The organism is Kitasatospora sp. NPDC094028 (assembly GCF_049543595.1).
GTDB lineage: Bacteria > Actinomycetota > Actinomycetes > Streptomycetales > Streptomycetaceae > Kitasatospora.
The window spans coordinates 1-56,159 of sequence record NZ_JBMVFA010000024.1; the positions used below are offsets into that span (position 1 = coordinate 1).

At 73.9% G+C, this 56,159-nt stretch carries 50 protein-coding genes, 2 pseudogenes and 1 riboswitch (1 of these 53 running past the window's edge); of the genes and pseudogenes, 29 read left to right on the plus strand and 23 right to left on the minus strand.

The features are described 5' to 3' along the window. Positions 1-192: 192 nt before the first annotated feature. Entirely contained in the window at positions 193-522 is a 330-nt protein-coding gene (locus tag ACPC54_RS28645) for a phenolic acid decarboxylase (RefSeq protein WP_498968881.1), read from the minus strand. A 458-nt stretch (positions 523-980) separates the two neighbouring features. Next, positions 981-1,148, plus strand: a riboswitch (cyclic di-AMP (ydaO/yuaA leader). A gap of 1 nt (position 1,149) precedes the next feature. On the opposite strand from ACPC54_RS28645, the gene ACPC54_RS28650 reads away from it, so the two are divergent. Further along, complete coding sequence (locus ACPC54_RS28650) at positions 1,150-2,382, plus strand: glycoside hydrolase family 16 protein (RefSeq protein WP_498968883.1); 1,233 nt, start codon at positions 1,150-1,152, stop codon at positions 2,380-2,382. 122 nt (positions 2,383-2,504) lie between these two features. Here the strand turns inward: ACPC54_RS28650 and ACPC54_RS28655 are convergent, their stop codons facing one another. Next, positions 2,505-3,245, minus strand: a complete 741-nt coding sequence (locus ACPC54_RS28655; protein WP_498968884.1) for an IclR family transcriptional regulator — start codon at positions 3,243-3,245, stop codon at positions 2,505-2,507. A gap of 258 nt (positions 3,246-3,503) precedes the next feature. On the opposite strand from ACPC54_RS28655, the gene aceB reads away from it, so the two are divergent. Both aceB and ACPC54_RS28665 read left to right on the plus strand, forming a co-directional pair. Then, the gene (aceB, locus tag ACPC54_RS28660) at positions 3,504-5,153 is read left to right on the plus strand and encodes a malate synthase A (RefSeq protein ID WP_498968885.1); all 1,650 of its coding nucleotides are present in this window, start codon (positions 3,504-3,506) and stop codon (positions 5,151-5,153) included. 117 nt (positions 5,154-5,270) lie between these two features. Then, positions 5,271-5,657, plus strand: a complete 387-nt coding sequence (locus ACPC54_RS28665; RefSeq protein ID WP_498968887.1) for an allophanate hydrolase-related protein — start codon at positions 5,271-5,273, stop codon at positions 5,655-5,657. 289 nt (positions 5,658-5,946) lie between these two features. On the opposite strand, the gene ACPC54_RS28670 is transcribed toward ACPC54_RS28665, so the two are convergent. The 4 genes from ACPC54_RS28670 to uraH form a co-directional block, all read right to left on the minus strand. Continuing rightward, entirely contained in the window at positions 5,947-7,332 is a 1,386-nt protein-coding gene (locus ACPC54_RS28670) for an 8-oxoguanine deaminase (RefSeq protein WP_498968888.1), read from the minus strand. A 92-nt stretch (positions 7,333-7,424) separates the two neighbouring features. Next, positions 7,425-8,888: a nucleobase:cation symporter-2 family protein gene (locus ACPC54_RS28675; RefSeq protein WP_498968889.1), complete on the minus strand. Its 1,464-nt coding sequence runs from the start codon at positions 8,886-8,888 to the stop codon at positions 7,425-7,427. A gap of 382 nt (positions 8,889-9,270) precedes the next feature. Beyond that, positions 9,271-10,191 carry a factor-independent urate hydroxylase gene (gene pucL / locus ACPC54_RS28680; RefSeq protein WP_498968890.1) on the minus strand — a complete coding sequence of 307 codons (921 nt, stop codon included), beginning with the start codon at positions 10,189-10,191 and terminating at the stop codon, positions 9,271-9,273. Between the two features lie 28 nt (positions 10,192-10,219). Further along, a complete protein-coding gene (uraH, locus tag ACPC54_RS28685) occupies positions 10,220-10,558 on the minus strand; it encodes a hydroxyisourate hydrolase (RefSeq protein WP_498968892.1) in 339 nt (112 codons plus the stop codon). Here uraH and ACPC54_RS28690 point away from each other — a divergent pair. Beyond that, positions 10,557-10,694, plus strand: a complete 138-nt coding sequence (locus ACPC54_RS28690; RefSeq protein ID WP_498968893.1) for a hypothetical protein — start codon at positions 10,557-10,559, stop codon at positions 10,692-10,694. The genes uraH and ACPC54_RS28690 overlap by 2 nt on opposite strands. A 61-nt stretch (positions 10,695-10,755) precedes the next feature. Here ACPC54_RS28690 and uraD read toward each other — a convergent pair whose 3' ends face one another. The 3 genes from uraD to ACPC54_RS28705 form a co-directional block, all read right to left on the minus strand. Further along, positions 10,756-11,262: a 2-oxo-4-hydroxy-4-carboxy-5-ureidoimidazoline decarboxylase gene (gene uraD, locus ACPC54_RS28695; protein WP_498968894.1), complete on the minus strand. Its 507-nt coding sequence runs from the start codon at positions 11,260-11,262 to the stop codon at positions 10,756-10,758. Between the two features lie 216 nt (positions 11,263-11,478). Next, on the minus strand, positions 11,479-11,859 hold the full coding sequence (locus tag ACPC54_RS28700) for a helix-turn-helix domain-containing protein (protein WP_498968896.1): 381 nt from the start codon (positions 11,857-11,859) through the stop codon (positions 11,479-11,481). Beyond that, entirely contained in the window at positions 11,856-12,101 is a 246-nt protein-coding gene (locus tag ACPC54_RS28705; protein ID WP_498969031.1) for a thiamine-binding protein, read from the minus strand. Before ACPC54_RS28705 ends, ACPC54_RS28700 begins: the two co-directional genes overlap by 4 nt. A 214-nt stretch (positions 12,102-12,315) precedes the next feature. Between ACPC54_RS28705 and ACPC54_RS28710 the strand changes: the two genes are divergently transcribed. The 13 genes and pseudogenes from ACPC54_RS28710 (at position 12,316) to ACPC54_RS28770 (ending at position 28,468) form a co-directional block, all read left to right on the plus strand. Then, positions 12,316-13,161 (plus strand): hydroxypyruvate isomerase family protein, encoded by an 846-nt coding sequence (locus tag ACPC54_RS28710; RefSeq protein ID WP_498968897.1) that lies wholly within the window; start codon positions 12,316-12,318, stop codon positions 13,159-13,161. Between the two features lie 103 nt (positions 13,162-13,264). Further along, on the plus strand, positions 13,265-14,152 hold the full coding sequence (locus ACPC54_RS28715) for a 2-hydroxy-3-oxopropionate reductase (RefSeq protein WP_498968899.1): 888 nt from the start codon (positions 13,265-13,267) through the stop codon (positions 14,150-14,152). Between the two features lie 600 nt (positions 14,153-14,752). Beyond that, positions 14,753-15,895 (plus strand): glycerate kinase, encoded by a 1,143-nt coding sequence (locus tag ACPC54_RS28720; protein WP_498968901.1) that lies wholly within the window; start codon positions 14,753-14,755, stop codon positions 15,893-15,895. 501 nt (positions 15,896-16,396) lie between these two features. Continuing rightward, positions 16,397-17,752: pseudogene (allB, locus tag ACPC54_RS28725) on the plus strand (allantoinase AllB); the annotation flags it as partial. A gap of 120 nt (positions 17,753-17,872) precedes the next feature. Continuing rightward, a complete protein-coding gene (alc, locus tag ACPC54_RS28730) occupies positions 17,873-19,102 on the plus strand; it encodes an allantoicase (protein WP_498969033.1) in 1,230 nt (409 codons plus the stop codon). Between the two features lie 176 nt (positions 19,103-19,278). After that, positions 19,279-20,739, plus strand: coding sequence for a catalase (locus ACPC54_RS28735; protein ID WP_498968903.1), 1,461 nt, complete (start codon positions 19,279-19,281; stop codon positions 20,737-20,739). A 189-nt stretch (positions 20,740-20,928) separates the two neighbouring features. Continuing rightward, complete coding sequence (locus ACPC54_RS28740; protein WP_498968905.1) at positions 20,929-21,573, plus strand: NERD domain-containing protein; 645 nt, start codon at positions 20,929-20,931, stop codon at positions 21,571-21,573. 202 nt (positions 21,574-21,775) lie between these two features. Continuing rightward, positions 21,776-22,555, plus strand: coding sequence for an IclR family transcriptional regulator (locus ACPC54_RS28745; protein WP_498968906.1), 780 nt, complete (start codon positions 21,776-21,778; stop codon positions 22,553-22,555). A 216-nt stretch (positions 22,556-22,771) separates the two neighbouring features. Then, a complete protein-coding gene (locus tag ACPC54_RS28750) occupies positions 22,772-23,686 on the plus strand; it encodes a metal-dependent hydrolase (protein WP_498968908.1) in 915 nt (304 codons plus the stop codon). Positions 23,687-23,833: 147 nt separating this feature from the next. Beyond that, entirely contained in the window at positions 23,834-24,922 is a 1,089-nt protein-coding gene (locus ACPC54_RS28755; RefSeq protein WP_498968910.1) for a PDR/VanB family oxidoreductase, read from the plus strand. A gap of 32 nt (positions 24,923-24,954) precedes the next feature. After that, on the plus strand, positions 24,955-25,860 hold the full coding sequence (locus tag ACPC54_RS28760; protein WP_498968912.1) for a M24 family metallopeptidase: 906 nt from the start codon (positions 24,955-24,957) through the stop codon (positions 25,858-25,860). Next, entirely contained in the window at positions 25,857-27,590 is a 1,734-nt protein-coding gene (locus ACPC54_RS28765) for an SDR family oxidoreductase (RefSeq protein WP_498968914.1), read from the plus strand. The genes ACPC54_RS28760 and ACPC54_RS28765 overlap by 4 nt, the downstream gene beginning before the upstream one ends. Positions 27,591-27,739: 149 nt before the next feature. Then, positions 27,740-28,468 (plus strand): hypothetical protein, encoded by a 729-nt coding sequence (locus ACPC54_RS28770; protein WP_498968916.1) that lies wholly within the window; start codon positions 27,740-27,742, stop codon positions 28,466-28,468. A gap of 156 nt (positions 28,469-28,624) precedes the next feature. Here ACPC54_RS28770 and ACPC54_RS28775 read toward each other — a convergent pair whose 3' ends face one another. Then, complete coding sequence (locus ACPC54_RS28775; protein WP_498968918.1) at positions 28,625-28,918, minus strand: hypothetical protein; 294 nt, start codon at positions 28,916-28,918, stop codon at positions 28,625-28,627. A 161-nt stretch (positions 28,919-29,079) separates the two neighbouring features. Here ACPC54_RS28775 and ACPC54_RS28780 point away from each other — a divergent pair, with 161 nt between their 5' ends. Beyond that, positions 29,080-29,376, plus strand: coding sequence for a hypothetical protein (locus ACPC54_RS28780; protein WP_498968920.1), 297 nt, complete (start codon positions 29,080-29,082; stop codon positions 29,374-29,376). Positions 29,377-29,379: 3 nt separating this feature from the next. Here ACPC54_RS28780 and ACPC54_RS28785 read toward each other — a convergent pair whose 3' ends face one another. From ACPC54_RS28785 to ACPC54_RS28805, 5 genes are all read right to left on the minus strand, one after another. Continuing rightward, complete coding sequence (locus tag ACPC54_RS28785) at positions 29,380-30,561, minus strand: XdhC family protein (RefSeq protein WP_498968922.1); 1,182 nt, start codon at positions 30,559-30,561, stop codon at positions 29,380-29,382. A 179-nt stretch (positions 30,562-30,740) separates the two neighbouring features. After that, positions 30,741-32,282, minus strand: a complete 1,542-nt coding sequence (locus ACPC54_RS28790) for an NCS2 family permease (protein WP_498968924.1) — start codon at positions 32,280-32,282, stop codon at positions 30,741-30,743. A 237-nt stretch (positions 32,283-32,519) separates the two neighbouring features. Continuing rightward, positions 32,520-34,886 carry a xanthine dehydrogenase subunit D gene (gene pucD, locus ACPC54_RS28795; protein WP_498968926.1) on the minus strand — a complete coding sequence of 789 codons (2,367 nt, stop codon included), beginning with the start codon at positions 34,884-34,886 and terminating at the stop codon, positions 32,520-32,522. Beyond that, positions 34,883-35,371, minus strand: a complete 489-nt coding sequence (locus tag ACPC54_RS28800; RefSeq protein WP_498968927.1) for a (2Fe-2S)-binding protein — start codon at positions 35,369-35,371, stop codon at positions 34,883-34,885. The genes pucD and ACPC54_RS28800 overlap by 4 nt, the downstream gene beginning before the upstream one ends. Continuing rightward, complete coding sequence (locus tag ACPC54_RS28805; protein WP_498968928.1) at positions 35,368-36,255, minus strand: FAD binding domain-containing protein; 888 nt, start codon at positions 36,253-36,255, stop codon at positions 35,368-35,370. The genes ACPC54_RS28800 and ACPC54_RS28805 overlap by 4 nt, the downstream gene beginning before the upstream one ends. A 340-nt stretch (positions 36,256-36,595) precedes the next feature. Between ACPC54_RS28805 and ACPC54_RS28810 the strand changes: the two genes are divergently transcribed. Beyond that, complete coding sequence (locus ACPC54_RS28810) at positions 36,596-38,203, plus strand: PucR family transcriptional regulator (protein ID WP_498968929.1); 1,608 nt, start codon at positions 36,596-36,598, stop codon at positions 38,201-38,203. 94 nt (positions 38,204-38,297) lie between these two features. Here the strand turns inward: ACPC54_RS28810 and ACPC54_RS28815 are convergent, their stop codons facing one another. Further along, complete coding sequence (locus ACPC54_RS28815) at positions 38,298-39,428, minus strand: alpha/beta hydrolase (RefSeq protein ID WP_498968930.1); 1,131 nt, start codon at positions 39,426-39,428, stop codon at positions 38,298-38,300. 312 nt (positions 39,429-39,740) lie between these two features. On the opposite strand from ACPC54_RS28815, the gene ACPC54_RS28820 reads away from it, so the two are divergent. From ACPC54_RS28820 to ACPC54_RS28855, 8 genes are all read left to right on the plus strand, one after another. Next, the gene (locus tag ACPC54_RS28820; protein ID WP_498968932.1) at positions 39,741-40,760 is read left to right on the plus strand and encodes a substrate-binding domain-containing protein; all 1,020 of its coding nucleotides are present in this window, start codon (positions 39,741-39,743) and stop codon (positions 40,758-40,760) included. Next, positions 40,757-41,815 carry an ABC transporter permease gene (locus ACPC54_RS28825; protein ID WP_498968933.1) on the plus strand — a complete coding sequence of 353 codons (1,059 nt, stop codon included), beginning with the start codon at positions 40,757-40,759 and terminating at the stop codon, positions 41,813-41,815. Before ACPC54_RS28820 ends, ACPC54_RS28825 begins: the two co-directional genes overlap by 4 nt. Continuing rightward, positions 41,812-42,645 (plus strand): ATP-binding cassette domain-containing protein, encoded by an 834-nt coding sequence (locus ACPC54_RS28830; protein ID WP_498968935.1) that lies wholly within the window; start codon positions 41,812-41,814, stop codon positions 42,643-42,645. Before ACPC54_RS28825 ends, ACPC54_RS28830 begins: the two co-directional genes overlap by 4 nt. Beyond that, the gene (locus ACPC54_RS28835) at positions 42,642-43,748 is read left to right on the plus strand and encodes an ROK family glucokinase (protein ID WP_498968937.1); all 1,107 of its coding nucleotides are present in this window, start codon (positions 42,642-42,644) and stop codon (positions 43,746-43,748) included. Before ACPC54_RS28830 ends, ACPC54_RS28835 begins: the two co-directional genes overlap by 4 nt. 195 nt (positions 43,749-43,943) lie before the next feature. Next, entirely contained in the window at positions 43,944-44,939 is a 996-nt protein-coding gene (locus tag ACPC54_RS28840; protein ID WP_498968939.1) for a cupredoxin domain-containing protein, read from the plus strand. A 378-nt stretch (positions 44,940-45,317) separates the two neighbouring features. Beyond that, positions 45,318-47,105: a gamma-glutamyltransferase gene (gene ggt / locus ACPC54_RS28845; protein WP_498968941.1), complete on the plus strand. Its 1,788-nt coding sequence runs from the start codon at positions 45,318-45,320 to the stop codon at positions 47,103-47,105. Between the two features lie 149 nt (positions 47,106-47,254). Continuing rightward, the gene (locus ACPC54_RS28850; protein ID WP_498968943.1) at positions 47,255-48,058 is read left to right on the plus strand and encodes an exodeoxyribonuclease III; all 804 of its coding nucleotides are present in this window, start codon (positions 47,255-47,257) and stop codon (positions 48,056-48,058) included. A gap of 231 nt (positions 48,059-48,289) precedes the next feature. Beyond that, positions 48,290-48,880 carry a hypothetical protein gene (locus ACPC54_RS28855; RefSeq protein ID WP_498968945.1) on the plus strand — a complete coding sequence of 197 codons (591 nt, stop codon included), beginning with the start codon at positions 48,290-48,292 and terminating at the stop codon, positions 48,878-48,880. A gap of 175 nt (positions 48,881-49,055) precedes the next feature. Here the strand turns inward: ACPC54_RS28855 and ACPC54_RS28860 are convergent, their stop codons facing one another. Beyond that, the gene (locus ACPC54_RS28860; RefSeq protein WP_498968946.1) at positions 49,056-49,823 is read right to left on the minus strand and encodes a lysoplasmalogenase; all 768 of its coding nucleotides are present in this window, start codon (positions 49,821-49,823) and stop codon (positions 49,056-49,058) included. Between the two features lie 205 nt (positions 49,824-50,028). Between ACPC54_RS28860 and ACPC54_RS28865 the strand changes: the two genes are divergently transcribed. Further along, a complete protein-coding gene (locus ACPC54_RS28865) occupies positions 50,029-51,879 on the plus strand; it encodes a DUF2398 family protein (protein ID WP_498968947.1) in 1,851 nt (616 codons plus the stop codon). A gap of 284 nt (positions 51,880-52,163) precedes the next feature. On the opposite strand, the gene ACPC54_RS28870 is transcribed toward ACPC54_RS28865, so the two are convergent. From ACPC54_RS28870 to ACPC54_RS28890, 5 genes and pseudogenes are all read right to left on the minus strand, one after another. Then, the gene (locus ACPC54_RS28870) at positions 52,164-52,346 is read right to left on the minus strand and encodes a hypothetical protein (protein WP_498968949.1); all 183 of its coding nucleotides are present in this window, start codon (positions 52,344-52,346) and stop codon (positions 52,164-52,166) included. A gap of 121 nt (positions 52,347-52,467) precedes the next feature. Then, positions 52,468-52,686, minus strand: a pseudogene (locus tag ACPC54_RS28875) (BCCT family transporter); the annotation flags it as partial. After that, positions 52,614-52,811: a hypothetical protein gene (locus ACPC54_RS28880; RefSeq protein WP_498969040.1), complete on the minus strand. Its 198-nt coding sequence runs from the start codon at positions 52,809-52,811 to the stop codon at positions 52,614-52,616. The gene ACPC54_RS28880 and the pseudogene ACPC54_RS28875, both read right to left, overlap by 73 nt. A gap of 117 nt (positions 52,812-52,928) precedes the next feature. Next, positions 52,929-53,300: a MerR family transcriptional regulator gene (locus ACPC54_RS28885; protein WP_498968951.1), complete on the minus strand. Its 372-nt coding sequence runs from the start codon at positions 53,298-53,300 to the stop codon at positions 52,929-52,931. Between the two features lie 56 nt (positions 53,301-53,356). Then, a complete protein-coding gene (locus ACPC54_RS28890) occupies positions 53,357-54,139 on the minus strand; it encodes an alpha/beta fold hydrolase (RefSeq protein WP_498968953.1) in 783 nt (260 codons plus the stop codon). 325 nt (positions 54,140-54,464) lie between these two features. On the opposite strand from ACPC54_RS28890, the gene ACPC54_RS28895 reads away from it, so the two are divergent. Continuing rightward, positions 54,465-55,604, plus strand: a complete 1,140-nt coding sequence (locus ACPC54_RS28895; protein WP_498968955.1) for a sulfite oxidase — start codon at positions 54,465-54,467, stop codon at positions 55,602-55,604. Between the two features lie 11 nt (positions 55,605-55,615). Here the strand turns inward: ACPC54_RS28895 and ACPC54_RS28900 are convergent, their stop codons facing one another. Next, a protein-coding gene (locus ACPC54_RS28900) for a TetR/AcrR family transcriptional regulator (RefSeq protein WP_498968956.1) crosses the window boundary here: on the minus strand, positions 55,616-56,159 show its 3' portion. Its footprint extends 107 nt past the window's final position; only the last 544 of its 651 coding nucleotides appear in the window; the start codon falls outside the window, past its right edge; it ends in the stop codon at positions 55,616-55,618.

Genomic DNA, 56,159 nt, shown 5'->3' on the forward strand with positions numbered 1-56,159 from the left:
GTCCCGCCCGCCCTGCTCCCCGACGAGCGCATCCTCCAGGAGGTCATCCATGGACTCCGCGCGCTCTGACCGACCGTCCGCGCCGGCCCGCCCCCCCCCCCCCCCCCCCCCCCCCCCCCCCCCCCCCCCCCCCCCCCCCCGCCCCCCCCCCCCCCCCCCCCCCCCCCCCCCCCCCCCCCCCCCCCGGCCGGGTCAGGCGACCCGCTCCAGCGTGCCGGTGTGCAGCTGGCCGACCCGGCCGCCCTCGCCCTCGAAGGTCCAGAACGCCCGGACCGTCAGCCGGTTGAGGTCCATGACGTGGCTGACGGTGATCCCGCTCTGCTCCGTCCAGCTGACGAAGTAGATCTCCGGCGCGACCTCGGCGACGTGCAGCCGCACGTCCTCCCACTGGCCCGCCGACTCGCCGAGGCCCTCCCAGCGCAGCCGCGTGCCGTCGGCCGAGTAGGTGTTGCGGAACGCAGCGCCGTTGTCGACCTGGAAGACGTAGGTGCGGCCGGCGAAGGCGGGCAGGGACGCGGTCATGGTGCGGCGGCTCCTCGGTACGGCGCTCTCGTGCGGTGCTCGCGACGCAGCGCGCGGTGGTCTGGTGCGGTGGTCCGGTTCAGCGGGGTCTTGCTCGGGGGTCTTGCTCGGGTGTCTTGCCGGGCGGGCTCTTGTGCAGTGCGGAAGTGCCAGGACTCCAATTTATCCGACCGGGCCCACGGCGCGGCGGTGGACGGCGCCAGGTTCCGGCCCGGTTCCGGCCCGGTTCCGGCGCGGATCCGGGCGCCGTTTCCGGGCCGCCGCCCGCGCCGCCCCGGCGGACCGGCGGGAATGATCAACTCGGCCGCCACACAGCGTCGTTGATCGACACCAGTGTGAACTGCGCGACAAGCGGCCCGGGGGAGTTGTCCGTTCACGGACGGCCCGCCTAGCCTGCAACGGTCGTCCGCCGTCGCGGACCCCGCCGCCGGGACGCCGAGTCCCGTCCACCCGCCGGCGGGTAACTCGAGCATCACAGTGGACGGGAGCGGGGGAACCAAGGTCAGTGCCCGGCCGTGCGCTCCCGCGTGCGCGCCGCGGCTTGGGGTGAAGCCGTCGTATCCGGCGGCCGGGCGTCCTCAGCCCGAACCCGACAGCTCACCTCGCAGGCGTCGCAGAGGACATCCCATGCAGCTGCCTGCCCGGCGCCGTGCGCCGCGCCACGCCCGCCCGTCCCACCGCGCCCGCAACACCGCCGTCGCCGCGACCGGGGCACTCGCCATGAGCGGCGCCGCCCTGCTCGGCCTGCCGGCCGCCACCGGCGCCCAGGCGGCGACCGCCCCGACCGTCACCCAGGACCGGCTCGCGCCGGCCGCCATGGTCGCGGGCAAGGCCACCACCGCCTCGCTCACCCTCCACTCCTCGGCCTGCTTCACCGCGAAGACCGTGGGCGTGGGCGTGCGCGACGCGAAGGGCACCAACCTCGACTTCCCCGGCAACGCCTCCAACGTGCAGATATGCCCGGGCGGCACGACCTTCACCAGTGCCGCCCGCAGCCTGCCGGCCGGCACGTACACCCAGTTCGGCTTCTGGCAGGACAGCGCCGGCGCCTGGCACAACCTGGCCTCGCAGAAGCTGGTGGTCTCGACCACCGCGACGCCGGCGCCCACCCCGGCCCCGAAGCCGACCACGCCGACCACCCCGCCGGCCCAGGCCGCCCCGATCGCCGGCAAGTCGATGGCCTTCGACGAGGAGTTCAACGGCCCGATCGCGTACGGCTCCCGCTGGACCGGCGACCAGAGCAGCTCGTACCACTACAAGACCCACAACCCGAACGACAACAAGCTCGACTGGATCGACCAGAGCAAGGTCACGGTCGCGAACGGCGTCGCCACCTTCACCGCCACGCCGGGCAGCCACACCCTGGAGAACGGCAAGCAGTCCTGGGACACCGGCCTGCTCACCACCGAGTTCTCCAGCCAGGGCTTCCAGGTGAAGACCGGCGACTACGCCGAGACCCGGGTCAAGCTCCCGGCCGGCACCGGCGCCTGGCCGGCGCTGTGGACCTGGAACGGCACCAGCGGCGCGCACGGGGAGATCGACTCCTTCGAGTACCACCCCGACCACCCGAACCTGCTCGAACTGACCAACCACGTCAACCCGAGCAGCCCCGACTACCTGACCGACGCCAAGAGCGTCGCGAAGGACCAGTGGGTCACCATCGGCACCTACTACGGCGCGAACTCGGTGGACTGGTACGTCAACGGCGTCAAGGTCTTCTCGGACGGCAAGGGCGTCGGCGCCAACTGGTCCGCGTACCTGATCCTCAACCTGTCGGTGTCGGCCGGGAAGTACCACCCCGCGCCGCAGGGGACCGCCCCGATCACCTTCGCCGCCGACTACGTGCGCGTGTACCGGTGACCACCACCAAGTAGCCCGTAGCCCGTGGCCTGCGAGCCAGCCGCTCTCGGGAACCGGCAGTCGTCCCGACCACCACGTGGTCGGAACGGCTGCCGGTTCTTGCGTTCCGCCCCCCGCCGCGGTCAGGGGGCGAGGACCTGGCCCAGCCTGGTCGCGATCCGCTGCATCACCGGCACCAGCGAGGCGGCGCCGGTCTGCTCCTCCAGGGCCCGGACGCGGGCCTCCGGGCCGGAGACGGACAGGGCGGTGGGCGTCGGCGCGCCGGGGACGGCGAGGGCGATGCAGCGGACGCCGATCTCCTGCTCCTGGTCGTCGACGACGTAGCCGCGCTCGCGCGCCTCGGCGAGCTGGCGGATCAGTTCCTGCGGGTCGGTGACGGTGAACTCGGTGTGCGCGGGAAGGGGGTTGGGGCCGAGGACGGCGCGCGCCTCGTCCTCGGGGAGCTGGGCGAGCAGCGCCTTGCCGACGCCGGTGCAGTGCGGCTGGACGCGCCGGCCGACCTCGGTGAACATCCGCATCGAGCGCCGCGACTGCACCTGCCCGACGTACACCACCTCGCCGCCCTCCAGCACCGCCAGATTGGCGGTCTCGCCGGTGGCCTCCATGAGTTCGGCCAGGTACGGGCGGGCCCAGCTGCCGAGCAGCCGGCCGGCGGTCTCGCCGAGGCGGATCAGCCGGGGGCCGAGGGTGTAGCGGCGCGCGGTGTCCTGGCGGACATAGCCCTGTTGGACGAGGGTACGAACCAGTCGGTGGATGGTGGGCATCGGGAGGCCGGACGTCGTGGAGAGTTCGCTGAGCGTGGCCACGCCGCCGGAGTCGGCCAGTGCCTCCAGGAGGGCGAAGGCGCGCTCGACGGACTGCACGCCGCCGCTCGCGCGGTCTGGGCCTGTCGTCGATGCTGGGTCGGAGGTCCGGGCCACCGGCGTTCCCTTCGCTGTCGGGGCGGAGTAGAGTCCCGGCGATCTTTCAACAAACCGTTGAAATTCTGTATCGCGGAAACTAGTGTCCACCTTACAGAATCGAACTCGCCGACAGGCGGGCTCCGATCAAGGAATCTCCCCGAGGGGGCTCCCACCGGAACTCCCTTCGCCAGGCTCAACCGTCTTAGGAGTGTCCTGCCCATGGCTGCAGATCAGGGACCCGGCGCCTCTCCCGCCGCTCCGGTCGTCACTGTCGCCGGTCCGCGCGTCCACCGGGCGGAGGAGGTGCTCACCGCGGAGGCGATCGCCTTCGTCGTCGGCCTCCATCGCGCCTTCGAGGGGCGCCGGCAGGAACTGCTGGCCCGGCGCAGGGCCCGGCGCGCCGAGATCGCCGCCGCCGGCACCCTGGACTTCCTCCCCGACACCGCCGACATCCGGGCCGGCGACTGGACGGTCGCCGAGACGCCGCGCGCCCTCCAGGACCGCCGGGTCGAGATCACCGGCCCCACCGACCGCAAGATGGTCGTCAACGCCCTCAACTCCGGCGCCAGGATCTGGCTCGCCGACTTCGAGGACGCCAGCTCCCCCACCTGGGAGAACGTCGTCGGCGGACAGGTCAACCTGATCGACGCCTTCGAGGGCCGGATCGACTTCACCAGCCCCGCCGGCAAGGCCTACACCCTCAAGCCCGCCGCCGAACTCGCCACCGTCGTCGTCCGCCCGCGCGGCTGGCACCTCGACGAGAACCATCTGCTCGTCGACGGCACCCCGGTCGCCGGCGCCTTCGTCGACTTCGGCCTGTACTTCTTCCACAACGCCGCGCGGCTCATCGCCAAGGGCGCCGACGACCCCAACTCCGGCCCCTACTTCTACCTGCCGAAGACCGAGAGCCACCTCGAAGCCCGGCTCTGGAACGACGTCTTCACCCACGCCCAGGCCGAACTCGGCATCCCGCACGGCACCGTCCGCGCCACCGTGCTGATCGAGACCATCACCGCCGCCTTCGAGATGGACGAGATCCTCTACGAACTGCGTGAACACGCGGCCGGCCTCAACGCCGGGCGCTGGGACTACCTGTTCTCGATCGTCAAGAACTTCCGCGACGCCGGCGAGCACTACATCCTCCCCGACCGCAACGGCCTCACCATGGCCTCCCCGTTCATGGCCGCCTACACCCGGCTGCTGGTGCGCACCTGCCACCGGCGCGGCGCCCACGCGATCGGCGGCATGGCCGCGTTCATCCCCAGCCGCAAGGACCCGGAGGTCAACGCCGCCGCCCTGGAGAAGGTCACGGCCGACAAGGAGCGCGAGGCCGGCAACGGCTTCGACGGCTCCTGGGTCGCCCACCCGGACCTCGTCCCGGTCGCCCGCGCCTGCTTTGACGCCGTGCTCGGCGAGCGGCCCCACCAGAAGGACAACCCCGGGCCGGCCGAACCCGTCACGCCCGCCCAGCTCCTGGACATCGCGGGCGCCGGCGGCAGCTGCACCCGCGTCGGGCTGCACAACGCCGTCCAGGTCGGCATCCGCTACATCGAGGCGTGGCTGCGCGGCCTCGGCGCCGTCGCGATCTTCCACATGATGGAGGACGCCGCCACCGCCGAGATCTCCCGCTCCCAGATCTGGCAGTGGATCCACAACGGCGTGGTGCTCGCCGACACCGGCGAGAAGGTCACCGCGGAGCTCGTCCGCACCCTGGTCGCCACCGAACTCGCGGAGCTGCGGGCCGAGTCGGGCGAGGAGGCCTACGCCGCCGGGCGCTGGGCGGAGGCCGCGCGGCTCTTCGAACAGGTCGCGCTGGCCGAGGAGTTCGTGGACTTCCTGACCCTCCCCGCGCTGCCCCTGCTGGGCTGACCCCACCCCGGGCACGGCCCGTGAACCACCTGGCCCGTTCCGCACGGCGACGAGTCCGCCCGGCCTCGTCGCCGTGCGGAACGGTCTTTTTCCGTTGTCCGGCAAAGGAGTTGGAACATGGCAAGGATCTTCTTCAATGGTCAGGCGATGGTCGGCGGACCCTTCCACGCCAAGGTCGCGGACGCGCTGGTCGGGCCGGCCCGCACCGCGCCCGGATACCGGTTCTTCTCCATCGACGACGTGTGCCCGGGGCTCCTGCGCGACGCCGCCGCCGACACCGCCATCGAGGGCGAGCTGTACGACATCAGTCTGGAGCGCCTGCGGGACGTCATCCTGCCCGGCGAACCGCGTGAGCTGGAGCTCGGCGTGATCGAGCTGGAGGACGGCTCGGCCTGCCTGTCGATGCTGCTGGCCCGCGGCGAGGTCGAGCGCGGCGTGCACCGCGAGATCACCCACCACGGCGGCTGGCGCGCCTACCTCGCCACCCTCGGGCGCACGGCGTGAGCCCGCGCTGACGGGCGGGGCTCGGCAACGGCGAGCGAACAGCGAACGGTGAACAACGAACAACTGACAGATGACGACTTTCAACATCTGTTATCTGTTATCTGTCGGCTGAAAGTTGTTCGCTGACATCTGTTCGTCGAAACCCGTCCGCCACCCACCCCGGCCCTCACCGCCGACACCCGCGGCCCCGGACCCTCGCCGTGGGTTCGGGGCCGCGCTCCGTGCGCCCCGAGGGCCGCACGGAGTCCGGGTCACGCACCGTCCCTGGGCGTCCCGGAGTCGGGGGGTGTCACACCGGCCGGGCGGCCAGCTCCCTGGCGGCGCGGGCGCAGGCCTGGGCGATCCGGTCCTCGTCGACGGTGGTCAGCCGGCCCTTCTCCACCACCGCGTTCCCGTTCACGAACAGCACCGAAAGCGGCGGCAGCGCGCCGAAGGTGAGCGCGGCGACCGGGTCGGCGATCGAGGAGTGCATAACCCCGTCGACCTTCCACAGCGCCAGGTCGGCGAGCTTCCCGGCCTCGATCGAGCCGATCTCGTTCTGCCGCCCGAGCACCCGGGCGCCGCCCATGGTCCCCAGCCGCAGCGCCTGCCGCCCGGTGAGCGCGGCCGGGGAGCCGTGCAGCCGGTTGATCAGCAGCGCGTTGCGCAGTTCGGTGCCGAGCTCGCCGGACTCGTTGGACGCGGTGCCGTCCACCCCGAGCCCGACCGGGACGCCGGCCCGCAGCATGGCGGGCACCCGGGCGATCCCGGCGCCGAGCCGGGCGTTGGAGGACGGGCAGTGCGCGACGCCGGTGCCGGTCTCGGCGAACTTGGCGATGTCGGAATCGTTCATGTGCACGCAGTGCGCCATCCAGACGTCCTCGCCGAGCCAGCCCACCGACTCGAAGTAGTCGGTCGGCCCCATCCCGAACAGCTCCTTGCAGAACTGCTCCTCCTCGGCCGTCTCCGAGCCGTGGGTGTGCAGCCGCACGCCCTTGCGGCGGGCGAGTTCGGCGGACCGGCGCAGCAGTTCGGTGGAGACGGAGAACGGCGAGCAGGGCGCGAGCGCGACGTGCAGCATCGAGCCGAAGGAGGCGTCGTGGTAGCGGTCGACGGCGGCTTCGGAGGCGGCGAGGATCGCGTCCAGGTCCTCGACGGCGTGGTCCGGTGGCAGCCCGCCGTCCTTGCGGCTGCGGTCCATGGACCCGCGCAGCGCGGTGAAGCGCAGCCCGAGCTCCCGGACGGCCTCGATGGAGGCGCCGAGGACGTCGCCGCCGTCCGCGGGGAACACGTAGTGGTGGTCGGAGGCGGTGGTGCAGCCGGACTTGAGCAGGGCGGCGGCGGAGCCCTGGCTGGCGGCGTGCACGAGCTGTTCGTCGATCCGCGCCCAGGTCGGGTAGAGGGCGACGAGCCAGTCGAACAGGATGGCGTCCTGAGCGAGGCCGCGGGTGATCCACTGGTAGAAGTGGTGGTGGGTGTTGACCAGGCCGGGGGTGACGAGGTGGCCCTCGGCGTTGATCCGGCGCACGACGTTGTCCAGCCAGTTCGGCGCGGGGCCGTCGCCGACCGACTCGATCCGGTTGCCGAGGATGACCACGTGGCCGCGGGCGTACTCGGTGTCCGCGGCGTCGACGGTGGCGATCGCGGCGTTCTCGATGACGATCCGCCGGTCGGCGGGCGGGGGCTGGACTGCCATGGGGGACTCCTTGAGGGGGATGGGCGGACGGGAGGGGCGCGGTGGCGGCGGCTCGGGGCCGCGCCGTGGCGGGGCGCGCCCCTCCCGGCCGGTCAGGACGGTGTCACGGTCGGTACCGTCTCGCCGCAGGCCCGGCCGGATCTGGACCGGCGGGTGGCTCCGACGTGGTGGAAGAGCAGGTTGAGCAGGACGGCCGACACGCAGCCGGCCGAGATCCCGGAGTGCATCAGGGTGCGGACGGCTTCCGGAAAGGAGTCGTAGAAGGTCGGCGCGGCGATCGGCACGATGCCGACGCCGAGCGAGACCGACACCAGGATGGTGTTGCCGCTGGACTCCATGCCAGCCTCCGCGAGGGTGCGGATGCCGCTGGCCGCGACCGTGCCGAAGAGCACGATCCCGGCGCCGCCCAGGACGGGCTGCGGCACCAGGGAGACGATCGACCCGAGCACCGGGAAGAGCCCGAGCAGGATCAGGATGCCTCCGCCGACCGCGACGACGAAACGGCTGCGGATCCGGGTCAGCGCCACCAGCCCGATGTTCTGGGCGAAGGCGCTGGCCGCGAAGCCGTTGAAGACGGGGCTGAGCGCGGTGGCCAGGCCGTCCGCCCGCAGGCCGGCGGCGAGGACGGGTTCGTCGGCCGGGCGGTCGACGATCTTGCCGAGTGCCAGCATGTCGGCGGTGGACTCGGTCATCGAGACCACCATGACGATGCACAGCGAGACGATCGCGGCCGCGTCGAACCGCGGTGCGCCGAAGTGGAACGGGGAGGGGAGCGCGAAGACGTCCGCGTCCTTGACCGCGCCGAAGTCGGCGAGGCCCAGCGGGAAGGCGAGCAGGGTGCCGACCGCCAGTCCGATGAGCAGGGACAGCTGCTGCCAGAAGCCGCGCAGCACCCGGTTGCCGAGCACCACCGCGGCGAGGGTGAACGCGGCGAGCCCGATGGCCCGCATGGAGCCGTAGCCGGGCGCGGACGGCGAGCCGCCGCGCGCCCAGTTGACCGCCACCGGTAGCAGGGACACCCCGATGAGGGTGATCACGGTGCCCTGCACGACCGGCGGGAAGAACCGGATGAGCTTGCAGAAGTACGGCGCCGCGAGGAAGCACAGGGCCCCCGCGACGATCACCGCCCCGAAGATCACCGGGAGGGCGTTGCGCGGGCCCTGCTCGTGCGCGATGGCGACCATGGGGGCGACTCCGGCGAAGGAGACGCCGTTCACGAACGGCAGTCGCGCGCCGATCCTCCAGACGCCGAGGGTCTGGAGCAGGGTGGCCAGTCCGGCGGTGAACAGGCTGGCCGAGATGAGCAGGGCGAGTTCGGCGGGCGAGAGCCCGACCGCGGCACCGACGATGAGCGGGGGTGCGACGACTCCCGCGTACATCGCGGCGACGTGCTGGAGGCCGGTGGAGAACAGCTTCACCGGGGGCGGCAACTCGTCCACGGGGTGGGTTTTGGGCCCGGACGTCCCGCCGGGTATGGAAGGTGACGGATCGTCAGATCCGAGGGTACTTGCCGGGGTGGAACCGCCGTCGGTACTGCTGGTGTTGCTGGGTGCCATGTCGAGCCCCTCTTGTGCCCGTGGCTCCCGGCGCGCCCGTGGCGCTGGAGACCGGCTGACGATGCGGAGGCCGAGGGCGGGACGGCGGTGCAAGGGTCCCTCGGCCGGCCTCTCCAGCACCCCGGGCCGGCCGCCGCGAGGCAGACACGAACTCCGGTGGGTGGGGGTGGAGAAACAGGAGAATGCGGCAGAACTGGGGAGCGCGGCAGAACTGAGGAGTACGGCCGAACTGAGGAGTACGGCGGAACGGGAGCGGTGTCCGGTGCGCGGCGGGCTGGGCCCGCCCGGACGCGGCCGGCCTGGTCGGCCGGACGTGCGGCGACTCCGGGCGGCGTCCGCGCGGCGTCCGCGCGGCCGGTCCGCTCCGTGGGGGAGCCGGGCGTCAGGCGACCGGGATGACCGGGACGACGCCCTCGCGGTGCACGGTGCCCTCGATCAGGCCGTACATGCGGTCCGCGGCGTAGTAGACCTCGTTGTCGTTCTTGAGTCCGAACGGTTCCAGGTCGACCAGGAAGTGGTGCTTGTTGGGCAGTTCGAGGCGGACCTCGTCCACCTCGGCGCGGTTGTTGAGGACCCGGGTGCCCATCGCGTGCAGGGTCTGCTGCAGCGAGTAGGAGTAGGTCTCGGCGAAGGCCTCCAGGAGGTGGCGCCGCACGTGGGTGTAGGAGCGGTTCCAGTTGGGCTGCGCCTCGCCGTCGCGGCCGCTGTAGCCGTACTTCCAGCGGGCGGTGACCTGGGTGGCGAGGATGCGGTCGTAGGCCTCCTGCAGGGTGGTGTACTTGTCCTTGATGTAGCCCCAGAACTCCGAGTTGGTGGAGTTCAGCACGACGAGGTCCTTCAGGCCGGAGATCACCTGGACGCTCTCGCCGTCGTAGACGACCTCGGTGGTGCGGACCTCCTGGCCGCTGCGGACGAAGGAGTGGCCTACCTCCTCCGAGCCGATGAAGCGGGCCGAGCTGTCCGGCGTCCTGATCCGGTCCCAGGCGTACTCCTCGATCCGGATGCGGGCGCCGTGGACGACGCCGCGCTCGGTGTCGTCCACGAAGTGGCGGGCCAGGACGATGCCGAAGGCCTCGGCCGACTCGATGCCGTACTCCTTGGCGAAGGCGTACACGGTGTTCTTGGTGGTGTCGGTGGGGAGGCAGTTGGCGTTCGACCCGGTGAGGTGGACGTCCTCGAACTCACCCTGGAGGGAGACCGAGACGTTCAGGTCCTTGATCTCGTGCCGGGTGGAGTCGCGGTAGACCCGGACGATGCGGTTCTCCGCCTTGCCGTACTGGTTCTGACCGAGCACGTGGGCCATGACGTGGCTCCTAAGCTTCCAGGCCGGTCTACTGGCTTCCGCGGTAGACCGAGTATCCGAACGGGTTGAGCAGCAGGGGCACGTGGTAGTGGTGCTGCGCGGGCGCGACCGTGAAGACGATCGAGACCTCGGGGAAGAACGGCGGCTCGGACGACCGGAGCGCGAAGTAGGCGGTCGTGTCGAAGAGCAGCCGGACGACCGAGCCCGCCTCCACGGCCGGCAGGTCCTTGGCCCGGCCGTCGGAGTCCGTGGCGGAGGTGCCGAGCACCTGCCAGCCACCCTCGGTGCGCAGTGCGAGCCCGACCGGGACGCCTTCGGCCGGGCGGCCGAGGCTGGTGTCGAGCACGTGGGTGGAGATGTCGGTCATGGGTGAAGTGACCTTACTGATCGCGAATCTGATGCTTCGTCAGAAATTTCGCCAAGTGGCGAATGGCAAGCGGGACGTGGTGGGCGGAACGTGGCGGGTGGTGAGCGGCGCGGGGCGCGTGCTTCGTCAACTCTAGGGACGTCCGGGCTCCCCGGACCTCTCCGACCCGGTGCGGGCCGCGGGAATCCGACGAACCGTCAGGGCGCCTCGTCGAGCAGTCGTCCGAGCCGGATGTCGTTGATCTTGAGCAGTTCGCCGCGGACGACCTCCGCCTCGGTGGCGGCGTCGTTGGGCAGGCGCTCGCGCAGGGCGGCGAGCATGGTGGCCGCGGTGCGGCCGGTCGCGCAGATCAGGAACACGTGGCCGAACCTGGCCTCGTAGGCGGCGTTGGCCTCGTGCAGTTCGCCGAGGAGTGTGCGGTCCGCGCCGCGGACGCCGGCCTGTTCGCGCTCGGAGACGGCGTCGCCCGCCTTGGGCTCGCCGATCCGGGCGTGGCCGGCCATCGCGTCGTGCAGGTCGGGGACCGTCAGCGAGGCCATCGCCGCCGCGTTGGCGGCGAGCAGGCTCTCGCGGTCGGGCCACGGCCGGGTCTTCGCGACGGCGGCGGCCCAGCGGGGGCTGGAGCAGACCTCCAGCAGGATCGCCTCCAGCTTGGCGGCGTCGGCCGCGGCCAGGGCGTCGAGGGCGTGGGGGTGGTTGGTCACGGGGTGGACCTCCTGAAGAGTGGTGCCACCCGCACAAGCTAGATCGGCCCCACCCCGAGGTCAACAGTTTGTTGAACGGTTGGTGGTTACGTTTTGAACCGGGGGCCGCTGCCGGGCCGATTCGTGTGCGATTCGCCAACTGCGCCCCGCCGCCCGCCGATCCAGGATCGTCGGAGCGGCGGGACGGGCCTGTCCGGTGCTCGTGGGCGGAGGCGCTCAGGGGGCCTTCGAGCCGTCCTGGCGGTTCAAATAGTTGTACACCGTGAACCGGCTGACGCCGAGCGCCGTGGCGACCGTCTCGACCCCGTGTCGGACGGTGAACGCGCCGCGCTCCTCCAGGAGCGCGACCACCCGCTGCTTCTCCAGCCGGTCGAGCTCGGCCAGCGGGCGGCCGTCGAACTGGCGGGTCATCTCGGCCAGCATCCGGTCCAGCGCGCTGCTCAGGTGCGGCAGCCGGACGGCCAGGGCCGGCGTGCCCTCCCACTCCAGGACGACGTCCTCGGCCTTCGCCTCGTCCAGCGGGACGGGCGTCGCGCCGACCGCGTCCAGCAGCGGCTTGACCGCCGCGGCGAGCGGGTGTTCCACGTGCTCGGTCACGGCGTACCGCCCTCCTCGCCCAGCACGCTGACCTGCACGGAGATCCGGGTCGCCCCGGCGTCCAGGGTCTCCCGGAGCAGTCTGGTCACGGCGGCGAGCACCTGCTCGGCCTCGCCCTCGGCGCCGGTCCCGAAGGGGCCGACCGCCACGTCCAGGCCGGCCTCGTCGACGACCTTGCGGGCCGCCGCGGCGTGCTCGGGGAACGTGTCCAGTTCGAACGGTTCTGTCGTGAACTCCACCATCAATCGCACGTGCTCACTGTAGCGAGCGGGGGTCGGTGCGGGCGGGGCCGAGGCGGCCCGGGGCTCCCCGGCTCCTGGTCCGAGCCCCTCGGAGGCTCCTTCAACAAAATGTTGCGACGGTCTTGACACTCGCTCGACGCTCCGGCGATGCTTCCACCACACAGAATCCGTCTTCCGCATCGTGGAAGTGGCGGATGACGGAAGAGAGTGAGAGGTGAGGGACGTGACGGCCGCCGCCAAGCACAGCTTCACGGTCAACCTGTCGATCCTGTTCGGCGAACTCCCGCTGCTGGAGCGCCCCGCCGCGGCCGCCGCGGCCGGCTTCACCGCCGCCGAGCTGTGGTGGCCCTTCGGCCCCGAGCACCGGCCGGAACGAGCCGAACTCGACGCGCTGCGCACGGCGTTCACCGACGCGGGCGTCCGCCTCACCGGCCTCAACTTCCTCGACGACCTCGGCCAGGGCGCCCGCGGTACGGTCTCGCTGCCCGCCGAGCGGGAGCGCTTCCGGGCCAACGTCCCGGTCGCCGCCGACCTCGCCGCCTCCCTCGGCGCCACCGCGCTCAACGCGCTCTACGGCAACCGGATCCCCGGCGTCGACCCGGTCGAGCAGGACGCCCTCGCGCTGGAGAACCTGGTGATCGCGGCCCGCGCCGCGCACGGGATCGGCGCGGTCCTGCTGATCGAGGCCCTCAACCGGATCGAGTCCCCGGACTACCCGCTGGTGTCCGCTGCCGCCGCGGTCGAGGTGGTCGACAAGGTCAACGCGGCCACCGGCCTGGGGAACGCGAAGTTCCTCTGCGACCTCTACCACCTGGCCAGGAACGGCGAGGACCTGGCCGCCGTCATCGACACCCACGCCGACCGGATCGGCCACGTGCAGATCGCCGACACCCCGGGCCGGGGCGAACCCGGCACCGGCGAACTCGACTTCGAGGACCTGTTCGGCCGGCTCGCCGCAGTCGGCTACACCGGTCCGATCGGCCTGGAGTACCGCCCCGCCGGCGGCGTCAGCGCCGACAGCTTCGCCTGGCTGCCGCGCGAGCTGCGCGCCGCCACGTAGCAGTCCGCCGGGCAGCGGTGCCGCCGCGCAGCCGTTCCGGCGCGCGGCACGGCGCCGCACCCACCCCCCGAACCTCCCATCCACGCACCTAAGGAACGACGCGATGAGCCGCAAGATCGCCTTCGTCGGCCTCGGCATCATGGGCAAGCCCATGGCCGTCAACCTGGTCAAGGCCGGCCACCACGTGACCGGATTCGACCTCTCCCGGGCCTCGATCGACACCGTGGTCGCGGCCGGCGGCCACGGCGCCGCCGGCATCGCGGACGCGGTGCGGGACGCCGAGGTCGTGATCACCATGGTCCCCGCCGACCCGCACGTCGAGGCCGTGATGCTCGGCGAGGGCGGCGTCCTGGAGAACGTCCGGCCGGGCACGCTGGTGGTCGACATGTCGTCGATCACCCCGCAGACCTCCATCAAGGTCGGCAAGGCCGCCGCCGAGAAGGGCGTGCGCACCCTGGACGCCCCGGTCTCCGGTGGCGAGGCCGGCGCGGTCGAGGCCGTCCTGTCGATCATGGTCGGCGGCGAGGCCGCCGACTTCGCCGAGGCGAAGCCGCTGTTCGACGCGCTGGGCACCACGGTGGTCCACGTCGGCCCGTCCGGCGCCGGCCAGACCGTCAAGGCCGCCAACCAGCTGATCGTCGCCGTCAACATCCAGGTGCTGGCCGAGGCCGTGGTGTTCCTGGAGAACGCCGGAGTCGACCTGAAGGCCGCGCTGGACGTGCTCGGCGGCGGCCTGGCCGGCTCGACCGTGCTGGAGCGCAAGCGGGCGAACATGCTCAACCGCGAGTTCGCGCCCGGCTTCCGGATCGACCTGCACCACAAGGACATGGGCATCGTCACCGACGCCGCCCGCGCCGTGGGCGCCGCACTGCCGGTCGGCGCCGTGGTGGCCCAGCTGGTCGCCTCCGCCCGCGCCAACGGCGACGGCTCGCTCGACCACTCGGCGCTGCTGCGCGGCGTCGAGCGGCTCTCCGGGCGCGAGATCAAGTAGCGGCCCCGGGGCCGCCGGACCGAAAACCGGCGGCCCCCGTGAGCTCCCCCCGGCGGCGTGTACCCATCCGGTCGTGCCCGCGCCGCCAGGGGGTCCGGGGCGGCTCGCGGACCCGGCCGGGGTCCGCGAGCCATCCTCCCCAAGCCCGACCGGCGTGCGGGCCGGGGCTCATCCGCCCGCCCGCCGGTCGATCCAACCGGTGACGCGCCCACCCTGCCCGGGGGCACTTCGGTCGTGCCTGCGGCGCGTCGCCCGGCCCCTCCCCGCCGAGGGGAGCCCCTCGCACGTCGGAAGCGGGTCGAGGGAAGAACGGCGGGGAGGGGCCCACCCGGAACGCCCGCCCGGAACGCCCGCCCGGGGCACCCTCCCGGAGCACCCGCCCGGAAACGCCCGCCGGCACGCCTTCTCCCGGAACGCTGCTCCGGGGGCGGGCCCGGGACCGGCCCGGGACGGCCCATGCTTGAGACAGGGCACCCCCGGGGCACACCCAGGGGCATGTCGTCGAAAGCATCTTCGAAGCAACCGGGGCCGCACCGCGGAAGCACCCGGGCCACACCGACGAACCACCGCCAGAACCCGTACGGAAGTGAGGACCGCGCCATGCCCGCCACCCCCCACCAGGGCCATGTGGTCGTAGCTCCGGACAAGTTCAAGGGCACTCTGGAGGGCGCCGAGGCCGCCGCCCGGATCGCCGCCGGCATCCGCCGCGCCGCGCCCGGCACCGAGGTGCGCGAGCTGCCCGTCGCGGACGGCGGCGAGGGCACCCTGGCCGCCGCGCTCGCGGCCGGGTTCACCCGCGTCCCGGTCAAGGTGGCCGGCCCGACCGGCCTGCCGGTGGACGCGGCGCTCGCCGTCCGCGGCGACACCGCCGTGGTCGAACTGGCCCAGGCCTGCGGCCTCGCCCGGCTCCCCGGCGGGCGCACCGCCCCGCTGACGGCCGGCTCGTACGGCGTCGGCCAGCTGGTCGCCCGGGCCGTCGCGCTCGGCGCCCGGCGGGTCGTGCTGGGCCTCGGTGGCAGCGCGAGCACGGACGGCGGGGCCGGCCTGGTGCAGGCCCTCGGGGTGCGGCTGCTGGACGCCGAGGGCGCCGAACTTCCGCCCGGCGGCGGCGCCTTGCGCCGGCTGGCGAAGATCGACCGCGGCCCGCTCGCGGACCGGCTGGCCGGCGTCGAGGTGGTCGTCGCCTGCGACGTGGACAACCCGCTGCTCGGCCCGCGCGGCGCCGCGGCCGTCTACGGCCCGCAGAAGGGCGCGGACGCCGCGGACCTGGCCGTCCTGGAGGAGGGCCTGACCCGGTTCGCCGACCTCGTCGCCGAGGCGACCGGACGGGACGTGCGGCAGGCCCCCGGCGCCGGGGCCGCGGGCGGGGTGGGCTTCGCCGCGCTCGCCCTGCTGGGCGCCACCATGCGACCCGGTATCGAGCTGCTGCTCGAACTGCTGGGTTTCGACGGGGCCGTGCGTGGGGCACGCCTCGTCGTCACCGGCGAGGGCTGCCTGGACGTGCAGACGCTCCACGGCAAGGCCCCCGCCGGCGTCGCCGCGGCGGCCGCTCGGGCGGGGGTTCGGGTGGCCGCCGTGGCGGGGCGGCTGGAGCTGTCCGAGCCCGAGTGGCGGGCGGCCGGCTTCGCCGCCGCGCTCGCCCTGACCGACCTGGCCGAGCAGCCGGGGGACAGCCTGACCAGGGCCGCCGAGCTGGCCGAGACGGCGGGGGAGCGGCTGGCGGCCGAACTGCTGCCGGGGTGACCCGGTGCCCGCGGGACGGGGGCGAGTACGGGCCGGCGGACAGCCGTGCCCCGTGCCCCGTGCCCCGTGCCCCGTGCCCCGTGCCCCGTGCCCCGTGCCCCGTGCCCCGTGCCCCGTGCCCCGTGCCCCGTGCCCCGTGCCCCCGGGCCCCCGTGCCCCCGGGCCCGCGGCAACCCGCGACGCCGGGCCCGCGGCAACCCGCGACGCCGGGCCCGCGGCAACCCGCGACGCCGGGCCCGCGGCGACCCGGGTCCCGATGCCCGCGGCGGCCCGGGCCCCGATGCCCGCCGGAGCCCCGGCCGCCCGGACGCCCCCGCGCCGGATCCCTCGTACGTTCCTCCATTGACGTTTTGTTGAAGGCGGGCCTAGGCTCCCCGCAATCCTTCGCTCCCGCCCCGCCCCGACCGGCCCGCGACGGCCCCACCGGCCTTGTCGCACGGCCCAGTTCGGCGTACCCGCTCGCTCGCTCGCCACCCCCCGTCCAGGTCCCGGAGGCCTCCCATGCCAGTCGCCAGTCCCGCGGTCATCCGCTCCCGCCGGGTGGTCCTGCCCGAGGGCGAGCGCCCCGCGGACGTGCTGGTGCGGGACGGGAGGATCGCGCTGATCGCCGCCCATGGCACCCTCCCGGTCGAGCGGCCCGGCGAGCTCGCCGACCTCGGCGACACCGCCCTGCTGCCCGGCCTGGTCGACACCCACGTGCACGTCAACGAGCCCGGCCGCACCGAGTGGGAGGGCTTCGCCAGCGCCACCCGGGCCGCCGCGGCCGGCGGCGTCACCACCATCGTCGACATGCCGCTCAACTCGATACCGCCCACCACCACGACGGCGGGCCTCGCGGTCAAGCGCAAGACCGCCGAGGGCCAGGCCTGGGTCGACCTCGGCTTCTGGGGCGGCGCCGTGCCCGGCAACACCCCCGACCTCGAACCCCTGCACCGCGCGGGCGTGTTCGGCTTCAAGAGCTTCCTCGCCCCCTCCGGCGTCGACGAGTTCCCGCACCTGGCGGACGCCGCCGACCTGGAGGCCGCCCTGGTCGAACAGGCCCGGATCGGCGCGCTCGCGATCATCCACGCCGAGGACCCGGCCGTACTCGCCGCCGCGCCGCAGCGGCCCGGCGTCCACTACCGCGACTTCCTCGCCTCCCGCCCCGCCGACGCGGAGACCGCCGCCGTCGCCCGGCTGCTGGCGGTGGCCCACCGCACCGGCGCCCGGGTCCACATCCTGCACGTCTCCTCCGCCGCCGTCCTGCCGCTGCTGCGCCGGGCCCGCGCGGAGGGTGTCCGGGTCACCGCCGAGACCTGCCCGCACTACCTGACCCTCGCCGCCGAACAGGTGCCGGACGGCGGCACCGCCTTCAAGTGCTGCCCGCCGATCCGCGACGAGGCCAACCGCGACGCGCTCTGGCGGGCCCTGGCCGAGGGCGAGTTCATCGCCGTCGTCTCCGACCACTCGCCCGCCACCGCCGACCTCAAGCAGGTGCCCGAGTACGGCGGCAGCGGCGACTTCGCCACCGCCTGGGGCGGCATCGCCTCCCTGCAGCTCGGCCTGCCGGCCGTCTGGACCGAGGCCCGCCGCCGTGGCCACACCCTCGCCGACCTGGTCCGCTGGATGTCCGCCGGCCCGGCCGAACTCGTCGGCCTGGACGCCGTGAAGGGCGCCATCGCGGTCGGCCGCGACGCCGACCTGGTCGCCTTCGACCCGGACGGCGAATTCCCGGTCCGCACCGCCGAGTTGCACCACCGCAATCCGGTCACCCCTTACGCCGGACGGCAGTTGACCGGCGCCGTCCGCACCACCTGGCTGCGCGGCCGCGCGGTGGACCCGGCCGCCGAGCCCTTCGGCCGGCTGCTCACCCGGTCCGCCGGAAATCCGTCCGGGCACCCCTACCGACCACGTTGTCTGACGATCCGTCAGGCCGCGCAGACAGGCAGCGGACGGTCACCGTCGACCGACGACCAAACGCCAACCGAGGAGAGTCCAGTGACCACCGCCGACACCCCGAACGCTCCCTTCACCGAGCTGGTCGACCTGGCCTCGCGGCGGCTCGGCGCGGGCGTCGTCGCCACCAACGAGGACACCTTCGCGGACGCCGAGAACCTGCTGGTCGCCAAGCCCGCCGAGTTCCGACCGCACACCTTCGGCCACAAGGGCCAGATCATGGACGGCTGGGAGTCCAAGCGCCGCCGCGGCGCCTCCGCCGACCAGCCGCACCCCACCGGACAGGACCACGACTGGGCGATCGTCCGGCTCGGCACCGCCGGGGTGGTCCGCGGCGTGATCGTCGACACCGCCCACTTCACCGGCAACTACCCGGAGAGCGCCTCGGTCGAGGCCGCCTCCGTACCCGGCCACCCCTCGCCCGAGGAACTGGCGGCCGCCGCCTGGACGGTGATCGTGCCGCGCACCCCGCTCCAGGGCGACACCGCCCACCGGTTCGCCGTCGCGGACGGCACCCGCTACACCCACGTGCGGCTCAACATCTTCCCGGACGGCGGCGTTGCCCGGCTGCGGGTGCACGGCGAGGTGCTGCCCGACCCGCGCGAACTCGACGGCCTCACCTTCGACCTGGCCGCCCAGGAGTACGGCGGCGTGGCCGAGGCCGCCTCCGACCGCTACTTCTCCTCCCCGCACAACCTGAACGCTCCCGGCCGCGCCACCGTCATGGGCGAGGGCTGGGAGACCCGGCGTCGGCGCGACAAGGCCAACGACTGGGTGCAGATCGCCCTGGCCGGGGGCGGTGAGGTCCTGGCCGCCGAGGTGGACACCAGCCACTTCGTCGCCAATGCCCCCGGCTGGGCCGACCTCGTCGGCTTCGACGCCTCCACCGGCGCCGACCCGGCCGAGGGGAAGTGGTTCGAACTGCTGCCCCGCACCCGCCTCCAGCCCGACACCCGGCACCGCTTCCGGCTCGCCCCCGGCCGCCCGGTCACCCACGTGCGGATCAACGTCTACCCGGACGGCGGGCTCGCCCGCCTGCGGCTCACCGGCCGCCTCACCGGCGCCGGCCGCGCGGCGCTCGCGCTGCGCTGGTTCGACGCTCTCCCGGCCGCCGAGGCCGCGGCCGCGCTCACCGGGGCCGGCCTGACCGCCGAGGAAGCCGCCGCGCTGGCCGCGGCCCGACCGCTGGCCGACCGGGCCGCGGCCGCCGAGGCCCTCGCCCCGCTTCCGCCGGCCGCCGCCGAGGCCGCCGCGCGCCTGCTCGGCCTCTGAGCCGGGCGGCCGCCTCCCGGTGCGGCCGACCTTCTCCCGCGGCGGAGTTGGCACGACGTCAACCCGCCCTCCGTGCACCGCCCTCCGTGCACCGCCCTCCGCGCACCGCCTCCGCGCACCGCTCTCCGCGCACCGCCCTCCACGCACCGCCCTTATCGACCCCCGAAGGACCCGCCATGCCCAAGAACCTGACCACGGAGTCCGGCGCCCCGGTCGCCGACAACCAGAACTCGGCCTCGGCCGGCGAGTACGGCCCGCTGCTGATCCAGGACCAGCAACTGCTGGAGAAGCTGGCCCGGTTCAACCGTGAGCGCATCCCGGAGCGCGTCGTGCACGCCCGCGGCTCCGGCGCGTACGGCTACTTCGAGGTGACCGACGAGGTCTCGCGCTACACCCGGGCGGGCTTCCTGGCCGAGGTCGGCAAGCGGATCGAGGTGTTCCTGCGCTTCTCCACCGTCGCCGGGAACCTCGGTTCGACCGACGCGGTGCGCGACCCGCGCGGCTTCGCGGTGAAGTTCTACACCGAGGACGGCAATTACGACCTCGTCGGCAACAACACCCCGGTGTTCTTCATCAAGGACCCGATCAAGTTCCCCGACTTCATCCACTCGCAGAAGCGCGACCCGTACACCGGCGTCCAGGAGGCGGACAACGTCTGGGACTTCTGGGCCCACTCGCCCGCCTCCACCCACCAGATCACCTGGCTGTTCGGCGACCGCGGCATCCCCGCCTCCTACCGCCACATGAACGGCTACGGCTCGCACACCTACCAGTGGGTCAACGCCGAGGGCGAGGCGTACTGGGTGAAGTACCACTTCAAGACCAACCAGGGCATCCGCTGCCTGGACGCCGGCCAGGCCGCCGAGGTCGCCGGCGGCGACGCCGACTCGCACCAGCGCGACCTGCACCAGGCCATCGAGCGCGGGGTCTTCCCGTCCTGGACGCTGTACGTCCAGCTGATGCCGGTCGCCGAGGCCGCCGACTACCGCTTCAACCCCTTCGACCTCACCAAGGTGTGGCCGCACGCCGACTACCCGCTGGTCAAGGTCGGCCGCCTGGTGCTCAACCGCAACCCGGAGAACGTCTTCGCCGACGTCGAGCAGGCCGCGTTCTCGCCGAACAACTTCGTGCCCGGCATCGGCCCGTCCCCCGACAAGATGCTCCAGGGGCGGCTGTTCGCCTACGCCGACGCCCAGCGCTACCGCCTCGGCGTCAACCACACCCAGCTGCCGGTCAACGCCCCGCACGCCACCGAGGCGAACAACTACGGCCGGGACGGCCTGATGGCCGCCAACGGCGCCGGCCGCGGCAGGAACTACGAGCCCAACTCGTACGGCGGCCCCGCCCAGACCGACACCCCGCTCGCCGCGCCGCAGCGCGTCGACGGCCACACCGGCACCTACCCGACCCCGGCGCACACCAAGGACGACGACTTCTTCCAGGCCGGCGAGCTGTACCGGCTGATGTCCGCGGGGGAGCGGAGTCGACTGATCGACAACATCGCGGGCTTCCTGGCCCAGGTCACCCGGGACGACGTCGTCGAGAAGAACCTCGCCCACTTCCACGCCGCCGACGAGGAGTACGGCGCCCGCCTGGAGGCCGCCGTCGCGAAGCTCCGCGCGGGCGACGAGGGCTGACCCCCGGCCGCCGACCCGCACCCCCCACCGGCCGCCGGGCCCCGCGCCTCCGGCGGCCACCGGCCGGGCCCTTCCTCCCCAGGGCAGTGGGAGGAGGGGCCCGTGCCGCTTCTGGCGTTCCGGGATCCCGCCACCGGCACCCCTGCGGCCGACGTAGTCTGATGCGGCATCAGTCGAGGGGGCATGTCGATGAATCGGTCAAGCTGGTCCACAGCGGGCTTCCTCGCCCGCATCCGCGCGGTCCTGGGCGGTGCCGACACCGTCCCCGAGGAGCGGACGGACGAGGCCGAAGGCGCCGGGGGGCTCGGGGGGCTCGGGGGAGCCGAAGAGGCCGGAGAGGCCTGGGAAGCCGGAGGGACCGGGGAACAGGGCGGCGATGAGACGACGGCGGGAGCGCTCGCCCGGCTGCACCGGCGCGGCTGGGCCGTGCTCAGCGAACTCGGCATCCCCGGCAGCACGGAGAACCTCGACTTCCTGGCGATCGGCCCGCAGGGGCAGGTGGTCCTCATCGACGCGGAGCACTGGTCCGCCGAGGCCGGCGCGACGGTGGGCATGCCCGGCGGGCGCCTGTCCTGCGGCACCGACGACCGGCAGGCGCTCGTCGACAAGCTGCGCCGGGAGAGCCGGATGGTCGAGGACGAACTCGGGGCGGTGGCCGAGGCCGTGGCCGTGGTGGAGGGCGTCCCGGTCGACAGCGGGGTGTTCCGCTCCGCCGGCGTGTGGGTGGTCGGGCCGGACCACCTGTGGGGCGCGGTGCTCCAGGCGCCGACCGGCCACCGGGACCAGGCCGCCCTGGTCCGGCTGGCCAAGGGCCTCTTCCCGCCGCTCGGCTGAGGCCGGGGGCCGCGGCCCGGGCGCTCACCGCGCCGCGCGCTTCCCGTGAAGGGCGGTCCCCGGCCTGCACATTCACCGCGCCGACGTGGTCGCCGCACGGAATGTGCACGGAAATTCACGGACGGCGGTTGCCGGAGCCCCGGGATCGATAGGCTGGAGGGTGCCCGCGGTCGCTCCGTGGGGGACATCGGAAGGGGACGACATGTCGACACCGGTACCGGGTCGCCACGCCGCGCCGGACCAGGGCCTCGGTGGCCCGTTCACCTCCCTGCGGTACGCCCTCAGACTGCTGGAGGCGGTGGACCGCCACCCTGACGGCGCCACGCTCGTCGCCCTCGCCCGCGAGACCTCGCTCGGTCTGCCGACCGTGCGCCGGCTTGCGGAACTGCTGGAGATCGAGGGCTACCTCCAGTGCCAGGACGGTGGTTGGGTGCTCGGCGGTGCCTTCGCCGTCCTCGGGCAGCACAACCGGGAACAGCTGGTCAAGGCCCGGCTCAACCGCAAACTCGCCGAGCTGCGCGACGAGTTGGGCGCGGCCGTGTACTTCAGCCGCTACCACGACGGGGAACTGTCGGTGGAGGCGGTCTCGGCCGCCGACTACGCGCCGGCCGTCCAGGAGTGGGTGGACTTCCGGGCCACCGCGCACGCCAGCGCGATCGGCAAGTGCCTGCTCAGCCAGCTCGACGCGGACGGCCGCCGGGACCACCTCTCCCGGCACCCGGTCGCCCGGCTCACCTCCCGCACCGTCACCGACGCCGACCAGCTGATGCACCGGCTGGAGCGGCAGCCGGCCACCGTGCCGGTGCTCGACATCCAGGAGTACGCGCTGGGCACGGTGTGCGCGGCCGTACCGATCACGGCGGGCAGCACGGTCGGCTGCCTGGCCACCTCGATGCCGGTGGCCAACATCCACAAGCTGCGGGCCGCCGCCGAGCTGCTGGCGACGCAGGCGGCGCCGCTGCTGCTCGCGATGGCGGTCTGAGCCGCCGAGTGCCAGGGCCCCGCGGGACGTGACGCGTCCGGCGGGGCCGCGCGTGTTTTCCCCGGCCTCCTCCCGGCTGTGCCCGGTTGTGCGCCACTTATTAGACTCGATGTCGATAAGAGTGGTCGAAACCCTTGAACCCCGGGCTACCCGCGAGTACGTTTCCCTCAGCCGAGCCGCCACCCGAGCCGCCGCCCCAGGTCAGGAGGGCCTGCCATGCCCCGATCCACGCCCGTCCCCGCCCTCGCCGCCCCCGCCGCACGCGTGCACGAGGGCATCGTCCTCGAACCCCGCGACGTCCGCTTCGACTGGGCCCGGCTGCCGCTGCACTGGGTGCCGGACGAGCCGATGGCCACCCACATCCTCAACGTGCTGCACCTGCTGCTGCCCGAGGGCGAACGCTGGTTCGTCAAGGTGTTCAAGGAGGCGCTGCCGCTCATCCGGGACGAGCAACTGCGCGAGGAGGTCCTCGGGTTCATCGGCCAGGAGGCGATCCACGCCGAGGCGCACCAGGAGGTCCTGGACCACATGCTCGGCCAGGGGCTCGACCCGCGCCCGTACGTCCGGCAGGTCGCCTGGGTCTTCCGGCGGGTGCTCGGGGACCGGCCGGGGCTCAGCCCCGCGAAGCAGCGCGAGGGGCTCATCGAGCGGGTGGCCGCCATCGCGGCGATCGAGCACTTCACCGCCTTCCTCGGCGACTGGATCCTCAACTCCCCGGGGCTCGACCGCGCCAAGGCCGACCCGACCATGCTCGACCTGCTGCGCTGGCACGGTGCCGAGGAGGTCGAGCACCGCAGCGTGGCCTTCGACCTGCTGGTCCACCTCGACCCGGGGTACGGGCGCCGGGTGCGCACCATGATGGTGGCCGGCCCGCTGCTGGTCCGGCTCTGGGTGCGCGGCGTGCGCTTCCTCCTGGCGGCCGACCCGACGCTGGCGGGGCGGCTGCGGCCGAGCTGGACGGAGGCGTACCGGATCACCAGGCGGGGACTGCTGCCCGACCCCGTGAGGTCGATCCGCTCCGGCCTGCGCTACCTCAAGCGCGGCTACCATCCGTCGCAGGAGGGCTCCTCCAGCCAGGCCCTCGGCTACCTCGCTGCCTCCCCGGCCGCCCGCGCGGCGGCGAACAGCTGACGGATTTCAGCGAACGGAAAACGTTATCTGTTATCTGTTATCTGTTCGCTGAACTCTGAAAGCTGAACTCTGAACTCTGTTCGCCGAAACCCGTCCGCCGCCGAGCCGCCGCCCGCCGTCCCTCCCCACCGCCAAGGACCCGTCCGGATGGACCTGCTCACTCCGCCCCCCGACCTCTACGGCCGCCCGCGCGCGGACCGCTTCCTCACCAGCCTCACCGCGTTCCAGGACCGCTACGTGCAGGCCCTCGGCGGCCCGCTGCTGCGCCGCAACCCGCGCCGCCCGTTCAGCCGCCCCACCCCGCTGCTCCGGCTGGTGGTCACCGCCCGCCGCGAACTCGCCGCTGATGTCGTCGAGTTGAGCCTCGCTGACCCCTCCGGCGGCCCGCTGCCGCGCTGGCAGCCCGGCGCCCACCTGCGCCTCGTGCTGCCCTCCGGCCGCGAGCGCCACTACTCCCTCTGCGGCGACCCGGCCGACCCCGCCGCCTACCGCATCGCGGTGCGCCGCCTGCCCGAGGGCGCCGGCGGCTCCGTCGAGGTCCACGACGCCCTGCACCCGGGCGCCCGCCTCACCGCCCGCCGCCCGCGCAACGGCTTCGCCTTCTGCGCCGAGCCCGCCGTCCTGCTGCTCGCCGGCGGCATCGGCGTCACCCCGCTGCTCCCGATGGCCCGCGAGGCGCAGCGGCACGGCCTCGACTGGCGGCTGGTGCACGTCGGCCGCAGCGCCGACACCCTCCCGTACGGGGACGAGCTGCGCGCCCTGGACCCGCGCCGGGTGGTGCTGCGCACCGACGACGAGCACGGCGGCGTCCCGACCGGCGCCGAGCTGCTCGCCCACGCCCCGCGCGGCGCCGCCGTCTACTGCTGCGGCCCCGCCCCGATGCTGGCCGCCGTGCAGCGCGGGCTGGACGGTTCCCCGGCCGCGTCCCTGCACTTCGAGCGTTTCGGCGCCGCCCCGGTCACCGGCGGCCGCCCGTTCGCGGTCCGGGTCGGTGCGGACGGCCCGACGCTCGACGTCCCCGCCGACCGGTCCGCCCTGGACGTGCTGCGCGAGGCCCGCCCGGACCTCCCGTACTCCTGCCACCAGGGCTTCTGCGGCACTTGCGAGGTCCGCGTCCTCGCGGGCGAGCCCGAGCACCGGGACCGCCGCCTGACCTCCGAGCAGCGGGCCGCCGGCGCCCTGCTGCCCTGCGTCTCCCGGGCCGCCGAGGGCGAGACCCTCGTGCTCGACCTCTGACCGGCACCGGCCCGAACCAGAAGGAGCCCCCGATGGCAGCGATGCCCGCCTTCCCCTACACCGAGCGCGACCTCGACCGCTTCCGGGAGGTCCAGCAGCTCGCCTACCGCTGCGCCGAGCAGGTCGCGGCCTGGATCGAACCGGGCGTCACCGAGCGGCAGGCGACGGCGGAGCTGCGCCGCCGCCTGGTCGCGGCCGGGGTGCAGGACTTCTTCCACGTCCCGTTCGCCTGGTTCGGCGACCGTACGGCGTTCCGGCACTTCCGCACCCCGCTGCAGTTCTTCGCCGGGAACCGCCGTCTGGAGGAGGGCATGCCGTACGTGCTGGACTGCGCGCCGATCGTGGACGGCTACACGGCCGACATCGGCTACGGCGGCAAGGTCGGCGAGAACCGGGTGTGGGACCGGCTGGCCGCGGACCTCGCGGTGTACCGCGAGCTGATCCTGGCCGAGGTGCGCGCCCGCAAGCCGCTGAACGAGGTGTACGCGGCGGTGGACGCGCAGATCGCCGCGCACGGCTACGACAACCGCCACCGGGTGTACCCGGGCCGGGTGATCGGCCACCAGGTGACCCGCACCACCGTGCGCGGCCCGGCCGGGGTGAACGTGTTCGGCTTCGGCGTGCGCACCCTGCAGACCCTGGGCCGCGAGCTCATCTCCGAGCGCCTGCACGGCCGTTCGCCGCTGTGGGCGGACGGTCGCTCGTCCCGGCACGCGCCCACCCCGGGCCTGTGGGCGGTCGAGCCGCACATCGGCTTCCGGGGCGTGGGCATCAAGTTCGAGGAGTTGCTGGTGGTCACCGAGGAGGACGCCCACTGGCTGGACGACGACCTCCCGCACGTCCGCCGCTGGACGGCGACGGCGGCGGCAGCACCAGCGGCGGCTTCCGAGCAGCCCGCCCCCGAGCAGACCGACGCCACCCAGGAGGCGGCCCGATGACGCCCCCGACCCGCCGCCGCACCGTCCACTCGGGCGGCCTGCCGCTCGCCGTCTTCGAGCAGGGCGACCCGGCCGCCCCCACCGTCCTGCTGGTGCACGGCTACCCGGACACCCACGCCGTCTGGGACGACGTCGCCGCCGACCTCGCCCGCGACCACCACGTGGTCCGCTACGACGTGCGCGGCGCCGGCGAGTCGGGCGTCCCCGCGGACCGGGACGGCTACCGGCTGGAGCGCCTGGCCGAGGACCTGTTCGCCGTCGCCGAGGCCGTGAGCCCGGACGAGCCGGTCCACCTGGTCGCCCACGACTGGGGCTCGATCCAGTCCTGGGAGGCCGTCACCGCCCCCGGCGCCGAGCGGCGGATCGCCTCCTACACCACCATGTCCGGCCCCTGCCTGGACCACCTGGGCCACTGGCTGCGCCACCGGCTGCGCCGCCCCACCCCGCGCCACGTCGGGCAGTTGCTCCACCAGGGCCTGCACTCCTGGTACATCACGGCCTTCCACCTGCCCTACCTGGCCCCGGCCGCCTGGCGGCTGGGCCTGGCTCGGGCCTGGCCGAGGGTGCTGCGCGACCTGGAGCACGTCACCCCGCGCGCCGACCACCCGGGCCCGAGCCTGCGCCGCGACGCCGTCCGCGGCATCGAGCTGTACCGGGCCAACTTCCGCCCCACCATGGGCCGTCCGCGCGAGCGGCCGACCGAGGTGCCGGTCCAGCTGGTCACCCTGACCAGGGACCGGTACGTGGGCACCTACCTCTCCGAGGGCCTGGAGCGCTGGGTGCCGAACCTGACCCGAAGGACGCTGCACGCCGGCCACTGGTCGGCGCTGCTGGAGAAGGGAGCCATCGTGGCCGGACTGGTCCGCGAGTTCACCGCCCGCACCGCCGCCGAGCGGGCCGGGCAGGCCGGGCCCGCCGAGGGAGACGGCCGGCTGGTGCTGGTCACCGGCGCGGGCAGCGGCATCGGACGGGCCACCGCGCTCGCCTTCGCCGAGGACGGCGCCCGCGTGGTGGTCTGCGACCTCGACCTCGCGGCGGCCGAGCGGACCGCCGAACTCGCCTCGCTGGTCGGCCCGCAGGCGCACGCCTACCGGGTGGACGTCGCGGACGGCCCGGCGATGGACGCCTTCGCCCAGGCCGTGGCGGCCGAGCACGGCGTGCCCGACGTGATGGTCAACAACGCGGGCATCGGCCACTCGGGGACGTTCCTGCAGACCACCGAGAAGGAGTGGCAGCGCGTCCTGGACGTCAACCTGTGGGGCGTCATCCACGGCTGCCGCGCCTTCGGCACCCTGATGGCCGACCGCGGCCGGGGCGGCCACCTGGTCAACGTGTCCTCGGCGGCCGCCTACCTGCCGTCGAAGGCGCTCACCGCCTACGCCACCAGCAAGGCGGCCGTGTTCATGCTCTCCGACTGCCTGCGCGCCGAGTTCACCGCCCACGGCATCGGCGTCTCCACCATCTGCCCCGGCATCGTCAACACCAACATCACCCGCACCTCCACCTTCTCCGCGACCACCGCCGCCGAGCAGGCCGCCAAGCAGGCCCGCGCGGCCCGGCTCTACGCCCGCCGCGGCTTCCCGCCGGAGAAGGTCGCCGACGCGATCGTGCGCGCCGTCCGCACCGGCAAGGCGGTCGTTCCGGTCACCCCGGAGGCGAAGGCGGCGCGGTTTCTGTCCCGGCTCAGCCCGGGCCTGCTGCGCCTGGCGGCGCGGCTCAACGTGACCTGAGGCAGCACGGCCTGACGTGACGGCGACTGACGTGATAGCGACTGACGGGACCTCACAAGCGGAGTGTCAGCTTCCTGCCAAAACCTCCTGGTCAGTGCCGGTGCGCCCGTAGGCTTACCGGCAGGTAATCAGTGAGGGGAACAGGAACTGTGAAGAAGCGTCTGGTTTCGGTGGCGTTCGGTGCGGCCGGTCTGCTCATGGCGATGGCCCCGGGAGCCGTCGCGGCGCCGGCCGCCGACGCGCCGAGCGCCCAGAGCTGCGACGGCGTGACGCTCACCGGCTCGCTGCCGGTCCCGCCCGCCGGCACGACCGTCCAGCAGACGGTGACGATCGGGCCGGACTGCAAGCCGCAGGAGGGCCCGGTCTCGTACGTCCCGACCGCCCAGACGCAGACCGCGCAGACCGCGCAGACCGCTCGTGCGCAGGCCCGGACCGCCAAGGCCCTGGCGGCGGCCGCCGACACCACCGTCACCGGCCACCGCCGGGTGACCAGCGCCAACGAGATGTACGACTGCTGCAACATCCGGATGACCGGCCTCTACACCACCTCCGACTGGGACGTGGCGAACGGCCGGATCACCAACGCGGCCACCACCGCCACCCAGGGCTTCAACCGCGAGCCGTGGAACGCCGGCTGGTCGGTGGTCTCCGCCACCAACAGCGACGACTGCACCACCGACTGCGCCGTCACCAACTCCCAGGCCCACGCCGAGTTCTCGTACAAGGGCATCTTCGACCCGACCGGCCTCTGGTACGGCAACACGCAGCACAGCTACCTGACCCTCAACCCGGACCTCACCTACAGCTGCACCTTCGACGTCCAGCTGCGCCACACCTTCATCGGCTGGAACTGGCAGCGCTCCTGCAAGACCGCCTGACCCGGTGACCCGATCCCGGTGACCCGATCCCGGTGACCCGATCACGAAGGCCTCCCGGCGCCGCCCCGAGCGGAGCCGGGAGGCCTTCGCCACGTTCACGGGACCGAGCGGACACGGAGCGGATACCGACCGGATCCGGAGCGGATACCGAGCGGCTCAGCGGCCCAGCCGGGACAGCCCCTCGCGCAGCTCCTCGGCGTTCATGCACAGGTGGGCGTCGACGTGCGCGTTGAACTCCACCCAGAACGGCTCGCAGACGGACGGCAGCGCCGCCTCGTCCGGGACGTCGACGACGATCACCTGGGCGCGGTGGCCGTTGCGGGTGAAGAAGTAGGCCGCCTCGGGCTTGAGTTCCGCCATGATCCGTTGGAACTTGTCGCCGATCGTACCGTCGGTGATCAGCTTGTTGGACGTCGCGGTGTCGATCTCGATCTCCAGCAGGGCACGCATGACCGCTGCTCCTTCCCCGGGCTCGGGGTGAGTCCTGAACTCCAGCGTCCCGCCACCGCCGTGGCCACGCAACGTCACCCGCTCGGCGGCCGGTGAGTGGCCGTCCCGCCGCGTCCCGGCTGCACTGGTAACGCCCGTTCCCAGTGGAGAGGAGCCCCACGATGGCGCTCGTCGTCGTCTTCGACATCCCCGGTGTGACCCAGGCCCAGTACGACGCGGTGATCAAGGCCCTGACCGGCAGCACCACCGGCTTCAACCTGCCGTCCGACCTGCCCGTCGCCGGGCTCGTGTCGCACGTGGCCGGCCCGACCGGGACCGGCTGGCACGTCACCGACGTGTGGGAGTCCCGGGAGGCCTTCGAGCGCTTCGCCGAGGTGCTGGGGCCGATCCTCCAGGACGTCGGCATCCCGTCCGATCCGCCGCCGCAGATCTTCGAGGCCCACCGCGTGGTCCGGTAGCCGTCACGCGGCGTGCGGTGAGTCGCTGCGGGCCGGCTCCACCGGCGCCGCCAGGTCGTGGTGGATCGGCCCGTCCCCGGCGCTCAGCGGCAGGCAGCTGCCCCCGCGCCGGTGGGCGACGATCTCGGCGGCGACCGACACCGCCGTCTCCTCCGGGGTGCGGGAGCCGAGGTCCAGCCCGATCGGGGAGCGCAGCCGGGCCAGCTCGGCGTCGGTCAATCCGGCCTCGCGCAGCTTGGCCGCCCGCTCCCGGTGGGTGCGTCGCGAGCCCATCGCGCCGACGTAGCCGACCGGCAGCCGCAGCGCCCGCTCCAGCAGCGGGATGTCGAACTTGGCGTCGTGGGTGAGCACGCACAGCACGGTGCGCCCGTCGATCCGGCCGAGCTGCGAGTCGAGGTAGCGGTGCGGCCAGTCGACGACGACCTCCTCGGCGTCCGGGAAGCGGCGGGCGGTGGCGAAGACGGGCCTGGCGTCGCAGACGGTGACGCGGTAGCCGAGGAAGCGGCCGATCCGCACCACGGCGGCGGCGAAGTCGATCGCGCCGAAGACGATCATCCGCGGCGCGGGCACGGAGGACTCCACGAAGACGGTGACGGTGCCCCGCCCCTGCTCGTCGCAGGGCCGCCCGTCCAGGCCGAGCACGACCGTACCGGTGCGTCCGGCGTCCAGCATCGCCCGGGCCTCGGCGACGACGGCGCGCTCCAGCGCGCCGACCGTGGACGGCCCGGTCGACAGCGCGCCGAACGCCTCGCCGGCGGTGACGGCGACGCAGGCGCCGATGAGCGCGGCCGGCCCCTCGACCACCCGGGCGAGGGCGACCGGCGTGCCGGCGGCGATCCGGGCGAGGCCGGCGTCCAGCCCGGCGTCGGTCCCGGGCACGACCGGCTGGACGAACACGTCGAGGACCCCGCCGCAGGTCAGCCCGACCGCGAAGGCGTCCTCGTCGCTGTAGCCGAAGCGCTGCAGCACCGGTTCGCCGCTCTCGATCGCCGCCAGGCACAGCTCGTACACGGCGCCCTCGACGCAGCCGCCGGAGACGCTGCCGACCGCCTCGCCGGCCGCGTCCACGGCCAGGGCCGCACCGGGGTCGCGCGGGGCACTGCCGGAGACGCCGACGACGGTGGCCACGGCGAAGGAGCGCCCGGAGGCGTGCCAGGCCTGCAACTGCTCGGCGATGTCCTGCATGGCGGAGTGCTCCTTACCCAGTCTCGACAGTAGCGGGGGTGCCGCCGTACGGGAAACGATCCCGTACGGCGGCGGTGGTGCGTGAATCCGGCCGGGCCGAGGCCGCGGGGAGGGATCGGGGCCGGGGCCGCGGGGAGGGATCGGGGCCGCGGTCCCGGCCCGGCCAGCCGCGGCGGGGGTCAGTGCACGCCCAGCCAGGACCTGACCGGCGTGAGCGCGAAGTACACGACGAACACCGCCGTGAGCACCCACATCAGCACCCCGGGCTCGCGCCACCGGCCCCGGCCGGCCTTGAGCACGGTGTACGAGATGACGCCGGCCGCGACGCCCGCGGTGATGCTGTAGGTGAACGGCATCAGCACGCAGGTCAGGAAGGCGGGGATGGCGACCTCGCGGTCGGACCAGTCGATGTGCCGGGCCTGGCTCATCATCATCGAGCCGATCACCACCAGCGCGGCCGAGGCGACCTCGACCGGGACGATCCCGGCCAGCGGCGAGAAGAACAGCATCAGGGCGAACAGGCCGCCGGTGACGGTGGAGGCGAGGCCGGTGCGGGCGCCGTCGCCGACGCCGGTGGCGGACTCGACGAAGACGGTCTGCCCGGAGGCGCCGGCCAGGCCGCCGACCGCGCCGCCGGCGCCGTCGATGAACAGCGCCTTGGACAGGCCGGGCATCCGGCCGCGCTCGTCCGCCAGCCCGGCCTCGGTGCCGACGCCGATGATGGTGGCCATCGCGTCGAAGAAGCCGGCCAGCACCAGGGTGAACACGGCGACGGAGGCGCTGATCGCGCCCATGCCGTGGGCGCCGAAGGCGCCGAACAGGTCGACGTGGCCGAACAGGCCGAAGTCGGGGGCGGAGACGGGGCTGCCGGGCCACACCGGCACCGAGCTGTGCCAGGCGTCGGCGGGCACGTGGGCGAGCTTGTTGACGGCGACGGCGAGGACGGTGCCTCCGGCGATGCCGATCAGGATCGCGCCGCGCACGCCGCGGGCCATCAGCACGAAGACGGTGAGCAGGGTGACGCAGAAGACGGCGACCGGCCAGCCGGTGAGTTCGCCGGACGGGCCGAGCGAGAGCGGGGTGGGCCCGCCGGTGTGCATGAAGCCGGCCTTGTAGAGGCCGATGACGGTGACGAACAGGCCGATGCCGATGGTGATCGCGTGCTTGAGCGGCAGCGGGATGCCGTTCATGATCCGCTCGCGCAGTCCGGAGACGACCAGCAGCACGATCAGCAGGCCGTAGATCACGCACAGGCCCATGGCCTGCGGCCAGGTGGTGTGCGGCACGACGAGTGCGGAGACGGCGCCGGAGACGGAGAGTCCGGCGGCCAGGGCGAGCGGTACGTTGCCGACCAGGCCCATCAGGATCGTGGTGACGGCGGCCGCGAGGGCGGTGGCGGTGGTGAGCGCGGCGTGGTCGAGCTTGGCGCCGGTGACGTCGGCGCCGCCGAGGATCAGCGGGTTGAGCAGGACGATGTACGCCATCGCCATGAAGGTGGTGAGGCCGCCGCGCAGTTCGTTGGCGAGGGTCGACCCCCGGGCGGAGATCTTGAAGTACGCGTCCAGCGCGTTCCTCGGCGGTGCCGAGGGGGTCGCCGAGGGGGTCGCCGAGGGCGGTGCCGGGGGCGGTGCCGAGGGGGTCGCCGGGGGCGAGGGGTGGGGCTCGTCCCCGGCGGTTCTGTCTGCTTCGGTGGTGCCGGGCTCCGTGGGGATCCTGGTCATGTCCACTCCCAAGTGTCAAAGGGGGTTGGGGTGGGCGAGCCGACCTGACGACCGGTCAAGGGGGCAGGGGGACGTCTCGACTCACGGCGCGATGTGCGTGGGGGTGCACTGCCGCGGCGCCCCGGCGTGGGCGGCGCGGCAGGGTGGGGGAGGGCCCCGGTGGGGGAGCCTCGGGGGGAGGCCCCGGGGCGGCCGGGAAGACGCGGCGCCGCCCCGGGGCCGGCCGAACCGCCGGACTCAGCCCGGGCGTTCGGTGGTCAGGTGCTCGGGCCGGACCGGGATCCGGTTCAGCGCCAGGCCGGTGGCGTTGCGGATGGCCGCCACGATCGAGGGCGTCGCCGAGACGGTCGGCGCCTCGCCGACGCCGCGCAGCCCGTAGGGGGCGTGCGGGTCGGGCAGTTCGAGGATCTCCACCGGGATCGGCGGGGTGTCGAGGATGGTGGGGATCAGGTAGTCGGTGAAGGAGGCGTTGCGCACCTTGCCGTCCCGCAGCACGATCTCCTCCATGACGGCGAGGCCGAGCGCCTGGGTGCAGCCGCCCTGGATCTGGCCGACGACGGAGAGCGGGTTGAGCGCCTTGCCGACGTCCTGGACGGCGGTCAGCTCGACGACCTTGACCAGGCCCAGTTCGACGTCCACGTCGACCACCGCGCGATTGGCGCAAAACGTGTACTGGACGTGGCCGAAGCCCTGCCCGGTCTCCTTGTCGAAGGGCACGGTGGGCCGGTGGTGGTGCTCGCGGGTCTGCTCGATCGCCTCGTCGCCGAGCAGGTCGACCATGGAGACCAGGGCGCCCGCGCTCGCCGAGACGACCTTGCCGCCGGCCAGCGAGAGGTCGTCGTGGGTCCAGCCGTAGCGGCGCCGGCCCTTGTCGATGAGTTCGCGCCGCACCGCCTCGGCGGCCAGCTTCACCGCGCCGCCGGTCATGTACGTCTGGCGGGAGGCGGAGGTGGAGCCGGCCGAGCCGACCGCGGTGTTCGCCGGGTGGATGGTGACCTGTTCGACGCCCAGCTCGGTGCGGGCGATCTGGGCGTGGACGGTGACGCCGCCCTGCCCGACCTCGGCCATCGCGGTGTGCACCAGCGCGACCGGTTCGCCGCCGATCACCTCCAGCCGCACCCGGGCGGTGGAGTAGTCGTCGAAGCCCTCGGAGAAGCCGACGTTCTTGATGCCGACCGAGTAGCCGACGCCGCGCACGATGCCCTCGCCGTGCGAGGTGTTGGACAGCGCGCCGGGCAGCCGGCGCACGTCCAGGTGCGTCGTGTCGAGCGGCGGCGGCAGCGGCATCTCCTTGGCCCGGCGCAGCAGTTCGGCGACCGGCGCGGGCGCGTCGATCTCCTGCCCGGTGGGCATCCGGTCGCCCTGGGAGACGGCGTTGAGCTGCCGGAGCTCCACCGGGTCCATGCCGAGTTCGACGGCCAGCTTGTCCATCTGCGACTCGTAGCCGAACGCCGCCTGCACCGCGCCGAAGCCGCGCATCGCCCCGCAGGACGGGTTGTTGCTGTACAGCGCGACGGCGTGCATCCGCACGTTCGGGATGACGTAGGGGCCGTGCCCGAGCGAGGCGGCGTTGCCGACCACGGCGGGGGAGGCGGAGGCGTAGGCGCCGCCGTCCAGCACGATCCGGCAGTCGGCGTAGACCAGCCTGCCGTCGCGGGTGGCGCCGTGCTCGTAGTGCATGCGCGCCGGGTGGCGGTGGACGTGGCCGAAGAAGGACTCGTCGCGGGAGTACACGATCTTGACGGGCTTGCCGGTGTGCAGGGCCAGCAGGCAGGCGTGGATCTGCATCGACAGGTCCTCGCGGCCGCCGAAGGCGCCGCCGACGCCGGCCAGGGTCAGCCGGACCTTCTCCTCCGGCAGGCCGAGCACCGGGGCCATCTGCTCGCGGTCGACGTGCAGCCACTGGGTGGCGATGTAGAGGTCGACGCCGCCGTCCTCGGCGGGCACGGCGAGGCCGGACTCGGGCCCGAGGAAGGCCTGGTCCTGCATGCCGACCTCGTAGTCGCCGCTGACCACCACGTCCGCGAGCGCCCGCACCTCGTCGGTGACGCCGAGGCCGGAGACCAGCTTCTGCTCGTGGCAGATGTTGCCGTACGCGTGGGACTTGTACTCGTGCGGCTCGTGCACGTAGCCGTACACCTCGGGGTGCAGGCACTGCTCCTCGGTGACGATCGGGGTGAGCACCTCGTACTCGACGGCGATCTTCTTCACCGCGCGCCGGGCGGTCTCCGGGTGGTCGGCGGCGACCAGGGCGATCGCCTCGCCGTGGTAGCGGACCTGGTCGATGGCCAGGGCCGGCTGGTCCCGGATCTCCAGGCCGTAGTACTTGGAGCCGGGGATGTCCTCGTGGGTGAGGACGGCGTACACGCCGGGCACCTTGAGCGCCTCGGTGATGTCCACCGACAGGATCCGGGCCCGGGGGTGCGGCGAGCGCAGCGCCATGCCCCAGAGCATGTCCTCGTGCCACAGGTCGGAGGAGTACGCGAACTCGCCGCGCACCTTCAGGTTGCCGTCCGGGCGCAGCGGCGAGCCGCCGATGCCGTCCTTGGCGGCCTGGCCGATGTTCTGCAGGTTCTTCTGGCCCTGGATGGTGCGCGCGTTCATGCCGAGGCCCCTTCACCGGCGCACTTGCGGGCCGAGGCCAGCCGCACCGCGTCCATGATCTTCTCGTAGCCGGTGCAGCGGCACAGGTTGCCGGACAGCGCCTCGCGGATGTCGTCGTCGCCGGGCTGCGGGTCGTCGGCCAGCAGGGCGTCGGTCTGCACCAGCAGGCCGGGGGTGCAGAAGCCGCACTGGACGGCCCCGGCGTCGACGAACGCCTGCTGCACGAGCCCGAGTTCGCCGTCCTCGCCGGCCAGTCCCTCGACCGTGCGCACCTCGCGGCCCTGCACCTGGCCGGCCGCGACCAGGCAGGAGCAGACCGGCACGCCGTCCAGATAGACGGTGCAGGAGCCGCACTCGCCCTGTTCGCAGGCGTTCTTCGACCCGGGCAGGCCGACGCGTTCGCGCAGCACGTAGAGCAGGCTCTCGCCGGCCCACACGTCGTCGGCCTCGACCGGCTTGCCGTTCGCGGTGAACGTGACCCTCATGCCGCGCTCCTGATCTGCTTGCGGTAGTCGTTCCAGCACCACGTGAGGGTGCGGCGGGCCATCACGGCCAGGGCGTGCCGGCGGTACTCGGCGGTGCCGCGGACGTCGTCGATCGGGGAGGCCGCGGCCTTCACCAGTTCGCCGAACCGCTGCACCACCTCGGTGCCGAGCAGGGCGCCGCTCTCCCACAGGCCGCGCTCGGCGAGCACGCCCGCCAGGTAGTCCTCGGCCTCGACGGCGCGGCGCGGGGTGGGGGCGGCCGAGCCGATGCCGGTGCCGACGGTGCCGTTCCTCGGGTGCAGGGCGAAGCCGAACGCGCAGACGGCGATCACCATCGCGTTGCGGGTGCCGATCTTCGAGAACTGCTGGGGGCCGTCCGCGACGGGCAGGTGCACGGCGCGGATCAGTTCGTCCGCCGCCAGGCAGTTGCGCTTGACGCCGACGTAGAAGTCGTCGATCGGGATCATCCGGGTGCCGCGCACCGACGCCGCCTCGACGTACACGTCACGCCCGGCCGCCAGCAGCGCCGGGTGGGAGTCGCCGGCCGGGGAGGCCGCGCCCAGGTTGCCGCCGACGCTGCCGCGGTTGCGGATCTGCGGCGAGCCCACGGTGTGCGCCGCCAGCGCGAGCCCGGGCAGCGGCCCGGCCAGCTCGTCGATGATCCGCGCGTACGGGACGGCCGCGCCGAGCCGTACGACGCCGCCGTCCTCCGTCCACCGGGTGAGTTCGCGGACGCGGTTCAGGTCGAGAATCGCGGATGGCCGGTGCACGTCGAAGTTCAGCTCGACCATCACGTCCGTACCGCCCGAGATGGGCAGCGCGGTCGGGTGCTCGGCCTTCGCCGCGAGTGCCTCGTCCCAGGTGGCGGGCCGAAGGAACTCCATGCGGGTGTCTCCTCAGGTCTTCGCCCGCCGGGTCTCCGGCGGCGTGTCGCCCAGTGAACCCCTGTGACGCGGCCCACTGGCAGTCACCGATGGCATGAAGCCCCGGCTGTGGTCCCGCCCGGCATCCTGTACGTTCCTCTAAGGAGGAGAATCACGCGGCCCGGCCGTGTGCCGGGCGCTACTTACGACCGTAATCCGGGCGTGACGGGCGGTCCACGGAGCGGCGGTCCGGCCGCCCGCCGGCACGTCACCGCGAGCACGGATGTTCGGGCACACTGTGACCCCGGGCCCGAGGTCCCGGCTCCCGCCCCCACCCCCCAAGCCCCGAAGGAGTCCGCGGATGCGCGTCCGTGACCTGCTCGCCCCCGGTGCCCCGCGCCTGCGCCTGCTCGCGGCCGAGGAGGAGCTGGACCGGCAGGTCGGCGGCGTGATGACGACGGACCTGCAGGACCCGGGCCGCTACCTGCACGGCGGCGAACTGGTCCTCACCGGCATGCTGTGGCGCACCGGGCCGGCCGACTCCGAGCGCTTCGTACGCACCATCGCCGCCGGCGGCGCCGTCGCCCTCGCGGCCGGCGAGGCCGAGGTCGGCCCGGTGCCCGAGGACCTGGTCGAGGCCTGCCGCCGGCACCGGATGCCGCTGCTGGCCGTTCCCGACGACATCGCCTTCGGCACCGTCGCCGAGTTCATCGGCCGCCAGGTCTCCGCCGACCGCGCCGCCGACCTCGCCGCCCTGGTCGACCGGCACCGCCTGCTGGTCTCCGCGGCCGGCGGCGGCGGCCTCGACGCCGTGCTGGACCTGCTCGGCGGTGACCTCGACCTGGACTGCTGGGTGCTCACCCCCACCGGCGCGGTGATCGCCGGGCCCGCCGACCGGCTCGGCGCCGAGGACCGCGACCAGCTCGTCCGCGCCCACCTCGCCGCCCAGCGCCAGCGCCGCCGCCCCCCGCACCGGGCCCGGCTGGCCGGCGGCGCCTACTCGCTGCTGCCCGCCCCCGTCTCCGCCGAGCACGAGGCGCCGCTGGCCGACTGGGTGCTCGCCGTCGCCGGGGACGTCACCGAGTGGACGGCCAAGCGCCAGCAGCTCGCCGAGAACCTCGCCCGCCTCGTCGCCGCCGAGCGCCACCGCCGCGACGAGGGCCGTCGGCTGCGCCGCCGCCTCGCCGACGAACTGCTCGCCCTGCTGCGCCGCGACGCCGACCCGGCCGAGATCGGCCGCGCCCTGTACGCCTCCTCGGCGATGGCCGCCCGCTACGAGAGCCCCGAGCCCCGGTCCCCGCAGCAGGAAGCCTCCTGGCTGGTCGTCAGCGCCGAGGGCACCGGCCTGCCCGAGGGCACCGTACGGGCCGTCCTGGAGGAGGCGGTGGGCGGCACCACCGACCGCGCCCTGGTCGCCGGGACGGGCGCCGGCGCCGTCGTGGTGATGCCCGCCCCGGACGGGCCGCAGCCCGAACAGGCCCTGGCGGCGGAGGCGTTGCGCACCCTGCTCGCCCCGCTGGAGGCCGGGCTCGGGCCCGAGGGCCGGATCACCGTCGGTGTCTCCGCCCCCGCCGCCGAGTCCGGCGGCCTGCGCGGCGCCCTGGAGGAGGCCCGGCACGCCCGCCGGATCGCCGCCGCCCGGATCGGCCGGGTCTGCGTGGCCGGCCCCGAGGAGCTGGCCTCGCACGTGCTGCTGCTGGCCGCCGTCCCGGACGAGGTGCGCCGGGCCTTCCGCGGCCGGCTGCTGGACAAGGTCATCGCCTACGACCTGGAGCACCAGGCGGACCTGGTCCGCACCCTGGAGGCGTTCCTGCGCTCGGACGGCTCCTGGACGCGCTGCGCCGGGCAGCTGCACGTCCACGTCAACACGCTGCGCTACCGGATCGGGCGGATCGAGGAGCTGACGGGGCGGGACCTGTCCCGGCTGGAGGACCGGGTGGACTTCTACCTGGCGCTCGAACTGGCCTGAGCCCCTGTCACCGGTACGGCCGAGGGCCCGCCGCGAACGCTCGCGGCGGGCCCTCGGCCGTACGGCCCAAAGGTCCTACTGGGCCGGGACGCTGCTACTGGGGCGGGATGATGGCGGTCAGCCACTCGAAGATGCCCGGCACCATGGTCTTCCACAGGTCGGTGGTGTGCGGGCCGTTGGTCTCCTGGACCTGGACCTTCGTCGGGTCCTTGGCCACCGCGGCGAGCGCCTGGGCGTCCTCCAGGCCGTCGCCCTTCTTGCCGCTGATGTACAGCGAGACCTTCGGCGGGGTCTGGGCGGCCTTCAGGATGTTGACCGGGTTGTTGGCCTCGCGCAGCTTCGCGTCCTTGCCGACCAGCGAGTCCGACTCGGTGCCCGGGTCGTTGTAGCCGGACATCGAGATGGCGGCGCGGTAGCGGTTGGGGTGGGCCAGCGAGATCTTGGCCGCGCAGTGGGCGCCGGCCGAGTAGCCGGCGATGGCCCAGCGGTCGCCGGACGGGTCGGCGCGGAAGTTGTCCATCACCATCTGCGGCACGTCCCGGGTGATCCACGCGTCGGCGTTGACCTTGCCGGGGATGTCGGTGCAGCCGGCGTCCTGGTGCTGCAGCAGCAGGGTGCGCGGCGAGACCAGGATGAACGGCGAGACCTTGCCCTGCTGCATCAGCGGCTTGAGCTGCTCGGACACCTTGAGGGTGCCGTACCAGGTGGAGGAGGAGCCCGGGTAGCCGGGGATCAGCTCGACCACCGGGAACTTCTTGTCCTTGTACGCCGGGTCGTTGTACTGCGGCGGCAGCCAGACCAGCACCTCGCCGTCGACGCCGGAGACCTGGCCCTTCAGCTCGGTCTTCTGGACGTCCCCGGGCACCGCCGGGTCCCCGACCCCGGCGAACTTCTGCATCACCTTCGGCGGCTGCTTGCCCGCGGAGTCGCCCCCGCCGCCCTTGCCGCCCTCGGCGTCCAGCGGCGGCACGGAGGGCACGGCCCGGACGTGGTCCCCGGTGCCGAGCAGGTCGTCCCAGTTGCCGTAGATCAGGTTCGCGTTGTTCACCATCACGAAGACCATCAGCACGGCCGTGATCTGGCAGAACATGATCATGACCAGCCGGGACAGGATCCGCACCGGCCGCGGACCGCGCACCTTGCCCCAGAACACCAGCGCGACCGCGATGGCCACCGGCACCAGGATGACGGTGAGGACGAAGAACGGCGTTCCTGTGAGTTGCATCAAGCTCTCGTATCCGGGTCGCTGGCCGCCCGGGCCCCACGCGCCCGAACGCACTCCAATTGGCATCAGACGGTGGGAAACCGGCGATCGGTTGCCGTCCGAATCTGTGCGGAACCTGAGAGGAACATCACGCGCACGTGCTGCTCCCCTTTCGGGTCGGCGCATAGTCTGCCACCCGAACGGGTGTCGTCCGGACCACGCGTCCAGCGAACTTCCAGGAAAGGTCCCCCGGAGCACCTTACCCCGGGTACCGTGCGCGCCGGCGGGCGAGGCGGTGCGAGCCCGCACGGCCCGGGCAGAGAGACTAGGGGGATGAGCACAACCCGCTTTCGCCCGTCCCGCCGCCTCTGGCCCGTCTGCGCCGTCCTGGCCCTCGCGGTCACCGCGGCCGGTTGCAGCAGTACCGGAGGCAGACGCGCCGAGGAGGCCCGCGCCAAGGCCGCGGCCGCCGCCGGCGGCGCCGTCACGACCCCGCGCTGGAAGGTCGCCATGGTGACCCACGCCGGAGCCGGCGACGCCTTCTGGGACAGCGTGCGCAAGGGCGCCGAGCAGGCCGCCGCCAAGGACAACATCACCTTCCTGTACTCCAACGACGCGCAGACCCAGAACCAGGTCCAGCTCGTCCAGGCCGCCATCGACCAGAAGGTCGACGGCCTGCTGGTCACCCTGGCCAAGGGCGACGCCATGGCCGACGTCCTCGCCAAGGCCAAGGCGGCCGGCATCCCGGTGATCACCGTCAACTCCGGCCAGGAGTACTCCGCGAAGTTCGGCGCGCTCACCCACATCGGCCAGGACGAGGCCACCGCCGGCCAGGCCGCCGGCGCCGAACTCGCCTCCCGCGGCCGCAGATCCGTCCTGTGCGTCATCCACGAGCAGGGCAACGTCGGCCAGGAGCAGCGCTGCGGCGGCGCCCAGGCCAAGGCCGGTGCCGCGTTCCAGGTGCTCTACGTCAACGGCGTCGACATGCCCGACGCGCGCGCCGCGATCTCCGCCAAGCTGCAGGCCGACCAGTCCATCGACACCGTGCTCACCCTCTCCGGCCCGATGGCCGCGACCGGCCTGCAGGCGATCCAGGACGCCCGCCGCCCCGTCGAACTGGACACCTTCGACCTGGGCACCCAGGTCGTCGCCGGCCTGAAGTCCGGCAGCGTCGGCTTCGCCGTCGACCAGCAGCCCTACCTCCAGGGCTACGAGGGCGTCGACCTGCTCTGGCTGTACAAGTCCAACCTGGACATGCTCGGCGGCGGCAGGCCCGTCGAGACCGGCCCGCAGATCCTCACCAAGGACAACGCCGACGCGCTCGCCGAGTACGTCGCGAGGGGGACGCGTTGAGCACCCCCTCGGGAACCCCCGACGTCCTCGCCCGGGACGGCCTCGTCCAGGACCGCCCGGCCGCCCTGCGCCGGCTCCTCGCCCGCCCCGAACTGGGCTCGCTGATCGCCGCCGTCGCCGTCTTCACGGTCTTCGCCGCGGCCGCCGAACCCTTTCTGCGGGTCTCCTCGCTGGGCACCGTGCTGTACGCCGCCTCCACCATCGGGATCATGGCCGTACCGGTCGCCCTGCTGATGATCGGCGGCGAGTTCGACCTCTCGGCCGGCGTGCTGGTCACCACCGCCGCGCTGACCTCCTCGATGGTGTCCTACCAGTTCACCGCCGTCACCTGGGTCGGCGTGCTGGTCTCGCTCGCCACCACGCTGGCGATCGGCTGGTTCAACGGCTGGATGCTCGGCCGCACCAGGCTGCCCAGCTTCATCGTCACCCTCGGCACCTTCCTGATGCTGACCGGCGCCAACCTCGGCCTCACCAAGGCGATCTCCGGCACGGTCTCCACCAAGTCGATCGCCGACATGCAGGGCTTCGAGTCCTGCCGCCGGCTGTTCGCCTCCGAGGTCACCATCGGCGGACTGACCGTCAAGGCCACCGTGTGGTGGTGGCTCGGCCTGCTCGTGGTCGGCAGCTGGGTGCTGCTGCGCACCCGCTTCGGCAACTGGGTCTTCGCGGTCGGCGGCGACGCGGCCGCCGCCCGAGCGGTCGGCGTGCCGGTCGCCCGGACCAAGACCGTGCTCTACCTCGGCGTCGGCTTCGGCGCCTGGGTGCTCGGGCAGCACCTGCTGTTCTCCTTCGACACCGTGCAGTCCGGCGAGGGCGTCGGCAACGAGCTGATCTACATCGTCGCGGCCGTCATCGGCGGCTGCCTGATCACCGGCGGCTACGGCTCGGTCGTCGGCTCGGCGCTCGGCGCGCTGATCTTCGGCATGGCCAGCAAGGGGATCATCTACGCCCAGTGGAACCCGGACTGGTTCAAGTTCTTCCTCGGCGCGATGCTGCTGCTGGCCGCGCTGCTGAACGCCTACGTCAAGCGCCGCGCCGAACGGGGTCCGCGATGAGCACCACGTCCGATGAACTCCTGGCGCTGGAAGGCGTCGGCAAGACCTACGGGACGGTCCGCGCGCTGCAGGACGTCTCGCTGACCCTGCACGCCGGCGAGATCAGCTGCGTGCTCGGCGACAACGGCGCCGGCAAGTCCACCCTCATCAAGATCATCGCCGGGCTGCACCGGCACGACGAGGGCCGCTACACGGTCGGCGGCGAGGAGGTCCGCCTCGACTCCCCGCGCCAGGCCCTCGACCTCGGCATCGCCACCGTCTACCAGGACCTCGCCGTCGTCCCGCTGATGCCGGTGTGGCGCAACTTCTTCCTCGGCTCCGAGCAGGGCCTGCGCCGCTGGGGCGGCCTGCGCCTGGACGCCGACGGCATGCGCGCCACCACCCGCGAGGCGCTCGCCCGGATGGGCATCGACCTGCACGACGTCGACCGGCCGATCGGCACCCTCTCCGGCGGCCAGCGCCAGTGCGTGGCGATCGCCCGCGCGGTGCACTTCGGCGCCAAGGTGCTCATCCTGGACGAGCCGACCGCCGCACTCGGCGTCAAGCAGTCCGGCGTGGTGCTCAAGTACGTCACCGCGGCCCGCGACGCCGGGCTCGGCGTCGTCCTGATCACCCACAACCCGCATCACGCGTACCTGGTCGGCGACCACTTCACCCTGCTCAAGCGCGGCCGGATGGCCGGCAGCCACCCGCGCGCCGAGATCAGCCTGGAACAGCTCACCACCGAGATGGCCGGCGGCTCCGACCTCGCCGAACTCTCCCACGAGCTGGCCCGACCGGCGGTCTCCCCCGATCCCAGCGATTCCCGTGAGGAGCGTCCGCAGCCGTGACCGGTACCCCAGGTGGCACCCGGCCGCCCGTCCTGCCCACCCTGCTCGGCCTCGGCCCGCGCGCCGAGCGCCGCCGCCGCGCCCTGCCCGCCGGGATACTGCGGCTGCCCACCATCGGGGTCGACATCGGCGGCACCAAGGTGGTCGCGGGCGTCGTCGACGGGGAGGGGCAGGTGCTGGAGAAGCTGCGCACCGACACCCCCGACAAGAGCAAGAGCCCCAAGGTCGTCGAGGACGTCATCGTCGAGCTGGTGCTGCAGCTCGCCGACCGGCACGACGTCCACGCGGTCGGCGTCGGCGCGGCCGGCTGGGTCGACGCCGACCGCTCCCGGGTGCTGTTCGCCCCGCACCTCAACTGGCGCAACGAACCGCTCCAGCAGGCGCTCAGCGAGCGGCTGCGCTTCCCGGTGATCGTCGAGAACGACGCCAACGCGGCCGCCTGGGCCGAGTGGCGCTTCGGCGCCGGGCGCGGCGAGGACCACATGGTGATGCTCACCCTCGGCACCGGCATCGGCGGCGCCGTCGTCCGGGACGGCTACGTCGACCGCGGGAAGTACGGCCTCGCGGGCGAGTTCGGGCACATGCAGGTGGTGCCCGGCGGCCACCGCTGCCCGTGCGGCAACCGCGGCTGCTGGGAGCAGTACTCCTCCGGCAACGCGCTGGTGCGCGACGCCCGGGAGCTCGCCGCCGAGGAGTCGCCGGTGGTGCAGCCGCTGCTCGCCCGGGCCGGCGGCACGGCGGACGGCATCACCGGGCCGCTGGTCACCGAGGCCGCGCGGGAAGGCGACCCGACCGCGATCGAGCTGCTCTACGAGGTCGGCACCTGGCTCGGCGTCGGCATCGCCAACCTGGCCGCCGCGCTCGACCCGGGCCGCTTCGTCATCGGCGGCGGCGTCTCCGAGGCCGGTGACCTGCTGCTCGGCCCGGCCCGGGACACCTTCCGCCGCACCCTCACCGGGCGCGGCTTCCGCCCCGAGGCCACCATCGCGCACGCCGCCCTCGGCAACGAGGCCGGCCTGGTCGGCGCCGCCGACCTCGCCCGCCAGGTCGCCCGCCGCTTCCGCACCATCAAGCGGCGCCGGGTGGAGCGCGCGGCGCTGTAGCGGGGGACTCCGGCGGGGCGGGCCCGCCCGGCGGTCGCCGCCGGGCGGGCCTCGGTCGGACGGGCTCCGCCTGACGGGCCGTGGGCCGAGCGGGCGGGATCGGGTGAGCCGAACGGGCAGGTTTCGCGCGTGGCTGCTTGAAGGCGGACGGGATCGGTGACTCTCGGTGCCAGGGGGCTCACGAGAGGACACCACATGACGAACCCACCGCTTCGCCGCGCCGCACGGATCGCCGCGATAGCCGCGCTCGCCTGCGCGACCACCTTCACCACCGCCGGCGTCGCCACCGCCGGCGGGCACGACGGGGGGGACCGCGAGCACGGGCGCGAACACGGACACGAACACCGGGATGGGCGCGGGCACCACCAGCGGCACCACGACCGGAACGTCGTCGACATCGACGTGAACAAGGGCGGCGGGATCGACGTCCAGGACGAGGCCGAGGGCGGACTGGTCACCTTCGCGGTGGAGACCGACGACCCGGCCGGCCGGCAGATCCAGCTGATCCGTCCGCACGAGGGGGTCTCGCACACCACCCTGTTCGCGGACCTGACCAAGGCCGTCAGCGAGACCCCGGCGACCGCCGCCCAGGGCATCAGGGCCGTCGCGGCGGAGGCGGACGCCCTGGGCGGCACCCTGGTCTCGCCGGACGTCCCGGCGCGGTTCACCGGGGAGGTCGACGAGGGCGAGGTGCTGGTGCTGGACTTCACCGCCTTCCTCAAGGACCCGGCACACCCGGTCTTCGCGACCATCGAGTTCGAGGGGCACAACGGGCGCCACCGGCACCACCGGCACCACCGCGGGGCCGAGGAACACGCCACCGTGGTCCAGGAGGAGACGCCGGCCGGTCCCCGGTTCGACGTCGAGGACCTGGACGACGCGGACGCCCCGATCGTGGTCCGCAACGAGGCCGACGAACTGCACGAGATGGTGCTCCAGCCGGTCAAGCCGGGCACCACCGACGCGGACGTCCAGGCCTTCTTCGACGCCACCGCCAAGGGCCAGCACCCGACCCCGCCGTTCTCCGGCGTGCCGTCAGGCCTCAGCGCGATCTCCCCGGGGGACACCGCGGTGTTCGAGGCGGAGGACCTCAAGCCCGGCACGTACGTCCTGCTCTGCTTCATCCCGGACGACAAGACCGGCGTCCCGCACGCCTTCCTCGGGATGCACAAGGTCGTCGAGCTGCACTGAGCGGGTCGAGCGACGACTTTCCACTTTCAACCGACAGCTTTCAGCGGACGGATGACGTTCGCTGAAAGCTGTCGGTTGAATTCTGTTCGCTGTTCTCAGCCCGCCGACTTCCAGCGGTCCCGGCCGTCGCTGCCGGGGCCGCAGACCATCGGGGTGCCCTTGGTGGTGAGCCCTCACACCGTATATAGATCGCATGAAGAGATGTTTCGCCGAGTCCGGAATCGATTCCGGACCGTGATCTTCGGCCCGCCGTGCTCGTGCCCGAAGTCCCCGCCCCCGTTTCCGCGTCAACTACCCGCTGGTAGCCGTGTGGTGTGGTTGTCGGATCGTGTCCGCCTGTGGAACAACTGGGATGACGCCGACTCAGGAGGACTCGGAATGAGGGCTCTGACCCGTCTCGCACCATCGCTGCTGCTCGCCACCGCCCTGGTCTGGGCCAACGCGGGCCCGGCCGGGGCGGCCGCCCCGCCACCGAAGGTGCCGGAGGCGGTCGGCTGGGGCGGGGCCGTCGCCACCGTCGACGCGGACGCCACCGCGGCCGGGGTCGAGGTGCTGCGCCAGGGCGGCAACGCGGTGGACGCGGCGGTCGCCGCCGCCGCGGCCCTCGGGGTCACCGAGCCGTACTCCTCCGGCATCGGCGGCGGCGGGTACTTCGTCTACTACGACCACGCCACCGGCCGGGTGCACACCATCGACGGCCGCGAGACGGCGAGCCGCACCGCCGACAGCGGGCTGTTCCTGGAGGACGGCAAACCGCTGCCGTTCCCCGACGCCGTCACCAGCGGCCTGTCGGTCGGCGTCCCCGGCACCCCCGCCACCTGGGACGCCGCACTGCGGCAGTGGGGCAGCCGCTCGCTCGCCGAGAACCTGCGCCCCGCCGAGCGGATCGCCGAGGACGGCTTCGTCGTCGACGACACCTTCCGCGGCCAAACCGCCGACAACTACGACCGGTTCAAGGACTTCCCGGCCACCGCCAAGCTCTACCTGCCGAACGGCAAGCCCCCCGAGGTCGGCACCGTCCTGCGCAACCCCGACCTCGCCGCCACCTACAAGCTGCTCGCCAAGGACGGCGTCCAGGCCTTCTACCGAGGCGAGTTGGCCACCGACATCGCCAACACCGTCCAGCATCCTCCAGTTGACCCAGCATCAGGGAGAAAGGCCCGCCCGGGCAAGGTCGACACCACCGACCTCGCCGCCTACCGGGTCCGCGACCAGGCCCCCACCCACGTCGCCTACCGCGACTACGACGTCTACTCGATGGCCCCCTCCAGCTCCGGCGGCACCACGGTCGGCGAGGCGCTGCACATCCTGGAGGACGGCGACCTCTCCGCCGCCGGCGGGACGCAGTACTACCACCACTTCCTGGAGGCCTCCCGGATCGCCTTCGCCGACCGCAACCGCTGGGTCGGCGACCCGGCGTTCAGCGACGTCCCGACCCGGCAACTGCTCTCCGAGCGCTACGCCGCCTCCCGGGCCTGCCTGATCAGCCCCGACCACGCCCTCACCAGCCCGCTCGCCCCCGGCGACCCGCGCCACCCGGCGGACTGCGCCGAGGACGGCCCGGCCGTCGCCGAGCCGTACGAGGGCCCCAACACCACCCACCTGACGGTCGCCGACCGCTGGGGCAACATCGTCTCCTACACCCTCACCATCGAGCAGACCGGCGGCAGCGGCATCACCGTCCCCGGCCGGGGCTTCCTGCTCAACAACGAGCTGACCGACTTCGACTTCGCCCCGCTCACCGCCGGCGTCCCCGACCCCAACCTGCCGGGCCCGGGCAAGCGGCCGCGCTCCTCGATGTCCCCGACCATCGTGCTGCGGGACGGCGAGCCGCTGCTCGCCACCGGCAGCCCCGGCGGCGCGACCATCATCACCACCACCCTGCAGGTGCTGCTCGGCCGTCTCGACCGGGGCCTGAGCCTGGAGCAGGCGATCGCCGCGCCGCGCGCCAGCCAGCGCAACACCGCCGCCAGCCAGGCCGAGCCCGGCTTCCTCGCCCTGCCCGAGCGGGCCGAACTGGAGGGCCTGGGGCACCGGTTCTCCTCGGTCGCCGAGATCGGCGCCGCCACCGGGGTGGAACGGTTGCCGGACGGCCGCTGGGTGGCCGCCGCCGAACCGGTGCGGCGCGGCGGCGGCTCGGCCGCGGTGGTCCGGCCCGCGGGCTGACCGGGCCGAACCGACCGGGCCGGGCCGACCCGGGCCGGCCGGGCTGACCGGCCGGGTCTGTCAGTGGCGGGCGGTATGTTCGGGGTGGGCCTTCCTCGTGAGGGGGAGCCCGCCCCGTCCGTACCGAACCACCGGGAAGGCCGCCCGCCGTGACCGTCCGCATCGCCACCTGGAACATCAACTCCGTCACCGCGCGGCTGCCCAAGCTCCTGGAGTGGCTGGAGAGCGCCAAGCCCGACGTGCTCTGCCTCCAGGAGCTCAAGTGCGCGGCCGACGCCTTCCCGTACGACGAGGTCCGCGCGCTCGGCTACGAGACCGCCGCGCACGGCAACGGCCGGTGGAACGGCGTCGCCGTCGTCTCCCGGATCGGCCTGGAGGACGTCGTGCGCGACCTGCCCGGCCAGCCCGGCTACCTGGCGGACGGCGCGCTGCTGCCCGACGTCGAACCGCGCGCCATCGCCGCCACCTGCGGCCCGGTCCGGGTCTGGTCGGTGTACGTGCCCAACGGCCGCGAGGTCGGCCACCTGCACTACCACTACAAGCTGGAGTGGCTGGAGGCACTGCGCAAGGCCTCCGTCGAGGACGCGGCGGGCGAGCGCCCCTTCGCCGTCCTCGGGGACTTCAACATCGCCCCCACCGACGAGGACGTCTTCGACGTCGCCGCGTTCGAGGGCCTGACGCACGTCACCCCCACCGAGCGCGCCGCCCTGGAGGCGCTCGACGGCATCGGCCTGCACGACGTGGTGCCCCGCCCGCTGAAGTACGACCGCCCCTACACCTACTGGGACTACCGCCAGCTGGCCTTCCCGAAGAACCGGGGCATGCGGATCGACCTCACCTACGGCAACAAGCCCTTCGTCGACGCCGTCACCGACAGCTACGTGGACCGCGAGGCGCGCAAGGGCAAGGGCACCTCGGACCACGCGCCGGTCGTCGTCGACCTCGATCTCTGAGCTCGCTGAGGTCTCGGAGGCCTAGGAGGTCGCTGAGGCCTCGGAGGCCTCCGAGACGGCCGAGCCGCCCGCCGCCGCGTCACCGGCGGTGACGGGCGGTAACCCGAACGGTCCTGAGCGGTGGCCGGGCCCCCGGTGGCTGCCTACCTTCGGGGAGTGACCGGGCACGGTTGTTCGACCACGGAGACGAGGGAGTCCCCGGCCGCGCCCGAGAATCCCGGAGGTTCCGGCATGCGCCCCACGCGTACGGCCGCCGCCGCCCTGATCGGCGCGACGGTGCTGACCGGCCTGACGGCTCCCCTCGCATCCGCCAGGGACGGCTCGGCCTCGGTCAGCCCGTCCCAGGCCGCACCGGGCCAGACCGTGACGGTCACGGTCTCCTGCGAGAAGTCGGACAAGCCCGACGCCAAGACCATCACCGCCCACTCCGCCGCCTTCGAAGGCGGCCCCGCCACCCTGACCCTGGGCGCGGACGGCAAGCACACCGGCTCCGCCCGGCTCGCCTCCGAACACGCCGGTGACAGCAAGGTCGACGGCACCTGCCCGGACGGCGGCGCCTTCGCCACCACCGTCACCGTCAGCACCGTCTCCGCGCCCTCCGGCCCCGACAAGGGCCTCGGCGACTGGGGCGAAGCAGCCGGTGAGTGGGCGGGCTCGCTCGGCCAGTCCGGCGCCGGCAGCCAGCAGGTCGCCCCGCACGGCGCCGTCAAGACCGGCCTCGGCGGCTCGGTAGCGGCCGACCCGGCCGAGCTGGCCGGTGGCCTCGCGCTGGTCGCGGGCGGCGTCGGCGGCTTCTGGCTGCTGCGGCGGCGCGGTGCCTGATGGCCGACACCCCCGCCGCACCTGCGCGCCGCCGGACCCGCTGACGGGACCGGCGGCGCGCAGGCGTGACGGGCGGACCGCGCCGGACGGATGCATCGGGCAGCGGGTCCGCCGGACGGTGGGTGGGCCGGGCGGTGGGTGGGCCGGGCGGCGGGTGGGCCGGACCGGGGGTGCGTCAGGCGAAGGCCGGCTCCGGGTACCCCGCACGCCCGGCGTTCCGCTCCCGCTCCCGCTCCGCGTGCGCCGCGCGCTCCTCGTGCCCGAGGGTGCCGCTCGCCAGCAGGTACTGGGCCAGGATGTACGTCGCCATGATCCAGAACTGATGCCCCGGCAGCTCCCGCCACTTCGCCAGCTGGGTGGCGATCAGCGTGTCGGACAGCAGGAACAGCGCCCCGCCCAGGCCCGTCCGCCAGCCCAGCCCGGCCGAGGTGACCGCCGTCGAGGCGAGTAGCAGGCTGTATCCGGCCACCGGCGCCTTCAGGTCCCCGAGGTCCGGCCAGAGCTGCCCGATCATGCCCACCCAGGCCGTCGCGTACGCGGCCGCCACCACCAGGGCCCGGCGCCGGTCGGTGAGCGCGCCGCGCCGCACGAACATCGTCACGTAGCAGACGTGCGCCGCCGCGAAGGAGCCCATGCCGGCGAGGAACGCGGTGTCGTCCTTCAGCTGCAGCAGCACGTCGCCGCCCGCGCTCAGCAGCAGCGCCGGCGTCAGCAGCTTCGGCGCCTGCCGCTCGGCGGCCCGGGTCGCCGCCGCGCTGTGCGCGGCCAGCAGCGGCATCAGGGCCGGCTTGGTGGCGTTCTGCAGCACCGACGCCCCGGACAGGATCGAGCCCAGGTGCGCGGCCGAGGCGGCCGCGAAGCCGCCGAACAGGCCGGAGGTCGAACGGGAGACCGAGCGCAGGCGGGTGCCGAGGGCGGCGCGGGCGGTCGTGCGGATGGTCATGCGGCTGCTGCCTCCGTGGTCGGGCGGTCCGGGGGGATCCACCGACCCTAAGGGAGCCGGTCCGGTGGGGGAAGGGCGGGTTACCGGTGCGTAACCCGGCTGCGGCCCGGCCCGCGGATCCCGCCGGGACGGCCGGATCCCGCCCCGCCGCGGGCCCGGTTGCTGCCACCGGGTGACCCGGCCACCGTCTAGTCTGGACCTCGACATGGAGCAGCAGGAGTACGCGGTCGGAGCCACCCGGGTGGCCGCCGGTCGGCCGGACGGGCGAACGGGCGGGGTGGGGGCCACCGACGCCGCCGTCGCCGTACGCGAAGCGGCCGTTCGCGACGCGGCGGGCCGCCCGGCCGGGGCCGGCGCTGACGGCACACCCGATGCCGCGCCCCCGGCCCGCCCTGACGCCGCCGTACGTGACGCCGCCGTACCCGGCACCGCCGGACCAGGCACCGCCGTACGTGACGCCGCCGGACGCGATGCCGCCGCGACGCGGGACGCCGACCCCGAGCTCTCGCCCGACCCGGGCCTGCTGCGGCTCGCCCACTGGTTCGCCGCCGCCGCGCCCGGCACCGCCGACGACCTCTGCACCGCGTCCTTCGGCCTCTACCCCGCCCGGCACTTCGGCGCCCCCGCCGAGTCGCCCGCCGATTCCGACGTCAGCTGGTGGCACGGCCCCACCGCCCACGCCGCCCGGCGCCCCCGCGAGGCCCGCACCGCCGGCGGCCTGCGCCGCGCCCGGCGCGACGCCGCCGCGCTGCCCGTCGTCCGGTCAGGCGCCAAGCCCGGCCGGCCCGGTCGGCACCGCAGGCCCGAGCGGGGCCGCGCGGCCGGCGCGGGCACCGCGGTCCTCGGCGGGAGCGCGGGCACCGGCCCGCAGGATCGTTCCGGCCAGGACGGCACCCCCGGCCTGCCCGAGGCCGAACGCCGGATCGCCGCCCGGCTGCTGCTCGCCCACCCGCTGGTCACCGCCTCCGGCCCGCACGCCGACGGCTTCCCGCTGATCCGCCGTCACCGCGACTGGCTCACCGAGCGCTTCGACACCCTGCTCGGCTACCGCCTCGTCGTCGGCCCCTGGCACGCCCGGCTCTGCAAGGCCGGTCTCGGGTCCGGCGCCGCCCGGCGCCTCGAACACCCCGCCACCGGTGCCCCGTTCACCCCGGCCGGCTACGCCCAACTCACCCTCGCACTGGCCCTGTTGGTCGACGCCCCCGAACAACTGCGGTACGGGCGGCTGCTCGACGCGATGCGCGCCGCGGCCCCCGACCTCACCGCCGCCCCGGCCGACCTCGCGATGGCGCTCGCCGCCCTCGCCGACTGGCAGGTCCTCGGCGACCTGCCCGCCGACCCGGCCGACACCGCCTTCCCGCTCACCGTCGACCGCGAACTCGCCCGCGCCGTCCCGGCCGGCCCGCCCGCCCTCGCGGACGGCCCCGCCGACCTCATCCGCCGCGCCGCCGAGGCCGAACCCGCCACCGCCGTACGGCGCCTGCTCGCCGAAACGCCCGCCGTGCTCGCCGCCGACCTCCCCGAGGACCGCCGGGACTGGCTGCACGAGCACCGGCTCAGCGGCCCGGCCGCGCTCGCCGAATTCCTCGGCCTGGAGACCGAACTGCGCGCCGAGGGCGTCGCCCTCCTCGACCCGGCCGAGGAGCTCACCGATCTCGCCCTCCCCGGCTCCGGGGCCCTCGCCCAGGCCGCCCTGCTGCTGGTCGAGTGCCTCGTCGAGGAGGTCCGCCCGCTGCCCGGCGAAGTCCCGGACGGCGACGTGCCGATTCCCGACGCGCTGATAGACGGCGCCCTCGGCGACGTCGCCGACGAGTACGGCCTCCCCTCCCGCTACCTCGCCGACCGCACCGCCCTGCGCCGCGACGCCCTCGACCTGCTCCACCGCCTCGGCCTCCTCGCCCCGGCCCCCCGCGACACCCGCCCGCCCAGCTGGCTCCTGCGCCCCCCGGCCGCCCGCTACGCCCCGGCCCCCGACCTCCACCCCGCCCCCGGCACCGGCCGCCACTCCCGCCCGGCCCCCACCATCCCCACCCCCCGCGACCGCCCCCACCCCTGAGGCCCCGCGCGGGTGGTCACCCGCCGCCGCGCCGGCGGCGCCCGTCCCCCTCGGCTCGTCCTCGTCCCGGCCCTCGCGTGGCCTTCGCGCCGTCCCCAGTGCCGCACCTGGCCCAACGTCCCTCCCGGGGCCGGTCGTTCCCTGCGGTCGTACGCGCGGGCGGTGCCGGAGCGTCAGGGAGTGCCGAGTGCCGAGTGCCGAGGGCGGCGGGGAAACGGCGCCGGAAAGGCGAAAGCACCGCGTCCGGGTGGGACGGCGGTGCCGGGGAGGGTCGGGCGGGCCGGTTACTTGCTCGCGGTGGCGGCGGTGGTCGCGGTGCCGTGCCGGACGGTCTCCACGGTGGCGCCGACGCCGAAGGTGCCGAGGGCGATGGAGGCGAGGACGGCGGTGCAGGCGAGCAGGCGGCGGTGGCGCTGGGGCAGGGGGAAGCGCGGTTCCTGGTCGGGCGCCTGAGGGATGGCGTTCATGACAGGGAGGGTTCCAGGGCGGTGTGAACGGTCGGTACGCGCGGGTGAAGTCCGGACGGGGGTTGGGCGTCGGTTGGCCGCATACGCCCCACCCCGGTGGGGGGTGGGGCGTATGCCCAGGTCAGCGGCGGGTTCCGCGTTCGGCGAGGGCTTCGCCGACGGCGACCCGGACGGCGTCGCGTAGGCCGTGCGCGGGGTGGAGGCGGGAGGGGCCGGCAGCCGGGTCTTCGCGGAGTTCCTTCACCAGGGCGACGCACAGCAGCAGCATCACCACGACGAAGGGCAGGGCGACCAGGATGGTGGCGTTCTGGAGCGCGGTGAGTCCGCCGGCGAGGAGGAGGCGGCGGCGACGCCGAGGACGAGCACGGCGCTGACACCGAACACCGCCCGGTCGGTGGGGAGGGTGCCGGCGGGTTCGTCGGGCTCCTTCACGCGCTGGTCGATCTGCGGCGGCTGGCTGCTCATCGGGTGGACCTCTCGACATGATCGCGGGTTCAAGTGGTATGTCGCACTATGTCCAGTTCGCGCGGTGAGCGGGTGCAGGGCGCGCCGGGGGAGCCGAGGGTCGGGACCTACGTCCCGTCAGGCCGCGTGCTCCTCGCCGGGCGGGTGCGCGCCGGCCAGGTAGCGGGAGAGCGCCCGGCGGCTGCGGGTGAGGTCGTCGATCCGGGCGTCCAGGTCGGCGAGTTCGCCGCGCAGGGTGGCGAGCAGGTCGGGGCAGGCGACCAGGGCGGGCACCGGGCCGGTGGCGCAGGGCAGGGCCTCGGCGATGATCCGGGTGGGCAGCCCGGCGGCGAGCAGGCTGCGGATCTGCCGCACCCGGACGGTGTCCTCCTCGCCGTACTCGCGGTAGCCGGCCGCGGTGCGGGCGGGCCGGAGCAGGCCCTGTTCCTCGTAGTAGCGGAGCAGGCGGGCGGACACCCCGGTCAGGCGGGCGAGTTCTCCGATGCGCATGACGGGGCGAACGCGGGCCGCGGCCGGGGTGTTCCCGGCCGCGGCCGTCCGGTGGTTCAGCTCTTCAGGAAGTCCAGGACGACGTCCCGCAGTTGGGGCAGTGCCTCGACCATCGGCAGGTGCCCGCAGGGGAGTTCGACGTAGCGGGCGCCGGGGATGCCCTCGGCCAGCAGGCGGTGCTGGGCGGTCTGCACGAGCATGTCCTCGGTGGCGCCGACGACGGTGGTGGGCACGGCGACCGAGCCGAGGTCGGCGCGTACGTCGGTCCGGGCGCCGAGCCGGAACTGCTGCGGGAAGCCGTCCGGCTGCGGGGAGTTGAGCGCCTGCCGCAGCTGGGCGAGAGCGTCGGCGGGCAGCGCGTCCACCCAGCTGTGGCCGAAGACGACGGTGAGCATCAGGTCGGCGAGCTCGGCCGGCCGGTCGCGCAGGCGCACCATCAGCTCGGACAGCGCGCTCTGCCGCGCCGACCCGCCGGCCAGGCCCGCGATGAGCAGCAGCGAGCGGACCCGCTCGGGGTGGCGGGTGGCGATCCGGACGGCGACCGCGGCGCCCAGCGAGAAGCCGGCCAGGTCGAAGGTGGCCAGGCCCTCGTCGTCGGCGGCGGCGACCAGCCGGTCGGCGTACTCGTCCAGGGTGGGCTCGCCCGGCTCGTACGGGCTGTCGCCGGAGCCGGGGTAGTCGGGGGCGACGACGGTGCGGTGGGCGGCGAGGTCGGGCAGCAGCGGGCTCCAGTTCCCGGCGGCGCTGCCGGCGGCGCCGTGCGCGAGCAGCAGGCCGGGGCCGCTGCCCCGGACGATCCGGGCGAGCGGGGCGAATCGGGCGGTGGTGGTGGACGGCACGGGTGCTCCTCGGTGGATCGCGAACGGCGAACGGCGAACGGCGGGTGACGGGTGGCCGGCGGCGGATCGGCGGTGATCGGCGGGCCCCCGCCGGCACCGGGAACGCTAGGAGTTCACACCGGTGAGAAGGTCAAGCCGCGGGCTCCGCCCGGAGGCCCTGGTCACGTAGCGCGCCGGAGCGCCTACGCTGGGGTCGGGAGCGCCATTCGGACGGTGTCGTCCGGATGCCGTTGCGCTCCGCCGCCGGGGCGCCCCCTGTGCCCGCGTCGGCCGCGCCGGTGTTCGCGCCCCGGGCCGGGTGGCCGCCGAGGAGGTGCCCAGGCCCGTGCCCGGAATCGTCAACGTGCCCGGAATCGTCAAACCACTGCCTGCCGCGTGGTTCGTCCCGCACGACACCAACGCCGAGATGCGCTGGGAGGCCCTGCGCGACGCCGACGGCGGACCCGCCGTCGGCCACCACGTCCCGGTGGAACGGTTCTTCGTCCGCAACCACACCGGCACCCCGCTGATCGACCCGGACGACTGGCGGCTGCGGCTGTTCGGGACCGGCCTGCGCGGCGCCCCCGCGCCCCGGAACGCCGTCGAGTTCGGCCTCGACGACCTGCGGGCGCTGCCGTCCACCCGCCTCGGCGCGCTGATCGAGTGCGCCGGCAACGGCCGCAGCTTCTTCCGGCGCCAGCAGGGGCAGCCCGTCCCGGGCACGCCGTGGGCGCTCGGCGGCATCGGCTCGGCGCTCTGGCGGGGCGTGCGGCTGGCCGAGGTGCTGCGGGCGGCCGGGCTGACCGGCGGCGCGGTGGACGTGCTGCCGACCGGCCTGGACGCGGACTACGTCGTCGACGGCACCAACTACGGCCCGGTGCGCCGCCCGCTGCCGATCGCCAAGGCGCTGGACGACGCCCTGCTCGCCTACGAGATGAACGACGAGCCGCTGACCCCCGACCACGGCGCGCCGGTGCGGCTGGTGGTGCCCGGCTGGGTCGGCGTGGCCTCGATCAAGTGGGTCGGCAGCATCGAGGTGGCCGACCACCCGCTCCACTCGCCGTGGAACACCGACTTCTACCGGATGTTCGGCCCGGCGCACCCGCCCGGCGGTGGCGCCCCGCTCACCGCCCAGGTGGTCAAGTCCGCGTTCGAACTGGCCGAGGGCGCGCGGCTGGAGGCCGGGCGCGTTCACCGGCTGCACGGGCGGTCCTGGTCCGGCACGGCCCCGGGGCGCCTGGTCGAGGTGAGCGCGGACGGCGGCCGGACCTGGCGGCGCGCCGAGCCGGACGAGCCGGACGAGCCCGCGCGGGCCGACGACTGGACGCGCTGGAGCTTCGACTGGCGCCCCGAGCGGCCCGGCCGGTACGAACTGCGCGCCCGCGCGACGGACCTCCGGGGCACCACCCAGCCCGAGCGGGCGCCCTTCAACCGCGAGGGCTACCTGTTCGGCGCGGTGGTGGCGCACCCGGTGACGGTGGTCTGACGGGCCGGCGCTCAGCCGGTGGACTGGACCTCGTACGGGGCCGGGTAGTGCGTCTCGTACGGGGCCAGCACCAGCCGCACCACGTCCTCCAGTCGCCGTCTGGCGTCCCCGAGCGTGGTGCGGCCGGTCACCCAGGCCGTCAGCTCGCCCTGCCAGGCGTGCGCGACGATGTGCCGCACGAGGTCGCTGGCCGCCGCCGGCACCTCGGCGGTCACCGCCTGCAGGGCGGTGCTGTCGGCCCGGGCCATGCCCTGCAGCGCCTCGCTGGCGAAGGGGTCGGTGGAGGCGGCGACGGCGACGCGCAGCAGAGCCAGTTCGGGCTGCCGCTGATAGGCCCGCATCCCGCCCCGGACGAACCGGACCGCCCGGTCGGTGGCGCCGAGCCCGGCGCGTGGCCCGCGCAGCTCGGCCACCAGGTCGGCCAGCAGCAGGCGGTGCCATTCGGCGATCGCGGCCGCCAGGAGGTGGTCCTTGGAGGAGAAGTAGCGGTACGCCGTCCCCAGGGCGACTCCGGACCGCTCACAGACCTGCTTCATCTGCAGCCGCTCGACGCCG

What these genes read in the sequence shown, in the direction of transcription:
- ACPC54_RS28815 (WP_498968930.1), bottom strand. Translation starts at nt 39,428, where the DNA reads ATGCAACTCACAGGAACGCCGTTCTTCGTCCTCACCGTCATCCTGGTG.
- ACPC54_RS28740 (WP_498968905.1), top strand. Translation starts at nt 20,929, where the DNA reads ATGAATCGGTCAAGCTGGTCCACAGCGGGCTTCCTCGCCCGCATCCGC.
- ACPC54_RS28645 (WP_498968881.1), bottom strand. Translation starts at nt 522, where the DNA reads ATGACCGCGTCCCTGCCCGCCTTCGCCGGCCGCACCTACGTCTTCCAG.
- ACPC54_RS28800 (WP_498968927.1), bottom strand. Translation starts at nt 35,371, where the DNA reads ATGAGGGTCACGTTCACCGCGAACGGCAAGCCGGTCGAGGCCGACGAC.
- ACPC54_RS28735 (WP_498968903.1), top strand. Translation starts at nt 19,279, where the DNA reads ATGCCCAAGAACCTGACCACGGAGTCCGGCGCCCCGGTCGCCGACAAC.
- ACPC54_RS28830 (WP_498968935.1), top strand. Translation starts at nt 41,812, where the DNA reads ATGAGCACCACGTCCGATGAACTCCTGGCGCTGGAAGGCGTCGGCAAG.
- pucD (WP_498968926.1), bottom strand. Translation starts at nt 34,886, where the DNA reads ATGAACGCGCGCACCATCCAGGGCCAGAAGAACCTGCAGAACATCGGC.
- ACPC54_RS28790 (WP_498968924.1), bottom strand. Translation starts at nt 32,282, where the DNA reads ATGACCAGGATCCCCACGGAGCCCGGCACCACCGAAGCAGACAGAACC.
- ACPC54_RS28780 (WP_498968920.1), top strand. Translation starts at nt 29,080, where the DNA reads ATGGCGCTCGTCGTCGTCTTCGACATCCCCGGTGTGACCCAGGCCCAG.
- ACPC54_RS28665 (WP_498968887.1), top strand. Translation starts at nt 5,271, where the DNA reads ATGGCAAGGATCTTCTTCAATGGTCAGGCGATGGTCGGCGGACCCTTC.
- ACPC54_RS28715 (WP_498968899.1), top strand. Translation starts at nt 13,265, where the DNA reads ATGAGCCGCAAGATCGCCTTCGTCGGCCTCGGCATCATGGGCAAGCCC.
- ACPC54_RS28775 (WP_498968918.1), bottom strand. Translation starts at nt 28,918, where the DNA reads ATGCGTGCCCTGCTGGAGATCGAGATCGACACCGCGACGTCCAACAAG.
- ACPC54_RS28885 (WP_498968951.1), bottom strand. Translation starts at nt 53,300, where the DNA reads ATGCGCATCGGAGAACTCGCCCGCCTGACCGGGGTGTCCGCCCGCCTG.
- uraH (WP_498968892.1), bottom strand. Translation starts at nt 10,558, where the DNA reads ATGACCGACATCTCCACCCACGTGCTCGACACCAGCCTCGGCCGCCCG.
- ACPC54_RS28765 (WP_498968914.1), top strand. Translation starts at nt 25,857, where the DNA reads ATGACGCCCCCGACCCGCCGCCGCACCGTCCACTCGGGCGGCCTGCCG.
- ACPC54_RS28755 (WP_498968910.1), top strand. Translation starts at nt 23,834, where the DNA reads ATGGACCTGCTCACTCCGCCCCCCGACCTCTACGGCCGCCCGCGCGCG.
- ACPC54_RS28670 (WP_498968888.1), bottom strand. Translation starts at nt 7,332, where the DNA reads ATGGCAGTCCAGCCCCCGCCCGCCGACCGGCGGATCGTCATCGAGAAC.
- ACPC54_RS28810 (WP_498968929.1), top strand. Translation starts at nt 36,596, where the DNA reads ATGCGCGTCCGTGACCTGCTCGCCCCCGGTGCCCCGCGCCTGCGCCTG.
- ACPC54_RS28840 (WP_498968939.1), top strand. Translation starts at nt 43,944, where the DNA reads ATGACGAACCCACCGCTTCGCCGCGCCGCACGGATCGCCGCGATAGCC.
- ACPC54_RS28785 (WP_498968922.1), bottom strand. Translation starts at nt 30,561, where the DNA reads ATGCAGGACATCGCCGAGCAGTTGCAGGCCTGGCACGCCTCCGGGCGC.
- ACPC54_RS28820 (WP_498968932.1), top strand. Translation starts at nt 39,741, where the DNA reads ATGAGCACAACCCGCTTTCGCCCGTCCCGCCGCCTCTGGCCCGTCTGC.
- ACPC54_RS28870 (WP_498968949.1), bottom strand. Translation starts at nt 52,346, where the DNA reads ATGAACGCCATCCCTCAGGCGCCCGACCAGGAACCGCGCTTCCCCCTG.
- ACPC54_RS28860 (WP_498968946.1), bottom strand. Translation starts at nt 49,823, where the DNA reads ATGACCATCCGCACGACCGCCCGCGCCGCCCTCGGCACCCGCCTGCGC.
- ACPC54_RS28720 (WP_498968901.1), top strand. Translation starts at nt 14,753, where the DNA reads ATGCCCGCCACCCCCCACCAGGGCCATGTGGTCGTAGCTCCGGACAAG.
- ACPC54_RS28690 (WP_498968893.1), top strand. Translation starts at nt 10,557, where the DNA reads ATGGGTGAAGTGACCTTACTGATCGCGAATCTGATGCTTCGTCAGAAA.
- ACPC54_RS28865 (WP_498968947.1), top strand. Translation starts at nt 50,029, where the DNA reads ATGGAGCAGCAGGAGTACGCGGTCGGAGCCACCCGGGTGGCCGCCGGT.
- ACPC54_RS28675 (WP_498968889.1), bottom strand. Translation starts at nt 8,888, where the DNA reads ATGGCACCCAGCAACACCAGCAGTACCGACGGCGGTTCCACCCCGGCA.
- ACPC54_RS28855 (WP_498968945.1), top strand. Translation starts at nt 48,290, where the DNA reads ATGCGCCCCACGCGTACGGCCGCCGCCGCCCTGATCGGCGCGACGGTG.
- ACPC54_RS28805 (WP_498968928.1), bottom strand. Translation starts at nt 36,255, where the DNA reads ATGGAGTTCCTTCGGCCCGCCACCTGGGACGAGGCACTCGCGGCGAAG.
- ACPC54_RS28705 (WP_498969031.1), bottom strand. Translation starts at nt 12,101, where the DNA reads ATGGTGGAGTTCACGACAGAACCGTTCGAACTGGACACGTTCCCCGAG.
- ACPC54_RS28650 (WP_498968883.1), top strand. Translation starts at nt 1,150, where the DNA reads ATGCAGCTGCCTGCCCGGCGCCGTGCGCCGCGCCACGCCCGCCCGTCC.
- pucL (WP_498968890.1), bottom strand. Translation starts at nt 10,191, where the DNA reads ATGGCCCACGTGCTCGGTCAGAACCAGTACGGCAAGGCGGAGAACCGC.
- ACPC54_RS28760 (WP_498968912.1), top strand. Translation starts at nt 24,955, where the DNA reads ATGGCAGCGATGCCCGCCTTCCCCTACACCGAGCGCGACCTCGACCGC.
- ACPC54_RS28745 (WP_498968906.1), top strand. Translation starts at nt 21,776, where the DNA reads ATGTCGACACCGGTACCGGGTCGCCACGCCGCGCCGGACCAGGGCCTC.
- aceB (WP_498968885.1), top strand. Translation starts at nt 3,504, where the DNA reads ATGGCTGCAGATCAGGGACCCGGCGCCTCTCCCGCCGCTCCGGTCGTC.
- ACPC54_RS28880 (WP_498969040.1), bottom strand. Translation starts at nt 52,811, where the DNA reads ATGAGCAGCCAGCCGCCGCAGATCGACCAGCGCGTGAAGGAGCCCGAC.
- ggt (WP_498968941.1), top strand. Translation starts at nt 45,318, where the DNA reads ATGAGGGCTCTGACCCGTCTCGCACCATCGCTGCTGCTCGCCACCGCC.
- ACPC54_RS28750 (WP_498968908.1), top strand. Translation starts at nt 22,772, where the DNA reads ATGCCCCGATCCACGCCCGTCCCCGCCCTCGCCGCCCCCGCCGCACGC.